The organism is Diplocloster hominis (assembly GCF_032380655.1).
In the GTDB taxonomy this organism is placed as follows: Bacteria; Bacillota; Clostridia; order Lachnospirales; family Lachnospiraceae; genus Diplocloster; species Diplocloster hominis.
Genome location: NZ_JAWDIY010000011.1, coordinates 1 through 57,671 on the forward strand (window position 1 = coordinate 1; position 57,671 = coordinate 57,671).

At 49.8% G+C, this 57,671-nt stretch carries 50 protein-coding genes, 1 rRNA gene and 1 pseudogene (1 of these 52 running past the window's edge); 5 read left to right on the forward strand and 47 right to left on the reverse strand.

All coding sequences use genetic code 11. The annotated features are described in order from the left end of the window. A 16S ribosomal RNA gene (locus tag ABC831_RS11765) occupies positions 1–120 on the reverse strand; the annotation flags it as partial. A gap of 726 nt (positions 121–846) precedes the next feature. After that, positions 847–2,529: a GGDEF domain-containing protein gene (locus ABC831_RS11770; protein WP_343248319.1), complete on the reverse strand. Its 1,683-nt coding sequence runs from the start codon at positions 2,527–2,529 to the stop codon at positions 847–849. A 173-nt stretch (positions 2,530–2,702) separates the two neighbouring features. Here ABC831_RS11770 and ABC831_RS11775 point away from each other — a divergent pair, with 173 nt between their 5' ends. Further along, positions 2,703–3,524: a PHP domain-containing protein gene (locus ABC831_RS11775; protein WP_343248320.1), complete on the forward strand. Its 822-nt coding sequence runs from the start codon at positions 2,703–2,705 to the stop codon at positions 3,522–3,524. Between the two features lie 61 nt (positions 3,525–3,585). On the opposite strand, the gene ABC831_RS11780 is transcribed toward ABC831_RS11775, so the two are convergent. From ABC831_RS11780 to ABC831_RS11825, 10 genes are all read right to left on the reverse strand, one after another. Continuing rightward, on the reverse strand, positions 3,586–4,356 hold the full coding sequence (locus tag ABC831_RS11780) for an ABC transporter permease (RefSeq protein ID WP_343248321.1): 771 nt from the start codon (positions 4,354–4,356) through the stop codon (positions 3,586–3,588). Beyond that, positions 4,353–4,982: an ABC transporter ATP-binding protein gene (locus tag ABC831_RS11785; RefSeq protein WP_343248322.1), complete on the reverse strand. Its 630-nt coding sequence runs from the start codon at positions 4,980–4,982 to the stop codon at positions 4,353–4,355. Before ABC831_RS11785 ends, ABC831_RS11780 begins: the two co-directional genes overlap by 4 nt. Before the next feature lie 49 nt (positions 4,983–5,031). After that, positions 5,032–6,393, reverse strand: coding sequence for a DNA repair protein RadA (gene radA / locus ABC831_RS11790; protein ID WP_343248323.1), 1,362 nt, complete (start codon positions 6,391–6,393; stop codon positions 5,032–5,034). Positions 6,394–6,525: 132 nt separating this feature from the next. Continuing rightward, positions 6,526–6,942 (reverse strand): endosialidase, encoded by a 417-nt coding sequence (locus ABC831_RS11795; RefSeq protein WP_343248324.1) that lies wholly within the window; start codon positions 6,940–6,942, stop codon positions 6,526–6,528. 96 nt (positions 6,943–7,038) lie between these two features. Then, positions 7,039–9,483, reverse strand: a complete 2,445-nt coding sequence (locus ABC831_RS11800; protein WP_343248325.1) for an ATP-dependent Clp protease ATP-binding subunit — start codon at positions 9,481–9,483, stop codon at positions 7,039–7,041. 18 nt (positions 9,484–9,501) lie between these two features. After that, positions 9,502–9,870: a GntR family transcriptional regulator gene (locus tag ABC831_RS11805; RefSeq protein ID WP_343248326.1), complete on the reverse strand. Its 369-nt coding sequence runs from the start codon at positions 9,868–9,870 to the stop codon at positions 9,502–9,504. A 137-nt stretch (positions 9,871–10,007) separates the two neighbouring features. Beyond that, complete coding sequence (locus ABC831_RS11810; protein ID WP_343248327.1) at positions 10,008–11,153, reverse strand: ABC transporter permease subunit; 1,146 nt, start codon at positions 11,151–11,153, stop codon at positions 10,008–10,010. Continuing rightward, positions 11,146–11,853, reverse strand: coding sequence for an ABC transporter ATP-binding protein (locus tag ABC831_RS11815; protein WP_343248328.1), 708 nt, complete (start codon positions 11,851–11,853; stop codon positions 11,146–11,148). Before ABC831_RS11815 ends, ABC831_RS11810 begins: the two co-directional genes overlap by 8 nt. Next, positions 11,838–12,557, reverse strand: coding sequence for a hypothetical protein (locus ABC831_RS11820; protein ID WP_343248329.1), 720 nt, complete (start codon positions 12,555–12,557; stop codon positions 11,838–11,840). The genes ABC831_RS11815 and ABC831_RS11820 overlap by 16 nt, the downstream gene beginning before the upstream one ends. Continuing rightward, positions 12,554–13,006, reverse strand: coding sequence for an RNA polymerase sigma factor (locus ABC831_RS11825; RefSeq protein WP_343248461.1), 453 nt, complete (start codon positions 13,004–13,006; stop codon positions 12,554–12,556). The genes ABC831_RS11820 and ABC831_RS11825 overlap by 4 nt, the downstream gene beginning before the upstream one ends. Positions 13,007–13,170: 164 nt before the next feature. Between ABC831_RS11825 and ABC831_RS11830 the strand changes: the two genes are divergently transcribed. Next, entirely contained in the window at positions 13,171–13,686 is a 516-nt protein-coding gene (locus tag ABC831_RS11830) for a VanZ family protein (RefSeq protein WP_343248330.1), read from the forward strand. A 195-nt stretch (positions 13,687–13,881) separates the two neighbouring features. Here the strand turns inward: ABC831_RS11830 and ABC831_RS11835 are convergent, their stop codons facing one another. From ABC831_RS11835 to ABC831_RS11880, 10 genes are all read right to left on the reverse strand, one after another. Next, positions 13,882–16,092 carry a cohesin domain-containing protein gene (locus ABC831_RS11835; RefSeq protein WP_343248331.1) on the reverse strand — a complete coding sequence of 737 codons (2,211 nt, stop codon included), beginning with the start codon at positions 16,090–16,092 and terminating at the stop codon, positions 13,882–13,884. Between the two features lie 19 nt (positions 16,093–16,111). Next, complete coding sequence (locus ABC831_RS11840; RefSeq protein WP_343248332.1) at positions 16,112–17,905, reverse strand: SH3 domain-containing protein; 1,794 nt, start codon at positions 17,903–17,905, stop codon at positions 16,112–16,114. Between the two features lie 488 nt (positions 17,906–18,393). Beyond that, complete coding sequence (locus ABC831_RS11845; protein ID WP_343248333.1) at positions 18,394–19,374, reverse strand: LacI family DNA-binding transcriptional regulator; 981 nt, start codon at positions 19,372–19,374, stop codon at positions 18,394–18,396. Positions 19,375–19,400: 26 nt separating this feature from the next. After that, positions 19,401–20,402 (reverse strand): glycoside hydrolase family protein, encoded by a 1,002-nt coding sequence (locus ABC831_RS11850; protein ID WP_343248334.1) that lies wholly within the window; start codon positions 20,400–20,402, stop codon positions 19,401–19,403. A 42-nt stretch (positions 20,403–20,444) separates the two neighbouring features. Continuing rightward, complete coding sequence (locus tag ABC831_RS11855) at positions 20,445–21,341, reverse strand: glycyl-radical enzyme activating protein (RefSeq protein WP_343248335.1); 897 nt, start codon at positions 21,339–21,341, stop codon at positions 20,445–20,447. Further along, complete coding sequence (locus ABC831_RS11860; protein WP_343248336.1) at positions 21,334–23,577, reverse strand: pyruvate formate lyase family protein; 2,244 nt, start codon at positions 23,575–23,577, stop codon at positions 21,334–21,336. The genes ABC831_RS11855 and ABC831_RS11860 overlap by 8 nt, the downstream gene beginning before the upstream one ends. A gap of 60 nt (positions 23,578–23,637) precedes the next feature. After that, entirely contained in the window at positions 23,638–24,672 is a 1,035-nt protein-coding gene (locus ABC831_RS11865) for a zinc-dependent alcohol dehydrogenase (protein ID WP_343248337.1), read from the reverse strand. 4 nt (positions 24,673–24,676) lie between these two features. Then, entirely contained in the window at positions 24,677–25,519 is an 843-nt protein-coding gene (locus ABC831_RS11870) for a carbohydrate ABC transporter permease (RefSeq protein ID WP_343248338.1), read from the reverse strand. Positions 25,520–25,529: 10 nt separating this feature from the next. Then, complete coding sequence (locus tag ABC831_RS11875; protein ID WP_343248339.1) at positions 25,530–26,414, reverse strand: carbohydrate ABC transporter permease; 885 nt, start codon at positions 26,412–26,414, stop codon at positions 25,530–25,532. An 18-nt stretch (positions 26,415–26,432) separates the two neighbouring features. Beyond that, the gene (locus ABC831_RS11880; protein WP_343248340.1) at positions 26,433–27,785 is read right to left on the reverse strand and encodes an ABC transporter substrate-binding protein; all 1,353 of its coding nucleotides are present in this window, start codon (positions 27,783–27,785) and stop codon (positions 26,433–26,435) included. 519 nt (positions 27,786–28,304) lie between these two features. Here ABC831_RS11880 and ABC831_RS11885 point away from each other — a divergent pair. Continuing rightward, complete coding sequence (locus ABC831_RS11885; RefSeq protein ID WP_343248462.1) at positions 28,305–28,670, forward strand: ACT domain-containing protein; 366 nt, start codon at positions 28,305–28,307, stop codon at positions 28,668–28,670. A 340-nt stretch (positions 28,671–29,010) separates the two neighbouring features. Here the strand turns inward: ABC831_RS11885 and ABC831_RS26515 are convergent. The 23 genes and pseudogenes from ABC831_RS26515 to ABC831_RS12005 form a co-directional block, all read right to left on the reverse strand. Further along, positions 29,011–30,020 (reverse strand): annotated as a pseudogene (locus ABC831_RS26515) (virulence RhuM family protein). A gap of 193 nt (positions 30,021–30,213) precedes the next feature. After that, positions 30,214–31,485, reverse strand: a complete 1,272-nt coding sequence (gene purD, locus ABC831_RS11900; RefSeq protein ID WP_343248342.1) for a phosphoribosylamine--glycine ligase — start codon at positions 31,483–31,485, stop codon at positions 30,214–30,216. Beyond that, on the reverse strand, positions 31,482–32,081 hold the full coding sequence (gene purN / locus ABC831_RS11905) for a phosphoribosylglycinamide formyltransferase (RefSeq protein WP_343248343.1): 600 nt from the start codon (positions 32,079–32,081) through the stop codon (positions 31,482–31,484). Before purN ends, purD begins: the two co-directional genes overlap by 4 nt. Further along, positions 32,075–33,100, reverse strand: a complete 1,026-nt coding sequence (purM, locus tag ABC831_RS11910; RefSeq protein ID WP_343248344.1) for a phosphoribosylformylglycinamidine cyclo-ligase — start codon at positions 33,098–33,100, stop codon at positions 32,075–32,077. The genes purN and purM overlap by 7 nt, the downstream gene beginning before the upstream one ends. Positions 33,101–33,193: 93 nt before the next feature. Continuing rightward, complete coding sequence (purE, locus tag ABC831_RS11915; protein WP_343248345.1) at positions 33,194–33,709, reverse strand: 5-(carboxyamino)imidazole ribonucleotide mutase; 516 nt, start codon at positions 33,707–33,709, stop codon at positions 33,194–33,196. Between the two features lie 22 nt (positions 33,710–33,731). Continuing rightward, on the reverse strand, positions 33,732–34,859 hold the full coding sequence (locus ABC831_RS11920; protein ID WP_343248346.1) for a 5-(carboxyamino)imidazole ribonucleotide synthase: 1,128 nt from the start codon (positions 34,857–34,859) through the stop codon (positions 33,732–33,734). Positions 34,860–35,153: 294 nt separating this feature from the next. Further along, complete coding sequence (locus ABC831_RS11925) at positions 35,154–37,235, reverse strand: aminopeptidase (RefSeq protein WP_343248347.1); 2,082 nt, start codon at positions 37,233–37,235, stop codon at positions 35,154–35,156. Then, positions 37,232–37,816, reverse strand: coding sequence for an HD domain-containing protein (locus ABC831_RS11930; protein ID WP_343248348.1), 585 nt, complete (start codon positions 37,814–37,816; stop codon positions 37,232–37,234). Before ABC831_RS11930 ends, ABC831_RS11925 begins: the two co-directional genes overlap by 4 nt. Positions 37,817–37,887: 71 nt before the next feature. Beyond that, positions 37,888–38,202, reverse strand: a complete 315-nt coding sequence (locus ABC831_RS11935; RefSeq protein ID WP_343248349.1) for a DUF6142 family protein — start codon at positions 38,200–38,202, stop codon at positions 37,888–37,890. Further along, entirely contained in the window at positions 38,195–38,656 is a 462-nt protein-coding gene (locus tag ABC831_RS11940) for a VanZ family protein (protein WP_343248350.1), read from the reverse strand. The genes ABC831_RS11935 and ABC831_RS11940 overlap by 8 nt, the downstream gene beginning before the upstream one ends. 136 nt (positions 38,657–38,792) lie before the next feature. After that, a complete protein-coding gene (locus ABC831_RS11945; protein ID WP_343248351.1) occupies positions 38,793–38,945 on the reverse strand; it encodes a hypothetical protein in 153 nt (50 codons plus the stop codon). Positions 38,946–39,005: 60 nt separating this feature from the next. After that, positions 39,006–39,683 carry an orotate phosphoribosyltransferase gene (gene pyrE / locus ABC831_RS11950; protein WP_343248352.1) on the reverse strand — a complete coding sequence of 226 codons (678 nt, stop codon included), beginning with the start codon at positions 39,681–39,683 and terminating at the stop codon, positions 39,006–39,008. 175 nt (positions 39,684–39,858) lie between these two features. Further along, positions 39,859–40,761, reverse strand: coding sequence for a dihydroorotate dehydrogenase (locus ABC831_RS11955; RefSeq protein WP_343248353.1), 903 nt, complete (start codon positions 40,759–40,761; stop codon positions 39,859–39,861). Next, entirely contained in the window at positions 40,761–41,522 is a 762-nt protein-coding gene (locus ABC831_RS11960) for a dihydroorotate dehydrogenase electron transfer subunit (RefSeq protein WP_343248354.1), read from the reverse strand. Before ABC831_RS11960 ends, ABC831_RS11955 begins: the two co-directional genes overlap by 1 nt. Before the next feature lie 64 nt (positions 41,523–41,586). After that, complete coding sequence (gene pyrF / locus ABC831_RS11965) at positions 41,587–42,519, reverse strand: orotidine-5'-phosphate decarboxylase (protein ID WP_343248355.1); 933 nt, start codon at positions 42,517–42,519, stop codon at positions 41,587–41,589. Positions 42,520–42,610: 91 nt separating this feature from the next. Further along, positions 42,611–43,903 carry a dihydroorotase gene (locus tag ABC831_RS11970; RefSeq protein WP_343248356.1) on the reverse strand — a complete coding sequence of 431 codons (1,293 nt, stop codon included), beginning with the start codon at positions 43,901–43,903 and terminating at the stop codon, positions 42,611–42,613. Between the two features lie 176 nt (positions 43,904–44,079). Further along, the gene (locus ABC831_RS11975; RefSeq protein WP_343248357.1) at positions 44,080–45,030 is read right to left on the reverse strand and encodes a sugar kinase; all 951 of its coding nucleotides are present in this window, start codon (positions 45,028–45,030) and stop codon (positions 44,080–44,082) included. A gap of 456 nt (positions 45,031–45,486) precedes the next feature. Beyond that, complete coding sequence (locus ABC831_RS11980) at positions 45,487–46,440, reverse strand: C39 family peptidase (protein ID WP_343248358.1); 954 nt, start codon at positions 46,438–46,440, stop codon at positions 45,487–45,489. A 214-nt stretch (positions 46,441–46,654) separates the two neighbouring features. Further along, positions 46,655–47,302 carry a 3-hexulose-6-phosphate synthase gene (gene hxlA / locus ABC831_RS11985; protein WP_343248359.1) on the reverse strand — a complete coding sequence of 216 codons (648 nt, stop codon included), beginning with the start codon at positions 47,300–47,302 and terminating at the stop codon, positions 46,655–46,657. Between the two features lie 121 nt (positions 47,303–47,423). Beyond that, positions 47,424–47,777, reverse strand: coding sequence for a PqqD family protein (locus ABC831_RS11990; protein ID WP_343248360.1), 354 nt, complete (start codon positions 47,775–47,777; stop codon positions 47,424–47,426). A 17-nt stretch (positions 47,778–47,794) separates the two neighbouring features. Next, a complete protein-coding gene (locus ABC831_RS11995; RefSeq protein WP_343248361.1) occupies positions 47,795–49,690 on the reverse strand; it encodes an OPT family oligopeptide transporter in 1,896 nt (631 codons plus the stop codon). A 221-nt stretch (positions 49,691–49,911) separates the two neighbouring features. Further along, positions 49,912–51,825 carry an OPT family oligopeptide transporter gene (locus tag ABC831_RS12000; RefSeq protein WP_343248362.1) on the reverse strand — a complete coding sequence of 638 codons (1,914 nt, stop codon included), beginning with the start codon at positions 51,823–51,825 and terminating at the stop codon, positions 49,912–49,914. 155 nt (positions 51,826–51,980) lie between these two features. Then, positions 51,981–54,644 (reverse strand): cation-translocating P-type ATPase, encoded by a 2,664-nt coding sequence (locus tag ABC831_RS12005; protein WP_343248363.1) that lies wholly within the window; start codon positions 54,642–54,644, stop codon positions 51,981–51,983. Between the two features lie 223 nt (positions 54,645–54,867). Between ABC831_RS12005 and ABC831_RS12010 the strand changes: the two genes are divergently transcribed. Next, complete coding sequence (locus ABC831_RS12010) at positions 54,868–55,326, forward strand: FMN-binding protein (protein ID WP_343248364.1); 459 nt, start codon at positions 54,868–54,870, stop codon at positions 55,324–55,326. 467 nt (positions 55,327–55,793) lie between these two features. Here ABC831_RS12010 and trxA read toward each other — a convergent pair whose 3' ends face one another. Both trxA and ABC831_RS12020 read right to left on the reverse strand, forming a co-directional pair. After that, positions 55,794–56,123 (reverse strand): thioredoxin, encoded by a 330-nt coding sequence (gene trxA, locus ABC831_RS12015; protein WP_343248365.1) that lies wholly within the window; start codon positions 56,121–56,123, stop codon positions 55,794–55,796. A 399-nt stretch (positions 56,124–56,522) separates the two neighbouring features. After that, positions 56,523–56,948 carry a CBS domain-containing protein gene (locus ABC831_RS12020; RefSeq protein WP_343248366.1) on the reverse strand — a complete coding sequence of 142 codons (426 nt, stop codon included), beginning with the start codon at positions 56,946–56,948 and terminating at the stop codon, positions 56,523–56,525. Between the two features lie 347 nt (positions 56,949–57,295). On the opposite strand from ABC831_RS12020, the gene ABC831_RS12025 reads away from it, so the two are divergent. Beyond that, on the forward strand, positions 57,296–57,671 hold the 5' end (the start) of the coding sequence (locus ABC831_RS12025; protein ID WP_343248367.1) for a multicopper oxidase domain-containing protein. The gene runs 3,302 nt beyond the window's last position; 376 of the gene's 3,678 nt are visible here — the first part of the coding sequence; its start codon is at positions 57,296–57,298; its stop codon lies beyond the right edge, outside the window.

Below are 57,671 nucleotides of genomic sequence, written 5' to 3' on the forward strand. Positions count from 1 at the left end.
TCCGCCACTCAGTCACATATTCTTCATCCCGAAGGAATCATTATAAGTGCTTCGTTCGACTTGCATGTGTTAGGCACGCCGCCAGCGTTCATCCTGAGCCAGGATCAAACTCTCATGTTCTGATATGAGCACTTAGCGATTGTTTTTTAATCGCTTACGTGCGATTCGTGCAAAGTACTTAGCGAGGTTCTTTCGAGCTTAGTACTTTGTATAAGTGTTTGATTCCGTCAAGATAACTACTAGCTATCTTTCCGTCATACTGTTTTAAGGTTGCTTCCCATCTTCCGCTCTCGTCTACAAAATCGCTTTTGCATCCGGTCGCTTCTATAATAGGAAAGCGTTCGTTTCTGAAATTCTTTTTTAGAATTTTCAGGGTTGTTTCACTGTTTAGTTATCAATGTTCGTTGTCGAATTTTCGTTGCTTTCTTGTGGCCTGCAACTTTTATAGGATATCACATCCTCAAGTTACTGTCAACAATTTTTTCAACTTTTTTTCGATTCAATTCCTGCCGAATCAACCGGCGAATGTTATAATACCATTTCCTAAACCATAAGTCAACACGAAATTACAAAATAATGTTATTTTTTACCAATTTTCTATTCCCAGCCAATTGAGAAGGGGCTGGCACCTTTCGGTCGTAAAGCAACTCCGCAAGCAATGGCGTGAAGAAAGGGGCCTGTCCCCGGATGCTGACTTTAATACCACATCCAGGGAAACAAGGCTTTATTTCTTCAAACAGACCTGCATCCCGGGGCAGGCCCCTGGAAAATTATCCGAAAATCATAGGCTCCAGCCCCCAGTGCATTCCCGGTTGCTCCAAAGGGAATGGCAGTTCCAAACACATTTTATTGTAACTTCCGGCTATATATTTTATAATTCGCCCGGCCCGCTCTTTTTGCTTCATACAGAGCGGTATCCGCATTCTGGTATAGCTCCTTGAAAGTCACGCCGTCACGCGGATAAAAAACCACCCCCAGACTGCAGGATACCCTTCCTTTTTGCGGATAGATCCGCGCGAGTGTCTGACAGAGCAATTCGATTCTGGATTTCACATCACTTTCTGATGTGATACCACACAGGAAAACCATGAACTCATCCCCACCTATTCTTCCGCACAAATCTTCTTTCCGCAGAGAATTTTTCAGCAAAAGGGCAGTATCTTTGATCACCTGATCTCCAAACTGGTGTCCAAAATTATCATTTTGTTCTTTAAACCGGTCTATATCAATCATAATCAGAGCATGGCGGACTACATAATCCTGGATTCCGATAATATCAGATGCTTTCTGTATAAAGGTCTCTCTGTTCAGAATCCCTGTCATGGCATCATTCTCCAGACGGCTTCGCATCTTCCGTTCCTTTCGTTTCTCCCGATCTATATTCAGGGTCAGCAAAAACATCTTCACATCATTCGTGTCCGGGTCTGTAATCATACGGACAGCCGCCCTCACCCAGCAAAACTTTCCGCTTTCGGAATACTGTCTGCGGTACTCAATGGACGTCTCCCGCTGCCCGTCAAAATAACGTCCGAGTAAGCGGTCCCGGTCAAAAAACCGGTAAAACTTTTCCCGATCCTTCTCGCAAACAAAATGCTCTCCTATATAAAGCATTTTTTCGGTGTATTTTTTTATCCGTTCCAGTTCGGCCGACGTCTTATCTTGCGTTCCGGATACGATCGAGTCTCTGGTCAGATTGTATTCATAATAGCCGATCGTCTTCCCTTCCTGGGATTTGAAATACTGGCTCCACTTCTGATAGGTCAACTCCAATTCCCGCTGCTCCGTTATATCATCGCAGGAAATGATTCCCCGGACCGGCCTGTTTTCATTATCATAGATAACGGAAAATTTCGCTGTGAACCAACCGAATGTCCCATCCTTTTTTTCTTTTTTCACAGAAGCGCTCCCCTGGGCGTCTCCGCGCATCATGGCCTGATAAAAATTTCTATAATCTTCTTTACTCTCTTCGCTGATCACGCCGGAATCTATCACGCTGTTCGGCACATTCTCTACCACAGCAGGCATCCCGAACACGTCAGCCATCGGCTTGGGCTGAATAAGACGTCTTGCGGGAATATCGAAAATATACATCATTTTATCTGTAAGCCGAAAAGCCAGTTGGCTCTCTTCCATACTCATTCTCAGCTCTTCTTCCATCTGTTTGCGCTGTGCGATGTCAACCTGTACACACACCATGCTTTCGGGCCTGACCGGATCATAGGCACAGCAGACCAAAAGCCATAGCAGCTTCCCCGTGCGGTGAACCCCTCTGTACTCCAGTTGAAAATACCTGTTTCCTTCCTTTATTTGGTTCAATACCTCTTTATGGATATCAGGATAATCTTTTTCCGGCAGTATATACCTGGCATTCCTGAATCCTGCCTCCTTAGCATTTTCGACGGTATAGCCATATATTTCATAATAAAAACGATTCGCATAGAGAATCGTCAGTGACTCATCCAAGGCGACACGGCAGATTCCGCAGGGCGCAACGTCTAATATATATTGGTATTCTTCTAAAGACAGCATACCTGTTCCCCCTAAAATAATAACTGGATCCTGCGCGAATGATCCTACCATTTATATATGGGAACTGACATAAAAGTTGACACTTTCTCTTAAAATGATACAATAGGACTGATCAAAATGAGTTTGTATCAGTTATCTTATAAAGCCATCACATCACAGAAGGAGTGTTAACAATGATCGGAGATTTACACTGTCACAGCCGCCATTCCGATGGTTCCTGCACGGTCCGGGAATTGATCTCATATGCCAGCCGGATTCATCTGGATTATCTGGCAGTCACAGACCATGATACCTATCAGGGAGTGGCCGAAGCGCTGGACCTGGGCGGGAAATATCACGTTGGCATAATTCCCGGGCTGGAATGTACGACCAGGGATCCTGGCACAGGCCGTCCCGTTCATGTCCTGTGCTACCGCCCCAAACGCTTTGAGGTTCTGGATCAAGTAACCGAACTCACTTCCGGCCGCCGCACACAGTCCAAACTTCAGATGCTGGAAAAATTAAAGGCTTATTATCCCATATGCACGGAGGATGTAGCCGCCTATGCCGCAGACAGCTCCGCTATCTTTGAGCCTCACATTATGCAGGGGATCGCGAATCTGGGGTATACCAATGCGATCTACGGACCGCTTATGGATGAACTGATCGGGAAAAAGGGAAAATGTTATGTTCCCATCGAATATCCGGATATCTATGATGTAATCGATATTATGCATGACGCCGGCGGACTGGTCGTTATCGCCCATCCCGGCCAGTTCCGCAGTATTCCTTTAGTCCGTCAGCTGGCTGCCAGCCGCAGGATCGAAGGCATCGAATGCTACCACTACAGAAATACCGAGGAGGATACCAGGGAATTGCTTAAGATCGCCAGGGCGAATGATCTGATCATCACGGGAGGTACCGATTTTCACGGTATGAATTCCCGTCAGCCTTATCCTCTGGGTACCTATACCACAGACGATGAAAATCTACGCCGGATTCTCGCTTTTTCATGACCAGCTTACGTGCGATGCATGAAAAATTGTCAGCGAGGTTTTTTTCGAGCGCTATTATTTTTCAGATAATCTGGGTATGTTTATCATACAAAGTTTTATAGCCCAAAAACAAGGACCCAAAGCAGGCGCAGGCCACAACCGTACAAATCGCAATCATGATCGCAATCTGATAGAGGATCGCGGTTGTGGGCAGTGTCCCGGCTAATATCTGCCCTGTCATCATACCGGGAAGAGATACAATTCCCATGCCCACCATGGAATTAAGGGTTGGCAGCATAGCCGTCTCCAATGCCTGTTTCACAAACGGGAGCAGGATTGTAGATGGCGAAGCGCCAAAACATAACAAGGCATGAATCTTTGCCCGCTGTCCATCTAACGATTCGCTGAAGGTTTTGACCCCCAGAGAAACACCGGTCATAGTATTTCCCATGATCATGCCGGAAACAGGAATCACGTATTGGGGATTAAAGACACTTTCGCCCACGACTACACATACAAAATAGAGGATAACAAAGATTCCGGAAATGGCTATGGAGGCTGCTATGACCGCTTTGAACCGCTTGTTCAGGTTTTTGTTTTTAGACAGCACCCTGTGAATGGAAAATGAAATCATCGCAAGGAGATAGAGCAAGGTAAACGCGGGATGTGGGTTTTTAAATATATACGTAAGAATCAGGCCGGCCAGCACAAGCTGTACGGTCATTTTTATGCTTGCCGCAATCAATAGTTTTGTCTGATCGATTTTGCATTTACGCATGATAAATACAACAAGAATCAAAAGAAGATAGATGAGCAAAAACTGCCAGATCTGGAATTGAACCACACTATTCATCCTTTATTTTCCCCCAATCGAATGGTGTAATCCGAGAATTTTTCTATTAACTCATCATTGTGGCAGACACATACCGATGTGATATGCTCCTGTCTGCAAAATGCTTTGATATTATGAAGCAGCCTGACGGATGTCTCCTCATCCAATGCGGCGGTGGGCTCGTCCAGTAAGAGCACCGGGGGAACGCACGAAAGAAAAATCGCTAAAAATACGCGCTGCTTTTCTCCGCCGGAAAGAGTTCTGCAGTTGGTGGTCAGGTCAAAATCCGCGCAGCAGATATGCAGGAAATTCTGTATCTCATCCCTTCCAGGCATCTCCATTCCCCTGGCGTCCCAGTAGTAACGAAAGTTATCCATAATGGTTCCATCAAAAAGAAACACCTCCTGCGGCACCAGCTGAACACTCTTCCTGTAAGACAGTACCGGCAATTCCTGAACATCCCTTCCCTGATAACAAAGCCGGCCGGCAGACGGAATAATCGTTCTGTTCAGTATTTTAAGATAAGTGCTCTTTCCACAGCCGCTTTTTCCGGAAATAAATGAAAAAGAATCTTTCTTAATTTCTATTTCAGGATAGGTAATCAAATCCATAAACTGCATACCGGCGGATGACCAAATAAATGACATTTTGCGCCCCCCTTTTTATCGTCCTATGTTTCAGATATTCCATCGGATACTATCCAATGATTCCGATTGCGTCCCTGACCGTCTTTACTCCCTTCAGGGAGATCCCTCCGATCTTAGGAAGGGAATCTAACGATACTTTGGGCAGCACCACGGTTTCAAACCCCAGTTTTCTGGCTTCCAGCACACGCTGTTCCGCCATATTCACAGCACGCACCTCGCCGCTTAATCCCACTTCCCCGAATACGATCGTCTTATCATCAACCGGCCGGTTCTTGAAGCTGGAAACGATAGCCATGACGATCCCCAGATCCACCGCCGGTTCGTTCATTTTGATGCCTCCGGCCAGATTCACATAGGCATCACAGGCGGACAGCTGGAGACCCACTCTCTTTTCCAACACTGCCATCAGAAGATTTACACGGTTAAAATCTGTTCCGGCGGCTGTCCTCCTGGGTATTCCGAAATTACTGTGGCAAACCAGCGCCTGGATCTCGATCAGGATCGGACGTGTGCCCTCCATGGAGCAGGCCACCACAGAGCCGGAAGCCCCTTCCGGTTTTCCATTTAACATAAACTCAGAGGGATTGGCCACTTCCGCCAGCCCTTTTTCCCTCATCTCAAACACACCGATCTCGTTGGTGGAGCCAAACCGGTTCTTCACTCCGCGCAGAATCCGGTAAGCCGCGTGCCGGTCCCCCTCAAAATAGAGCACCGTATCCACCATGTGCTCCAGCACTCTTGGTCCGGCCACCACTCCCTCTTTCGTGACATGTCCAACCAGGAATATAGAGATATTCATTCCTTTGGCGATCTGCATAAAGGTGGAGGTGGATTCCCTCACCTGGGATACACTCCCGGGAGAGGATGAGACATCCTCCCGGTACATGGTCTGGATCGAGTCGATGATCACGATCTCCGGTTTCATCCGGTTGATGGCTTCCTCGATGATTTCCAGGTTTGTCTCACACAGGAGCATCAAATCGTTGGTAAAGCTGCCGATGCGCTCCGCCCGGATCTTAATCTGGCGCAGGGATTCTTCGCCTGATATGTACAACACCTTGCGGTTCTGTGTGGATAGATTCTGACAGACCTGAAGCAGCAGTGTGGACTTCCCGATCCCGGGATCACCGCCCACCAGAATCAAAGAGCCGGCCACGATGCCCCCGCCCAATACCCTGTCCAATTCATGGATTCCTGTATGAATCCGGTCCTCCGTATTTGTTTCAATTGCTGATAATCTCACAGGTTCATTCGCGATACGCTTTTGCATCTTCCCGGCACTTTTTGACGGAACCACGGGTTCTTCCACAAAGGTGTTCCATTCCCGGCAGGCCGGACACTGTCCCATCCACTTGGATGATTCATAGCCGCAGCTCTGACAGAAATATGCGGTTGTTTTTGCTTTTGCCATTCTTTCCTCCAGCGCCGCATATCCGCGGCTTTCCTGATACGACAAGGGCCGCTTCAGTAAAGAAACCTGTTTGCAGGCAGGAATCCTCTACTGTAGCAGCCCCCGATATTTTGATTTTTATAGCGAATACAATTACGACATCTTAATTACTTTCACGCTAATCTGATCTTCATCACCCAGTTCCACGCTCAGAGTTAACTTGCCGCTTAAGTTTGTCTTCATCGTTCCGGCATTGGTATCATTGATCAGGATCTCATATTCTGTCTCTTCTTCCAATTCCAGTGTAATCTGCGGATCTTCCCAGCCTTCCACCGTGAATTCAACGCCTTCTTCCGTCTCCTTCAGGTTATATACGGCTGTACCGGGCACGGACTCATAAACAAACATACCGTTCTTTTCCAGTTTGGTGATTTCTTTGAAGGTTTTTACTTTGTACAGATCCCCCTGAAATTCGAAATCCTCCAGCTTCGTCTTGGCAGCCAACTCATAGTCTCCAAAACTGATGGTGCCGTCCGCCTCGGTGCGTATTAACTCTTTTACTACTGACATTTGTCAAGCCCTCCTACTTATTCATGACCCTGTATCGACACTGCCGTTCCTTTCGGCAGCTTACGGGAATATTATATAATAAATCGCTTCCCATTGCTAGTCATTTATGCTTTTGTTCACACAAATTTCCTTATTATGCATGCTGACCACCGCATGGTCTCCTGTCTTAATGGTACCGGAGAGAATCTCCTGGGCCAGCCGGTCCTCGATCTGATTCTGGATCGCCCGACGAAGCGGTCTGGCTCCGTATTTGGCGTCAAAGGCCGTGTCCGCGATATGTTTGCGCACGCTGGGGGTAACCGTTAATTTGATCCCCATCTGGTTCATACTTCGCTCAGACAGTTCCTTTGCCATCAGGCTGACGATCTGCTGCACATGTTCTTTGGAGAGGGCGTGGAAAACGATGGTTTCATCGATCCGGTTCAGGAATTCCGGCTTGAACATTCTCTTTACTTCTTCCATAACCCCGTTTTTCATGTATTCATAGTTTTGTTTTTCATCCGATGAGGTGGCAAAGCCCAGTTTCTTGGGAGAAATGATGGACGCGGCGCCGGCGTTGGAAGTCATGATGATAACCGTATTTTTAAAGTCCACTTTCCTGCCCTGGGAATCCGTAATATGTCCGTCGTCCAGGACCTGCAGCAGAATATTGAACACATCCGGATGCGCTTTCTCGATCTCATCAAACAGCACCACCGAATAGGGATTCCGGCGCACCTTCTCGCTGAGCTGCCCGCCGTCCTCGTGGCCTACATATCCCGGAGGGGAGCCGATCATCTTGGAGACGCTGTGTTTCTCCATATATTCCGACATGTCGATCCGGATCAAAGCCTGCTCATTGCCGAAGAGAGCTTCCGCCAGCGCCTTCGAGAGCTCCGTCTTGCCTACGCCGGTAGGCCCGAGGAACAAAAAGGAACCGATCGGACGTCCCGGGTCCTTAAGGCCCACCCGTCCGCGTTTTACCGCTCTCGCCACCGCGGTGACCGCCTCTTCCTGGCCGATCACCCGTTTGTGAAGGGTCTTATCCAACCGCAGCAGTCTGGCGCTCTCCGCCTCCGCCAGCTTTTGCACCGGTATCTTCGTCCATCCGGATACAATATCCGCGATTTCATTTTCCCCCACCGTTAATTTTTTACGCCCGGTCCCTTTAGCAGCCTGCAGCTGCCGGCGTTCCAGCGTCTGTTTTTTCTTATGGATCTCAGCTTTGAGGCTTCCTGCTTCCTGATAGCTGCCGCTTCGGATCGCTGCTTCCATCTCCTGGTTTAACTGTTCGATCTCTGTCTCCAGCTTTCCTGCTTTGGAGGTCTTAAGCCCCAGCAGCCGGACTTTTGAGGAGGCTTCATCGATCAGGTCAATGGCTTTATCCGGCAGAAACCGGTCATTGATATAGCGGGCGGACATCTTAACCGCCGCTTCCAGCGCCTCATCCGTGATCACTACCTGATGATGCTTTTCATAATACGGGCGCAGCCCTTTTAATATCTCCACGGTCTGCTCCTCTGTGGGTTCTTCCACATTCACCGGCTGGAACCGGCGCTCCAGAGCAGCGTCCTTTTCAATATATTTCCGGTATTCTTCGATCGTAGTGGCTCCGATCAGCTGGATCTCCCCTCTGGCCAGAGAGGGCTTCAGGATATTGGAGGCATCGATGGCGCCCTCCGCCCCTCCTGCCCCGATGATCGTATGAATCTCATCGATAAAGAGCAGGATATTGCCGTTATTGCGCACTTCCTCGATCACCCGCTTGATCCGCTCCTCGAATTCTCCCCGGTATTTGGACCCGGCGACCAGACCGGATACATCCAGGGTCACCAGCCGCTTATCCCGCACCGTCTCCGGCACGTCTCCGGCCACGATCCGGGAAGCCAGCCCTTCCGCGATAGCTGTCTTGCCTACGCCCGGCTCGCCGATCAGGCACGGATTATTCTTCGTCCGCCGGCTCAGGATCTGGATCACCCGGGCGGTTTCTTCTTCCCTTCCCACTACCGGGTCCAGTTTGCCCTCCCGGGCCATCTTTGTCAGATCTCTGCTGTACTGGTCCAGCACCGGCGTCGCCGTTGCTTCTTTTGCTCCGCGCTGGAACTCATCCTTGTAGGCGTTGGGGTCCAGCCCCATAGCCAGAATCACTTCCATAAAAAGCTTAGGGATATTGACCCCCAGCGTCGTCAGCAGTCTGGTGGCCACACTGTCTCCTTCGTGCAGGATCGCCAGCAGAATATGTTCGGTCCCGATCCTCTCACTGCGGAAACGCTCCGCCTGGGTCTCACTCTTTTCCAGAATGTTCTGGGCCCGCGGAGTAAGCCCTTCCGGTTCCTGCAGGCCGATCTGCTCTGACGGGGCGATCAGGTCTCCGATCAGATCCAGCAGCTTCTTCACTTCCACTCCCTGGTTCATCAAAGCCTGGCCCGCTACTCCGCCATCCTCCTGCAGTAACCCCACCAGGATATGTTCGGTGCCGACATAGCTATGTTTCAATTCCTGTGAAGTCTTTTCCGCAATTTTTAAAACATTCAAAGCCTTCTGTGTTAACTGTTTTCGCATGTATGCTCCTCCTGTAAACTAATCATATTCCTCAAATATCTCATCAATCATATCGTGCACTTCCTCACAGCTGATATCGTTGCAGATCGCCTTGGCCAGAAGCACTTTCAGCTCCTTCTTCATCTCTCCCAGCGCCTGCAGCTTGTCCGCGTTCAGCGCGATGATCGCTCCTTTTCTCCTGTCCAGCTGGATAAAACCTTCCTGCTTCAGCACCGTATAGGCTTTATTCACCGTATGCATATTAATGCCGATATGATCCGCCAGCTGTCTGACACTTGGCAGAGCATCCCCTTCCTGGATCTCGGAAGTGGCTATGCCTATGATGATCTGATTTCTCAGCTGGATGTAAATCGCTTCGTCACTGTTAAAATCTATCTGTATAACCACAATACCACCCTTCCATTCATTATATGTATGTCCGATGATTTTTAATCCGATTTTTTGTTATACACATAATATAACAGCTGTAGCACCTTGTCAAGCAGATAAGCGAAACGGGAGGGGACTGGCCCCTCCCGTTTCGCTTATCTGCTTGACACCTGATAGTGACGATAGACAATGTTTCCAATCATAAGGATTATCAGGGATATGGCAGGATACAGGATAAGGATAAATTGACAGTTCGTGAGCTGGGCGCCCAGCAGCGGGACCAGGCGGTTATCTGTGAAGCAGTCCATACTCAGGAAATTGGCAGGGAGGTAGCTGCGGATCTGGGAAGCCACACGGAACCTGGGTCCGATCTTGACAAGCAGGCTCAGGAGCATGAATCCCAGCATAAAGTACATGGCTGCGGTACTGCTTTTCAGAGCCGCAGACAGGAACATGGCCATTACACTGTATAGGATAGCGGCGGCGAGGTACAACGCGAAGCAGAGAAGGACGGTACCTCCTGCGTCCAGAGTCCGGGAGCTGTCGGGCAGGATTATTTGCAGCGCAGCGGTATAGCCGTCCGGGCCGTAGAGAAGAAGGCTTGTGAGAGCAGCGGCGGTATAGAGGAAAACTGCAGCCGCCAGTCCGAAGGTGATTCCCGCCAGGATTTTAGCCAGGTAGAGGGGCGTTCTTCCATTGCGGCAGCATATGGTAATTTGATCGGTTTTTTGCAGGCGCTCGTCGGAGAATACACCTGACAGGCAGACAGCAGTCACGAGGAGAAGCATGATATTCAGGACTGCGATCTCAGAGAGGATGAGCTTGTAGCCTTTCGCGTATTCATAGGTATAATGGGCAGGCAGAGATGCTTCTTTGCTCTGCCAGTAGGCGGTTTCCCGGGAGGTCAATTTTTGGGTATCCCACTGTTCCTGAAGATTGGACTGACGCTTGGCGTATAGGGAATCGGCATTTGTGCGCTTCACTGCCCCATCGTCTTCTCCATAAATTTTCCAGACAAAATTGTAGATTTCGTTATAATCCTGGGAGCGATCTTCCTGCATTTCTGTAAGGAGCGCATCATCTATGGATCGGCCGGAAAGGTTCCTGGCGGCGGTACGGTTTTTTATCATGTAGTCGTAGCCGCTGATCTGGACGCCGTCCATGGTATAAGAATTAAAAAGTACGCCGCTCAGGCTCATGAGGATGCAGATAAAAAGCATGACCGCCGCGGTGATCCATACGATTTTACGGTTTCCTATTTTTTTCAGCTCAAATGTATATAGCGCGGCTATATTATTCATTTTCCGCCTCCTCTCCTGTTTGCTGCAGGTAAAATGCTTCTAAGTCCTGATGGCTTCCATCCCACTTTCCTTCATAGATGAGCTGACCTGAATTCATCATCAGAATCGTGTCCGCGATGTGTTCCAGATCTGAGACGATATGGGTGGATAGCAGTACAATGCTGTTTTTTCCGATCCCGGCGATCAGGTTGCGGAACCGGACCCGCTCCCGGGGATCCAGGCCGGAGGTCGGTTCATCCAGAACCAGAAGGCCCGGATCGTTCAGCAGGGCCTGGGCGATTCCCAACCGCTGCTTCATGCCGCCGGAGTAGGTCTTTATTTTTTTGTTTGCCATATCCTTCAGCGAGACGGTATCCAGCAATTCGGCGGATTTCCTTTTTGCCGCGGAACGGCTCAGCCCTTTCAGGGAAGCCATATACAGCAGGAAATCCATGCCGGTGAAGTCGGGATAATAGCCGAAGTCCTGGGGCAGATATCCCAGCTGTGCGCGGTATTCTTCCGATGCGGCGGGAAGGCCGTCTAAAGTGACAGCGCCCCCGGTTGGTTTCAGAATACCGCAGATCATACGCATCAGCGTGGTTTTGCCGGCGCCGTTGGCTCCCAGCAGCCCATAGACTCCTTTGTCTAAATGAAGGGATATCCGGTCCACAGCGATCGTATTCAGGAATTGTTTCGTGAGACGGTCTAAGACAAGCTGCATATCAGTTCCTCCTCTGTCTGGTGTACTATTTTATATGTTTCCAGGGCGGTCAGGGCAGCCAGGATAAGAAGAGCCGCTATCCACCAGTGTAAACGGGTATTCTGATAAAGAACAGGCACCGCTGTCTGCAAAATGAGATTCAGACCGCTGGTGATAACCGCTGCCGCCATACATCCGTAGAGCGCTTCCTTTCCGTGTATTTTCCGGACGATGCACAGGCCGGACACAGTGGTTAACAGATAGGGAACCAGCAGATAAACTCCCGTCTGTATGGCCGTCGTAACCCCCTGGATGCAGGAAAGCGGAATCAGCAGGCCCAGCAATATCAGATGGAGCAGGCCCATGATACCCATCCGGGCCAGGGTCACGCTCTTCAGTGAAAACCTGGAAGCCATCTCCAGTTCCTCCATATTGTATACCCTGGACCGGGCATTTTCCGTAACGGCGGACAGAGCCGCAAAAGGAATCAGAGACGAGATAATCCACAATGTGTCCTGGTTAATAAATATGGCTCCTGCAAGAGCGATGCCAAATAAAATCACGGATAACGCCCATACCGTTTTTCGAATAAATGTGGCCTGTATCCAGAGGAAGGAAAACTGGCTTATTTTTACTGGACGTATTGTTTTAAAAAAAGCTTGTTTACCCACAGGCTCCGGCGCCTCGAATGCGTCTTTTAAAGCCTGTTTCATTATCTGTTTCATTCGAATCCCTCCTTTCCGAATTTGTCCTGTAACTGTTTCAGCGCTTTTGCCGTCTTCCGGTATACGGAAAACCGGGAAAGGCCGTATAGCTTGCACAGAGCGGAAACGGGTACTTCGTTTACGTAGCGAAGCAGTATTAATTCCTGTTCCTCCCCGCTTAATTCAGCCAGCGCTGTTCTAAGTGAGACTGCGGTCAGTATACGGTTCTCCGTATCCGGACATGCCGCCTCCTCCGGCAAAGGGGCGCAGGGCTGTCTGCGGAATTCATCGATACAGAGATTTCTGGCTATGGTATACAGATACCGGAGCCTCTGGCCTTTTTCATAATACTGGTCGCTGTCCAGAAACCTAAGAAAAGTCTCCTGCGTCACATCTTCTGCCGTTTCCCGGTGATGCAGCTTAAAATAACAGTAACGGTAGATTTTATCATATTGGTCTTCTAAGTCCATGGACACACCCGTAACCTCCTCTCATTATGTATAACGAATGAACAGCGGCATATGTGCGGTTATTTTTAAAAATATTCACCGAATGGAATGTTTCACATTATTGACGCATGTATGGTAGAATACTTTAAGAGCATGCATAATTAAGAAAAAAGAGAGGTATGGCCATGAAAAAGAAAAGAAGTAGTCTACATAACTTTGTATTATATTCCGTCTTTCTCTTTTATATTTTTGTTCTGTGCGTTCTGCTGTTCCGGACCATACACCCGGCCAGATCCCTGAATCTCGTTCCCTTCCGTTCCATTATCAACTATCTGTCCGGCCGTGATCAGATCATGCATACCTTTGCCCTCAGCAACGTGCTGGGCAATATCGTTTTATTCATCCCCCTCGGTATCTACCTGACTCTGTTTCACCGCGACAAGAGAATATTCAAAAATCTATTATGGATTGTCATTATCAGCCTGACGGTGGAAATCATACAATATACCTTCAGGCTAGGCATCGGTGATATCGATGATATCATTCTGAACAGTTTGGGAGGATTCCTGGGAATAGCCGCATACCGAATGCTGTTGTTAATATTTAAGGACACAGGCAAAGTCCGCCGTATCATAGAAATAATTGCTCCCATTGGAGGTATCGCCAGTTTTCTTATCCTGTTCCTCTATAATACACTCTGATTATTATATCAATAAATGAACGCTATATTTCACCATATATCTCTGTGTATCTATGAATCAGAGACAGCCTGTAATCCGCCAATAATTATACAAAAAGACTGCCGCACCTTGTCCAATCAGCTTTTTAAGCCTGAATATTTAAAGTTACAGCAGTCTTTTTTCTATTGCATTTCTATAAAACGTAATCTTTTATTTTTAAAAATCATCATCATCCAGATCCAGCACATCCAAATCGATATCCAGGTCGTCCAGATCATCTTTGCTCTCATTCATCAGTTTTTCAACCGCATCCATAATCTGTGCCTCATCGTCCATTACGACAGGCTCCTTTTTCGCCGGTCTGGAGGTACTGCGTGATGCACGGGTCGGATGGGAAGCTTCGGAAGCCTGGGTGGCCCTTCGTTCTCTGGACCGTCCTGCGCCGGAAGTATCCGCAGCCGGTTCCGATTCGGTTTCTTCATAGGAAGGAGGCGTAAGCTCTCTGATATCCGGCTTCACTAATTTGGGAGTCTGGTTATCTCTTAGACCTTCCTGGGTCTTCTTCAGTATTTTTTCCGACATCGGGAGCTGTTCCAGCCAGTTGTCGTCATCCGGATCGGTTTCGTCATACTCTTTGCCGTCGAAGTCATCATCGTCCTCCCAATCATCCCCGCGTTTCAGCCGGTTCACCTTCAGAATCAGGTTGATCACTACAAAGAGCAGAAGTACCGACAGAACGATCAGCGCACAGATGATTTTAAACCTTGCCGCCAATTTCGCGTCGGCTTCATCCTTGTTTACGCCCATCTGCTTTTGAAGCGCCGCCAATTCCGCTGCGGTATCGTCATTCGATTCCGTATCGGGTGCCGCCACGGGAACATATTTTTGGAACGTCTGCTGGACAGGGTCAAAGGAATACCAGTCCTCCAGGCCATTATTGTCCATCGCATAAATCAGCTGATAAGAATTACCGGTATCGGAAGCCGGCGCAGCATCATTTTCCGGATTCTCCGGTTCCCCGCCGCCCTCTTCACCCCCGGGATTTTCCGGGTCCTGGGCTTCGGTGGCATACACGGTCATCGGGCCGAACATAGCTGTCAATCGGTTCAGCAGCCCGTCAGCGGATGCTTCGCCGCCCCCGTCCTGATCACCGTTTTCCCCTTCTCCTGCGCCATCCTGAGGCGCTTCTGTCTGCTGCGTTACCTGATATCCCTCCACAGCGATTCCATCCAGCTCAACCTGGATCTGCTCATATCCCTGGGGCACCTGGGAGGGGTCCGGCACGGGTATCGGAATCAGGAATCCGCCTTCTTCCGGCGAAAGCCCGATGGGAATCTGAATAAAGTTGGAAAAAGTCCCGGATTGAGCGTTATATATATAAAATCTGCCGTTTTCCTTGTTCTCATCCACCAGATACATCAGCTCCATGTCGGAGTTGGTCATCTTTGCGCTTTTGATCTCTTTTTCTTTATAACTGGAGGTGTAGGGTTCGAAACCCTGCGGGATCTCCTCATCCTTAAACTTTTCGGATACCAGACGGATCTCCGAACCAACCGCTGCTTCCAGTGTATCGTCTTCCTCCGGCTGTTCCTCATCCGGCTTCGGAGTCGGCGTAGGTGTCTCCTGGCTCTTCGCCTCCTCGGTTACCGCGATGCTGTAAGTAGCCTCGTTCCCATTGGGGGCGCGCACAATGATTTTAATCGTGGTCTTGCCATTACTCAGTTCGGTACCGTCAATGGATACCACTTCCGCCTCTTTTTCCATCGGATTGGCACTGACCGCGACCTTCGTCGTTCCCTTGGGTACCGTGGCTGTATACTTGGTCTTGGATCCTGTAAAGGATGGGGAAAGCGTTCCCGGAGATATTTTCAGGGATGACAGCTGGTTGTTGGCGGATTTCTTTTCTGAACCGCCGCTGTCACCGCCGCCTCCATTATCGCCTCCGCCGTCTCCGCCTCCTCCGCCGCCGTTATCCCCTCCGCCGGGGGAGGTGACGGATACGGAAGCGCCGCCGGGCTGCCCGATATCCAGCACTTCTTCATTAAAGTTCGCCACTTTGTAATTCGATACATTCACAGAGGCGTTCCCGGGCGCGATCGCCTTGAAGGTGACGGTAGCACCCAGGGAGGTCTGTCCGGGTGCACTGTTCTGAGCCACCAGATGTACACTTCCGGAACCTCCGGAGGCATTCACGCTGGAGCTCTGGTATTCTAACAGCGAAGCGTCATAGGACAGTGTCACATCCATCGCCGCGATATCTCCGTCGGCAGCGTTTGCTTTTACACTGACACTCACAGTCTGGCCCACATTACAGCTCCCGCCGGAAACCTGGAGGTTTCCGCTGGCTGCCAATACCCTGGAAGGAAACCAGGGGAGCACCAGGCAGCATACCATGGCAACCGCCAGTACCTGATATAATTTTTTCATAGTATTCTCCTCTCCTGTTCTACGACAATAACTGAATTCCCAATATATGCTTCTGAATCCGGATCAAATCGATGATATCCACTGTTCCGTCTCCGTTCACATCCGCTGCCGCGAACTGGTCGGAGTTCAGAGTGGTCAATCCGATGATTGCTTTCTGCACCCTTACCAGGTCCAGCACATCGATCGATCCGTCCTGATTAACATCCCCCTTGGTTACATTTCCCGCCGGAGGATTCTCTCCGCCCGGGTTTTCATCCGTGCCGCCGCCGCTCTTGGCTATATTCAGCGTGTAGGTTCTCGTCGTCCCATTCTGAGCCTGGACCACGATCTGGACCGTATTCATGCCTTCTTTCAGAGCCACGCTGCCGGTACCGCTCAGGATACGAGCCGACGGATCATAGACATTTGCGCTTATGTTAACTGCTGCTACCGGATCATCCACGACCAGTGAATATTGTGTCGTGTAGATATTAAAGGAAGGAGATAAACCGTAGCCGCTGACTTCGATACTGCTCAGCAGGTTGACCGGATTACCGTCCCCGGTAGGTTTGGCGCACACCGTGTTCGGCATATTGGAGTATACCGGAATCTTGAATACCAGCGCCATATCCTTCAGCTGGTCATAGGCGCTTGAAAGTTTCGCGCTCTCATTCGCCGCACCGTAGATGCTGGTCATATACTGATGCGTATGAGGGCTTCCCCCCTGCACATTGAATTTCTTCAGATACGTGGTATCCTGTCCCCTGGCCACATACTGGGTGCCGTAGAACTGCGCACCGCCGATTATGGACTTATAGCGGCTGTTCCAGGGCCGGTTATAGGAGGTATCGCCGTTGTCAAATCCTCTGGCGTACCACAGCCCTCTCTGCACAGCATCCCTGGTCCCATCATCATAGGCACCGATATTCAAATAGTTGTATAATCCCTCATATCCCGGATAGGTTCCTGAGATCAGCTGTGAAGTGCCGTTTCCCTGCTCTGTCAGAATCGCAGAGGCCAGCGCGTATGGACTGACTCCCGACTGCCGGCCGGCTTCCATCAGCACATCCGCATAACTGTAATTCTGGTTGTTTTCGGAAAAACCATTTGCCATAAATGTGCCGGCTATTATCCGGTTAACGCCGTCTGTGTTCTGCGCCCCCTCATTAAAGGACTGAAGCAGGAACAGGAATATGTATTTGGAATCCAGGAAATTCCTGGGGTCCATATAATAGCGGATGATTCCGTCGGATGCCGCTACCCATCTGGCGCCGTCCTGGCCCACCCACTGTCCGCTGGACAGATCATAGGCACCTGGCTCGATGGATTTCCATGAGGAAATACTGCTGTTCTCCACGTTATTTTTACCGATCGCAGATTGCGCAGCCACTACGGAATTCCAGTCCATTCCGGTCTGCTGAGGTACAAACTGCCAGTTCGGATACTGGCTATGTAAAGAAGCAAGTGCGTTGCAGTAGCTCTCCGGAAAACCCGCGTCCAACAGCTGCTGCTTATAACCGTCGTCCACCGAGGTCAGCGCAATACTGCTGGCGATCACATATCCTTCCCCGGAACCATATTCGATCTTATACCAGCCGTTTCCCATATCCTGCAGGATATTGACCGACTGTCCGTTGTTCAGTGATCCGATCTTTCCATAATTAGTCCCTGGTCCGGAACGCACGTTCAAAGTATTGCTGCTTTGCATTGACACTACGCCGGTGGTGGCAGCGGAAGTATAGAAATTCGAAAAATAAAATGCTCCCCCGACGATCATACAAACAGCAAGACTGAGAACCAATCCTTTTATCCTGGTTTTCCAGCCTGTCCTCACAAAATCACTCTCCATGCCCTTATTATCCAATGCTTTGTCATTTTACATTATATGAATTTATGTAACCTATTGTCAATCTAAATATGTGTAAAATATCAATTTTTCAACATATTTCCACATTTTTCCATTCTTTATGTTAACTTACAAACAGTTTTTGATAAAATCACGTGAAAATCACATGACAATGTTTTATTATACACGATTTTGGGTTTTAATGTCTGAATATTTTCTTATTTTTTCCATTTTCATCCTATTGTTCCATCCGGCCGGCTGGAGCAATAGATTGCTGCGCCCTGATTTTCGGGCGTTCTGGGAAGAGGAGAAAGATGCAAAGATAAGCAGAAATAGAAATACAGAATTTTTATTGCGGGCATGATTACCCATAGAGAAAGTGACAATCACATCCAGGAGACGGTCAGGTCCGGAATAGCACCGGCCCGTATTCTTCTCCTGGATATCCATGATTCAATGCGGTACGTCCCGCTTTCCTAATACGTAGTCCCTCCCCTGATAAGCTCCACATCCAGGAGAATCCGATTCTTAGTAATCTCCTCCCCCTCGATCTTGCGGATCAGCGTGTCCACCAGATTCGATGCCAGCAGATCAAAGGGCTGTGCCACATGTGTCAGGGTCGGATGGAACATTTTCGCGATATCCACTCCGTCATAGCCCACTGCCTTAAACTGTTCCGGCACCTTAAGGCCCCGTTCCAGCGCGCATTTCACCGCGTAGACCACCACCACATCGGTGGAGAAGGCTCCGTCTATCTCAGGATAACGTCCGAACAAAGAGTGGATGATCTGGTAGTATTCTCCTCTTTGAAATTCGTTTTCCTTCAGTTCATAGTTGATACACCGGATGTCATGCTGTTCCAGAATCTCCTGGAATACCCGGTTTCTGATCAGCGCCGGAGTCTTAACATCCGTGTTGCCTCCGATATTCAGCACACACTTACAGCCGTTGCGCACGAATTCCATCGCTGCCAGCCTGCCGCCTTTCTCATGATCCGAACTGATGGTGGGAATCTGCTCCCCCAGCGACATGTCGATGGCCACCACCGGCAGGCTGATCTTCTCATACTCACTGGTCTTTAACATGTGTGTTCCGATAATAATACCATCTACTTTGTTTTGCCGCAGCATGTTGAGATAATCATGCTCCCGGTTGGCCTTTTCCTTCGTGTTGCACAGCAGCAGCTTGTACCCGTGCTGGTATAAAAGCAGCTCAATGCGCTTCGTCAGCTCCGCAAAGAAAGGATGAGAAATATCCGGAATCAGCAGGCCAATAAAGTAGGTGCGCCGGTTGTACAGATTTCTGGCCAGCTGGTTCGGCTGATAATCCAGCTGCTCTATCGCCTGATATACCTTCTCGTAAGTTTCTTTTGAGATATAACCTCTTTTATTTAATACCCGCGAAACAGTTGAGACGGAAACACCGGCCAGCAGTGCCACATCTTTAATTCCAGCCATATCTGAATCTCCTTTGCCGATCGAAATTATACTGATATTATACCAATATCTTCCACCTTTTCCAAATAGTTTCTGCCCTTGCCGGTTGTGTTTACCCTTTTCGCAAGGCTGAGGGCACCGTCCTTCATTTCGTAGACCAAAGGATCTGGTATATAGTCGCCCTGATCAGACCAGACCGTCCCCAGCAGGTACCACCTGCCGTCTTTCTCTATCAGCTGGTTCGCATACTGTACGTTGCGGTCCGGATCGTCAAAATCATCCGGCAGCAGCTTCCATTCCCTGCAAAACCGATAAGGTCCAAACATGGAATCACTGATCATGTAGTAGCTGGTCTGCCGCAGCAGATTTCCGTATCGTTTCACATACTGGTCTGAAAAAAGCAGGCCGTAGCAGGAAAACAACAGCACATACCGGCCGCCGATCTTATGAATCTGGGGACACTCCATCTCCTGGCATACCGCCTCGATCTCCATGGGCTGCAGCAGTTCCCAGTGTTCCATATCATCCGATCTGGCTACTCCCACAGTACCGCAGGCATCCGGCTTTGCGTCCTTTTTCGTGGCGCAGGTCAGATGATAGGCGTATTCCCCATCCGTGAACAGATAAGGATCCCTCCAGTGTGAGAACGTCCTGACGCCGGCACCATTCATAGCGTAATAATGATCATCCGGACGTGTGATCGGATTGCAGCTGCATTTTTCCCAGTGATACAGGTCTTTTGAGAAAGCCAGGCCCACCATACCTACAGGGCCGTTCCACTGGCCGGTATAGGCCATCCAGTAGAGCCCCTTATATTGGATCACCGATCCGGTGGATATTCCGTTGGCATCCCACTCCCCGGCATTTCCTTTTCTCAATACCGTCCCCTGCAGTTCCCAGTGGATCATGTCCCTGCTGGTCGCATGGGCAATCTCCCAGTCCGTATGACGGGGCACGGATTCCGGGCAGGTGAGATAATAGCAATGGCAGATATCCCCCGCCACATAGTACCAGGTATCCCCCAGATGATTTCCTTCATGTCGTAACAAAAGTGTCCCTCCTTATACTGCTCTGATTGTATCGCAAAACTTTTACAGAATACATACCTCATCCACGATATCTGAAAAATATTCCTTCATCTGCCCCATCTGTTCTTCCGATGGCGCCTCAAATGTCTCAGCCAGCCTCCCGATCCCTGCAGCCTTATAATTTCCGTAGGCATGATAAGGCAGCAGATCCAGCCGTTCCACCCCGGATAAACCATCCAGGAAACGGTGAAGCCCTTCCAGCTCCTCCTTCGTGTCATTGATTCCGTGTATCAGGGGAGTGCGGACCCAGAGTCTGGCTCCGGCCCGGCTAAGCCTGACCGCATTATCCAGAATCCGCTCATTCGAAACCCCGGTCATGCGCTCGTGTTTCCGGGAATCCAGCATCTTGATATCGTATAAGAACAGATCCACTTCCGCAAGCAGCTGTTCAAACCATTCGAAGGGGACACAGCCGGCAGTATCCACAGTTACAGAGATCCCCGCCTTTTTGATCCCCGGGAGAAAGCGGCCCAGCACGCCGGCCTGCAGCATCGGTTCCCCGCCCGAAAACGTGACACCCCCGCCATCTGCATAGAGAGCCCGGTCTGCCTCCAGGACTTCCAGGAGAACAGGCAGCGTAAGTTTTTCCCCGATGACTTTCGTGGCATCCGGGTAGCATACCTTCACGCACTCGCCGCAGACACTACATTTGCCGGTGTCCCTGTTTATATGTCCCGCCTCCGCGGACAAAGCCTGATTCGGACAGGCCCGCAGGCAGGCGCCGCAATGTATGCACCGGTTCGAAAGATACTGGATCTGGGGCCCGCTTATTTGGGTCTCCGGGTTATGGCACCACCGGCAGGACAGATTACACCCCTTTAAAAATACGGTCGTCCGGATCCCGGGGCCGTCGTGCAGACTATAACGCTGTATTTGTGTGATAAACAGGGAATCATCCATTGACAAATGTCCTTCCGATAATTTCATCCTGGATCTGGGAGTCCAATGAGGTAAAATAAGCGCTGAACCCACAGACGCGCACGACGATATTTTTATACGCATCCGGATTCTTCCGGGCCTGAACCAAAACCTGCGGATCCAGAAGGTTCAGATCCAGCGCGCTGCCTCCCGCTTCCAGAAAAGCTTTCATCGTCCGGATCAAATATTGTGACCCAGGCTCTGATTTCATCAGGGGCATTTCCAGATACAGAACGCCGGCTCCCGGATAATCCGTCATATCGATCTTTTGGAGTGTATGCAGGATGTTGGCAGTATTCGAGATACCGCTTATATCCGACGGGTTCATTCCCCTGGACAGCGGTGTTCCCGCCAGACGCCCGTCACTGGTGGCCCCCACGTGCTCCTTCATCCAGTCAAAAAGATAGAACACGAACAGGGAAGCTTCATAGCGGCCGCCCCGGTTGTTCCGGAACCCGGAGGCAGTGCCCGCCAGATCACGGAAGATTCTGTCGGCGAACTCATTCACCTCAGGGGTATCCATCCCGTATTTCGGGCAGCGGTTCAGCAGATACTCCCGCATTCTGGGGTCTGTCTTAAAATCACTACGTAATAGTGCGGCCAGCTGTTCCAGGTTCAGCATGTGCCTGTCATAGACCACCTCTTTGACAGCCAGAAGGGAATTGATGGCTGTGCCGATCCCCACCAAAGGCATACTGGTCGGATTATAGACCGCACCGCCCTCAGTCATGTCCATCCCTTTTTCAAGGCAGCCGGTCAGTGTGGCGGACAAAAGCGGACAGGGATTGAACTCCCGCGTCACTGTCTCGTAATGGTTCAGTACTTCCACCAGCCGTTTATAGATACTGCGCAGTTTTGCAATATAATTTTCGTAAAATGCCTCAAAGCTCTCCAGCTGATCCGGCTGCTCGTATCCTGTATTCTCCTGATCAAAGAACAGGTTCAGGGAATCGTCAAAAAAGGAATTGACCAGTTGAGGCAGGCTCAGATACAGAAACGCGCGGCTGTTAAACTCTGTGTTATCCAATACCGGCTCCTGGCATCCTCCCGCCGAGTAGAGTCTGGCGTCTTTTAATTCCTTTCCCATCTTCACATTGGACGCGATGATAACATCATCATTCAGAAAAGAAAATACATTCTTTCCTCCGGCGATCATGGCGGCTGTACGGGAAAAATATTCTTCCGGATGCCGGCCGGTAATTCTGGCCTGGATCTTGGGATTGACCAGATCGTATTCGTCATAGACTTCCAGGATCATACGGGTAATGTCATTGTATATCACGTTTCCGTCCTGATCACAGCCGCCGATGGTCAGGCTGTTGTTGGTGGAGGCGAACTCATCTCCTGTCAGGTCCCATCTGGCGTCCGTATGGACCAGGAAATGAGCCATCAGATTCTTCGCCTTTTCATAGGTTTGTTCCCCCCGCTCACAGTCCTGTATATAATAGGGTTCCAGGAGACGGTCCAGATGTCCCAGGATCGCCACCGCCACTCCCTCCAGGCTGGTCATCATCTCTTTGAAAAACAGGATACAGCAAAGCGCTTCATAGAAGTTTCCCGCCGGTTCCCAGGGCACCCGCTTCGCTGCCTCCCGGATCATCGCCAGATTGTCCCGCAGCTCCTGGTCCTGTTCGGCGGCAAGCATCTCTCCCGCCAGCGTGGAAAAGCGTCCCGCGATCTGTTGCATCGCTTCGCACCCCTCGATCACACTTTGGTAAAAGCCCAGAGCCATCGGGGACGTCTGCCTATTCATCTGTTCCCTGGCTTCCAGAACAATTCCTTTTAAGCCCTTCTTCAGCAGATTATCATAGCCAACGCTGTGATGTGCCAGGTCGGAAAAGATATCCCCCCAGATCAGGTCACATTCCTTATAAGGCTTTATCCATTCCTGGAATTCTTCGGCATAATGCATCTGTTTTTCCATATACCAGCCCTCCAGTCCAGGGCCGGGCGGGAATCCGTTCTGGCTGCTGTTGCGGATTCTTCCCGTCTTGACCTCAAAGAAAAAGGGGGACTGCCGGAATATCTTGATCTCACACAGCTGTGCCGCCGCCCGGTAGACAAGAGCTTTTCTCTCGTAGGGGGTCCGGTCTTTTGCCTCCTCATACCACTGATCCAGGATCTCTTTCACTGGTGTGACATCATAGGGGCAGCCCCGATAATATTCGTCGTACTCCTCAAAAACAGCCTCCCGGTGTGTTGCAAATTCTGATGCCATAGGTTATCACACTCCTTTTTTATTATCCGGACTCATTTTTTATTTCATAGGAGCTCTTCCCTATGAACAAGAAAAGGTCAGAGCCACCTTGACCGCCTCTTTGTTTTGGATCGCTTCAAAGCCCTTCTTATAGTCCTCGATTGGCAGAACATGGGTGATCAGAAGATCCGTATCGATTCTTCCTGAGAGAACCGCATCCGCTATGAATGAATGTGTCTCACGCTCCAATTCATTAATCGGCCACTGCACGAACTGAAGCTTTCGGTTCCTGATTCCGTCCATGGAAAGCACCAGACGGTCCCCGATACCCAGACCGTATACCGCAACCGTGCCGTCCTCTTCTGTCAGACGCATTCCCTGCTGTATCGTCTCCTGGTTTCCCACCGTGTCTATATAGCAGTTCAGCCTGCCCGCCCAGTCAGCCTCAAGCCTTCTATGGTCTTCTTCCTTCCGGTTATGGTAACACTCCATAGCCCCGATCTGCCGGGCCCGCTTCAGATTCTCCGGGCGGTTGCCCAGAACGGATACGTTCCGGATTCCCGACAGCAGGCAGTTATATAGCATGCAAAGTCCCACCGGGCCATCCCCCACGATCAGGACATTGTCCTCAGGAGACAAGCCGATCCTTCTCACCGCGCTTAAAGTCTCTTTTAATGTAATCATCAGGGACGCCTGCTCGGGTCTTATGCCCGCAGGCACGACCTGCTGGGTGAGCCCGCACGGATCATACGCCCGCTTTTGCCCGTCCTCCCGCAATGCCTGAGTGTCCACCACTATCCCATATTCTGCGAACCCGCCCCAGGCGCTTCTGTATTTTCCTGCGTCCAGCAGGCATGGGCGTACCACCAGATCACCGGGCCAAAAGCTCCTGACCCGGTCTCCGGTTCTTATGACGCGGCCCGCACCCTCATGCCCCAGTACCAGGGGATACTCCTGTGCTTCCGCCAGCTTTCCCTGTATGATCTCCCGGTCCGTACCGTTACAGATCATACAGCAGCTCATCTTCACCAGCGCTTCGTATTCCCCGATCTTAGGCATGGGGATATCGTCCACAAGCCTTACTTCATGCTCTTTCGTTACAATTAATCCTCTCATCGTGCTACTCCTTGATCCCTGACATGGCCACCGACTGGATAAAATATTTCTGGAAAAAGAGATACAGGATAAATACCGGCAGAATACTGATCAGGGTCGCAGCCATAATCTCATTCCAGGGAGGTATAAAATCCACACTGGGCCCGGTCATGGTAGCAAGTCCCAGGGTTATGGTGAATTTCTCCTGTTTACTCACCACCACCAGCATCCAGATCAGATTGTTCCAGCTGGTGATAAAAATATAGGTCGCCAGAGTCACCATGGCCGGTACCGCGTTCGGCACAATGATGCTCCGGAAGATTCTTACATGCCCCGCACCGTCTATCCTTGCAGACTCATCCAATTCCTTAGGAATCCCCATAAAGAACTGGCGGATCAGAAACGTACCGAATGGAATGGACCAGGCGATCTGCGGCAGAATCATTCCCGCGTAGCTGTTGAGCATATGCAGATTCTTCACAATGATAAAGGAAGGGATCAGGCGGACCACCTGCGGGATCATCATCGTGGACAGATACACAAGGAACAGGGCATTGCGCAGCTTGAAATTCATCCGGGTAAACGCGTAGGCGGCCAGGGAGCACACCACCACGGTAAAAAACGCGGTGGGTACCGTCACCATAAAGGAATTAAAGAAATACTTCGGGAAGTCCAGCAGATGCCAGGCATCCACAAAATTGTTCCAGGCGAATTCCCCGGGGATCAGGCTCGGCGGAAATAAAAACAGTTCGTTGTCCGGCTTCAGTGCCGTAGATAAAACCCACAGGAAGGGCACCAGGATAATCAGGGCTGTCAGAACCGCCGCAGCCATCAGCAGTATGCTTTTGGATCTTTTATGTATTCTCATGGTCTACCCCCTAGTCTGCCTGTGTCACTTTATTCTGAATAACAGTAAATAAAAGAACAATGACGAACAATACCACGGACATGGCACTGGCATATCCCATTTTCATTGATGAAAACGCCGTCTGCCACATATAGAAGCCTGTTACATACGTGGCTGTCCCCGGGCCGCCCAGGGTAATCATGTAAAACAGGTCGAATTCCTGGAACGAGCCAATAATACTCATCAGCGCCACAAAATAGATCATGGGCTTTAACTGCGGAAGGGTTATATAGCGGAATTTTTGGAAACGTCCGGCCCCTTCCAGATCCGCCGCCTCATAATACTGCTCCGATATTCCCAACATACCCGCCACGAACATAACCATGTAATATCCGGCCCATCTCCAGATCGTCACGATCACGATAGAGAGCATCGCCACCTTTCCACTGGTAAACCATTTTACAGATGGCAGGCCGATTTGGTTGAGCAGACCGTTAATCACACCGGTATTGGTATTTAGCAGATAGCTCCATACGATCCCCGTAGCCACCAGTGAGAGCATCGTGGGGATAAAATAGATTCCCCGGAACAGTTTGGATGTCCTGCCCAACGACACGACGATCTCAGCCAGGCCCAGAGCCGCTGCCACAATCAGCGGCACGTTCAGGATGATATAGTAGATCGTGTTTTTCAGGCTCGTCCACCAGAGATCATCCTGCATCAGAGTCCGGAAGTTTAAAAGCCCTGTAAATTCCTTCCCTTTCAGTGGATTCCACTCAAAGAATGCAAGCACCATGGAATAGATCATCGGCCAGAATACAAACACCGCAAGCAACAGGAAACTGGGCAGCAAAAACAAAATCACACAGGATGAATGATAAAACCGCTGCCGTTTGGATCTACATTTCTTCTTCATTTTCCGCCCCTTTGTCTATTATTTTTTAAGAAGTCCATTGACCTCTTCTACCGCATCCTTCATCACTTCCGCCGCTGGTTCATTGTCGTACCAGATCCGGTCCAGCTGCCGGCCGACCGCGGTGATCTGATCGTTTACCGACAAAATGTTGGGCATCCATTTGCAGTATTCCAGCGCATCTACAAAGATTCCGGCATTCTTGGAGGAATCAAACGGTGCGATGGATACCTCTTTCAGGGATTTTCTGACGGAGATCTGCGGGTCACTGGTATTCTCAAGAAAAACCTTAAGACCCTCTTTGCTGGTCACGAACTTCAGGAAATCCATGGCTTCTTCCTTATGCTCAGATGTGCTGGCCACACTCAGGGTATTGACATACAGCACTTCCCCTTTTGATCCGTCATTTCCGTGGGGCGCATGCATCAGCTGCCAGTCCAGTTTGTCACTGTCCTCCAATTTCAGCGCCTCCCAAAGGGCTACCCGCCCCATGGCAATGGAACCGGAATTCAACATTCCCACGATCGGCAGCGATCCCTCATCCAGCTTTTCCATTGTGGGCATCACTTTATGTACATCGTAAAGGTCTTTGATGTACTGGATGGCATCGATGACCTTCTGGTCGTCCAGCAGACTGGCCGTCCCATCAGCGTTCAGATATTCACTTCCGTTCTGCCAGATGTAGGGAAGAATTGTCTTTAAGCCGTAATCATTGACCAGAGTCGCATAGTTCACACCGACCTCATCCTTCTTTTCCATGATCTGTTTGGAGACCTCCACGAATTCATCCCAGGAAAATCCCTCTTCCGGTACCGTAATCCCCAGCTGGTCAAAGATTTTCTTATTATACACCCATGCATAATTCCCGCCGTCCACAGGCAATCCGTAATATTTTCCATCATACATAGCGTAATCCAGGGTAGTCTCCCAGAAATCATCGAACTCATAGTCCGCATCCGCCTTCAAGTCTTCGACCTGGATCTCCTCCAATACACCGGCGTCTGCGAATTCCTGTGTATAACCCACCTGGCAGGCCAGCAGATCCGGCAGTTCATCGGAAGCTGCCTCTGTAAAGATCTTAGTCATATAATCGGAAACCTGCTGATACTCAATCTTGATATTCGGATTCTGCTTCTCATAGGCATCAATCACCGGCTGATATTTGGAAACCGGGTCCCAGCTCTGCCATACCAGCGTCAGCTGATCCCCGCTCTCTCCCTTGGTTTCTGCAGATGCCTCCTGATTAGATGCCGATTCGTTTCCCGTCGTGGCGTCGTTTGTGTCCCCGGCTTTTTTATCCCCGCATCCCATAAGAGCTGCAGCCGCCATCGCTGTCACCAGTAACAATGCCATCCATTTACTCTGCTTTTTCATAACCATTCCTCCTGTTCATTCTCTTGTTTCCCCAACAGTTACATTTGCTCTTGCCTTTTTTGCGCAATCCTCTTGTTTCTCCTTTCTCAGTAGCCGGGCCATACCGCCATCTGCTTCCTGAACTATATGCTAACCGGTTGACATATATTGGATAGCATCATAATATCACTACTTTTCCCATATGTCAACCGGTTAGCATATATTTTACCAGGACATTTTTTATGGGAGACCGGCATCTTTCGGTAGTAACGCCTGATCTTCAAGCAGCTGCCTGGAGAAAGGGGCTTGTCCCCTCCCAAACGGCTGTGAATGGTAATCCGTAATTTGTATTTATGAAGAGCCTGCATTGACATTTATAAAAAGAAATACTAGAATCTGTAAGAGGTGAAGATACAATATTTGTTGTATACCATATTTGTATAGTGCTTGTTGAGACAAGAATAGGTATTACTTGTATTTATCGTTAGATCGGAATCGGTTTGGATAGAAGGGAGGACTATTGTCATGAGCGGTGAGACTTTGAAGATTAAGCCTTTAGATTGTGATTTTTCTGTTTGCCAGCTTAGGGATTTTTCAATGGTTAATTTGGAACGTAACTATTGTTTTGCCGGAAAAACAGAGGAAGAGTGTTCACTGGTTTGCGTTACGGAAGATATTCCTGCTAATTTTATCAGGAGGGATGACGGGTGGAAGGCATTCCGGATACAGGGAGTTTTGGATTTTTCCCTGATCGGAATACTTTCGCAAATATCAGCATTGCTGGCAAAGAACCGGATAGGGATTTTTGCTTTATCAACTTTCAATACGGATTACATTTTGACAAAAGCAGGAGATTTTGCGAGAGCGATTGAAATTCTTTCAGACGCCGGTTATGAGATTATCTGATATTCAGCAGCAATATACTGTTATATAAATAAAAGGCAATGCGGATACAAGGCTTGGATGACTGTTTCATCCTCTGCTTTCCTAATTTGAAACTCCTTGTCCGCCATAGGAACCTTCTTATTCATATCACTTCCATACCACTCGTATCCCTGCTTAATTATTCTACCTTATCGGACAAATGTTTGTTTTATAAAAGGCGCCCATTTTCTGAGCGCCTTTTGAGTCTTTTACTATACGGTATTATTTTTTTAATTGTCATAACCGACGCAATTCGGCATTATTCGATAACCGCCTCTGGTGATTGGATGAAATAGATATTTTTATTAGCCGCCTATATCTACTACAAATCAACTTTCATTACCAACTTATCAAAATCTGACTCATATAATTGATCTTGTATCACCCTGTATTTTTCAAATTCACTTTCTGCAAATGCTTTTGCAATTTCATGCGTAACTTTTCCCTTATCCATCAAAATATCCTCATCATTCATTTTCAGAAAAACTTCCAACTTAGATGCCCAATCCTCCATCGTCATAGGAATGCGCTTTTTGGCCTGCCTTTCTGCATAATCCGGATACATTGATACAAACTGATTCAAATCCTGTAGCTCAATCTGAGACAAATAGTTCTTTGCTATGCTTACATCTACTTTAACAATCTTTCCACCTGGTGCATTTTTCCATGTGGTCAGCCCCATATGTTCCTTTTTATGATCTGCCCTCTCGACAATAACCTCCGCAGCAGTATGACCATGAATCGCATAACGCAGTTTGTTCTGCACAGTCTTAAAGAACTCATTTGTAGTAACTGCATCTTTTGAATAATCGACTGCGGTAGCGTAGATATCAGTTATCTTTTGATAGAATTTTCGCTCACTGGCGCGGATTTCCCTGATCTCATCCAGTAAATGTTCAAAATATTCCTCGCAAATATTTGCCCATTTTCTAATCTTTTCTTATCAAGCACATATCCTTGTACTGTGTACGTTTTTAATACCTTCGTTGCCCATTGACGAAATTGCGTTGCTCGCAGGGAATTAACACGATAGCCTACAGAGATTATTGCATCTAAGCCATAAAACTTTGTGTTATATTGTTTTCCATCCGAGCCAGTATGTCGGAAATTCCGACATACTGAATTTTCCTCCAACTCCCCATCATCAAAAATATGTTTCAGGTGCTCCGTAATCGTGCTTCTTCCTTTATCAAAAAGCTTTGCAATTGCATCCTGAGTAAGCCAGACATCCTCATTCTGAACACGAACTTCTATAGAATCTTCTGTATTCTGCTTTGTAAATACTAAAAAATCCACAGTGCTGTTTCTAATCTGGAATTTCTTATTGGCCATTCAATCACATCTTTTTTCTTTCCCCGTTAAGCTATTTTAACATGCCGAACAAATGTTTGTAACATAACAAGCGCCCATTTTCTGAGCGCTTGTTACTACTTAATTCAGTATGTTGTAATATTGTTTTAGAAGCAGCTACTATTTATCTGAACGTCTTTCATATTTCTTGTCTATTGTTCCTTTGCTTTAACACCTATACCTCGTCTATAGCCTTCCCGATATCAGATCTGCAGTATTTATTCTCGAACGTGATCCACGTTACCGCCTCATAGGCATTGGCCCGGGCCTGCCTAAGGTCTGCTCCCTTGGCTGTGACGCCCAGGACTCTCCCACCGTTCGTGATGATTCCCTCCGGCGTCGCTTTTGTGCCGGCATGGAATACATAGTAACCGTCTTTGTCCGAGAAGTTATCCAGCCCATGGATCGGAAAGCCCTTTTCATATTTTACCGGGTAGCCGTCGGAGGCCAGCACTACGCAAACAGCGGCATTCTCTTCAAACTGCAGGTCGATCTGATCCAGTCTGCCTTCTATGCAGGCTTCCATCACTTCGATCATATCATTCTTCATTCTTGGAATCACTACCTGCGCTTCCGGATCACCGAATCTGGCATTATATTCCAGCACCTTCGGCCCTTCTTCGGTCAGCATCAGGCCAAAGAAGATGATTCCGGTAAAAGGACGGCCTTCTGCAGCCATGGCGTCCACCGTCGGCTGATAGATGTATTTCTGGCAAAACTCATCCACTTCCCTGGTATAGAACGGACTGGGGGAAAAGGTTCCCATACCTCCGGTATTCAAACCCTGGTCACCGTCCAGGGCCCTCTTGTGATCCTGGGCGGAAGTCATGGTTTTGACGGTCTTCCCGTCTACGAAGGATAAGACCGATACTTCCCGTCCGGTCATGAATTCCTCGATCACCAGACGGTTGCCGGCACTGCCGAACTGTCTGTCTTCCATGATGGTCTTTACACCGGCTCTGGCTTCTGTAAGATTCTGGCAGATCAGCACCCCTTTCCCCAGCGCCAGGCCATCCGCCTTCAGTACGATGGGGAATTTGGCTGTCTCCAGATATTGAAGCGCTTCCTGCGGATCGTCAAAGTTCTCATACCCTGCGGTCGGGATATTATATTTTTTCATCAGATCTTTTGCAAATGCTTTGGAACCTTCCAGGACCGCCGCGTTTGCCCTGGGTCCGAAGGCTTTCAGACCCGCGGCCTCAAAAGCATCTACCGCGCCGCCCACCAGGGGATCATCCATGGCTACGATCGTCAGGTCGATCTGTTTTTCCTTCGCGAATGCCACCTGCTTTTCAAAATCCATCACACCGATATCCACACACTGCGCGATCTGTGCGATCCCGCCGTTTCCGGGCGCGCAGTATATTTCCTTCACTTGGGGATTCCGGGATATTTTCCATGCCAGGACATGTTCCCGTCCGCCGCTTCCGATTATAAGTACCTTCATCCTTGTTTCCTCCCGTTCGCTATCAACTGAATCGCCTCAGGCAGAATCACCCATTCCGCCTCTTCCATTACTCTTCGCTGCAACTCCTGCGGGGTGTCGCCTTCCCGGACCTCCACCGCTTTCTGTAAAAGGATCGGTCCTGTGTCAGTCCCTTCGTCCACATAGTGCACCGTGGCTCCCGTTATCTTTACACCTCTTTGGAGGGCGGCCTCATGTACCTTAAGCCCATAATAACCAGTACCGCAGAAAGAGGGGATCAGGGAGGGATGTATATTGATGATTCTCTTCTCATATTTTTGTATCATGGCCGGCGGAATGACGACCAGGAAACCGGCCAGGACGATCAGCCCCGGCTGATAGGAATCAACCGTATTTAAAAATGCCTGATTAAACAGCTCCCTGTTCTCATATTCTTTCGGAGAGACACAAACGGCTTCTATTCCATACCGCCTTGCCCTCTCAAGGGCGTAGGCGTTTTGATTATTGCTGATCACCGCACGGATTCTGGCATTGGTTATGGTGCCGTTCTCCATCGCGTCCAGAATGGCCTGCAGGTTCGTTCCGCCTCCGGACACCAGTACTACCAGATCTAACATAGGGTTACTCCTTTTTCCCCGGCTTCCAGTTTTCCGATCAGGTAAGGGATTTCACCGGCCGCTTTTACGGCTTCTATGGCCTGGTCCGCCTGGTCAGGGGATACCGCGATCATCATGCCGATTCCCATGTTGAAAGTATTGTACATCATTTCCTCCCCGATATCTCCGTCGCTGGATAGCATTTCAAAAATAGGCGGGATGGGATAACTGTTCTTTTCCACGACCGCGCGAACGCCGTCCGGCAGCATCCGGGGTATATTTTCATAGAATCCGCCTCCGGTGATATGGCTGCATGCTTTGATGGATACGCCGGCTTCTTTTACCGCCTTCAATGCTTTTACATATATTTTCGTAGGACAAAGCAGGGCTTCCCCCAGTGTACAGCCAAGGGAGTCGTAGGTCACATCCAGGGCTTCCTTCGTCATACTGAACACCTTGCGGACAAGGGAATATCCGTTGCTGTGGATCCCGGAGGAGGCAAAGCCGATGAGCACATCGCCAGGTTTCGCGTCCTGGCCGGTAATCAGGTCCTTCTCGTCTACGATTCCAACCGCGAATCCGGCCAGGTCATATTCGTCCACCGGATAGAATCCGGGCATTTCCGCCGTCTCACCGCCGATCAGGGCTGCACCCGCCTGCTTACAGCCTTCCGCCACACCGCTGACAATCGATGCGATCTTCTCCGGCTCATTTTTACCGCAGGCGATATAATCCAGAAAAAACAGAGGTTCCCCGCCGGCGCAGGCGATATCATTCACACACATGGCCACACAGTCAATACCGATGGTGTTGTGCTTATCCAGCAGGAATGCCAGTTTTAATTTTGTACCGACGCCGTCCGTACCGGATACCAGCGTGGGCTTTTCCATTTTCTTAAAGGATTCCAGGGAAAAGGCTCCGGAGAACCCGCCCAGACCGGAAAGTACTTCCGGCCGCATGGTCCCCTTCACATGTTCTTTCATCAACTCTACCGCGCGATATCCGGCTTCGATATCGACACCCGCTTTTTTGTAATCCATAATCTTCCTCCAACTTTTGTTATCCTGTTACATCCGTTTGGTTTCCTTATAACTTATCCTTTCCCGATCTCTTGTTCTGTCTATACGACCGGGTTACATTTGCTTTAAATATTCCTCATAATGAATGGTTTCCAATTTTTGCGCTTTGACCAGGACACTGTCTTCCAGCTGGCCGGCATATTCTTTCAGTCTGGCGTTTAATTCTGCATCGGTGACAGCCAGAATCTTAGCTGCCAGCAGCGCCGCATTCAAGGCTCCGTTGACAGCCACGGTAGCCACTGGAATACCCGGAGGCATCTGCACGATACTGTAAAGGGAATCCACGCCGCTTAATGTCTTCGTCTGTACCGGCACTCCGATCACCGGCAGCACCGTCATGGCGGCCGTCATACCCGGCAGATGCGCTGCTCCGCCAGCTCCCGCGATGATCACACGGATTCCTCTCTCCTCTGCCTGCTTCGCATATTCGCACAGTCGGCCGGGGGTCCTGTGAGCTGATACGATGGTACACTCATACGGTACCTGTAACTGATCCAGCATTTCTGCTGCCTTAGCCATCACCGGCAGATCTGAATCACTGCCCATGATGATTCCAACTACTGGTTTCATCCTGCTCCTCCTCCTGTTATAATCAGAATCGAATACATGCGTGCGCCTGACGCACTTCTTTTAACGCTTCCTCGATGGTGCTGCCGGTCGCGGTGATATGTCCCATTTTCCGTCCCGGCGATACTGTTTCTTTTCCATATATGTGCAGTTTGACATTGGGGTTTTGGTAAGCCTGTTCTACACCCGTCAATTCTGCCGGTCCGCTGTGATCTCCGATTAGATTCTTCATGGCGGTGGGCCGGATCAGCTGCGTATTTCCCAGCGGCAGCCCCAGAATCGCCCGGATATGATTCTCATATTGGGACGTGTAACAGCCTTCAATGGTATAGTGGCCGGAATTATGCGGTCTGGGCGCCAGCTCATTCACCAGCACATTCCCATCCTTTGTCACAAACAATTCTATACACAGCATTCCGTAGGCATTGACCGCTTCCGTGCAGGCTCTGGCCACTTCCCAGGCCTTTGCTGCCGTACTGTCCAAAATGTCCGCCGGTACCGTGGTTTCGTCCAGGATACTGTTCTTATGTACATTCTCCGCTACCGGAAATACCGCTATCTCCCCGTTGGTACTTCTGCAGGCCAGCACCGACACTTCCTTCTCAAAGGGGATACATTCCTCCACCATCAGCGGCAGGCTTCCGCCTCCCAACGCCTGATAGGCCTTTTCTTCGTCTCCGGCCTCACTGATCAGCGCATTGCCTTTCCCATCATAGCCGCCGGTACAGGTCTTCAGCATCATGGGATAGCCGAACACCTCATGCGCCTTTCTTAGGGATTCCTGATCCGGGATCTTAAGGAAGGCCGGAACCGGGATACCATGTTCCCTGAGCCACTTCTTCTGCTCCAGCTTGTTCTGTATGTGGGACAGGGTCTCGCTGGTGGGATAGACTTTATGCCCTTCCGCCTCCAGCTGCTGCAATGCCTCCAAAATGATATGCTCAAACTCGTAAGTGACTACGTCTACCTTTTCCGCCATCGCCTTAATTGCAGCCACATCCTCAAAACCGGCTACGATGTGCTCGTCAGCAATACCGTGCGCCGGACAATGCTCTGTGGGGTCCACGATGACAAAATAATAGTCCAGACGCTTGGCGTCCAGAATCATCATCTTACCCAGCTGACCGCCGCCCACTATACCAATTTTTTTCATATGTCTTCCGCTCTCTTTTCTTGTAATGAACATTGATAAGTTGTGCTTATATATTCGTCTTATTATATAAGTAATTCTACTAGGGTTTCTTACGTTTGTCAATGGGCGATGAGGATAATCCTAGGGTTAGAAATGGACATGTTAGTAGAGGACATAGTGGGGACATGTCCATTCCTATTTGGACATGTCCCTTTTCAGTTTGGACATGTCCCATTCCGGTTTGGACATGTCCCCTTTCGGTTTGGACATGTCCCATTCCGATTTGGACATGTCCCCTTTGTTTGTCCCCTTTGTTTATCCTCCAAAAGGCTCATTCAGCTTCTCCGTACCCGCAAGCACAAACCGCCCCTCCCTGATAATCATACACTTTGCCCCATCCGGATAGACCACAGCTATCTCCGCCAGCTCATCATAAGGAATCGTAATATCCGTATGACAGTTGAAATAGGCCTTACTCAGATCTTCTTTCCTAAGCGCCGAGATCTCGTTTTCCTTGGCGATGATCTCCTTCCCGTCGGGATTATAAGTCTTCGTATCTTCTTCCCAGCTATAGCAGGTATCTCCCACTGCAAAATGCGGCCCCATTTTCTCCGCAATCAGAATCGGAAGTTTATCTTCAATTCCATATCGGCGGGCCATGACATAAGCGGTGGTGTTCGTACCGATCGCGAACTCGCCCATCGGAAGGGTATCATGATGATACAGCACATTTTCCCGAATATATTTTTTGTTCTCGTCCTCATTGTCAAAATTGGTGCAGGTATAACCGGCCACGCACCCGTCCTGGAAAGTGAGCCGCAGCCCCCGGTATTCCAGTTCATTCAGATAGACACGGCTCACATGTAAGACACCATTGGTCCCCTTGAGGACCGGGGAGGTGAACACCTCACCCACCGGGATATTCACGTCAGCCACACAGTTTTCGAACACGGTTTCCCGGGCGGCGTCGGCAACCGGCCTTAGGGACACCTTCAGATCCGTCTCATTTGCGCCGGCGCCCAGTATATGCACATACGCTCCTCCATCCAGCGCATCGATCAGCTTTTGCTGGATCGTCTGATACAATGTATAATCCAAAGTATTAATCCTGACGATTTCATCAAAGATTTCAGGAAAATCCATGCCGATCTCCGGCAGCGGGAACGCAATGATCGTAAAACTGCGCTCATCCCCTTTGATGTATTCGTTGGTAATCTGTCCCGCCTCATTCTGGCAGTAGACCATAAGTTTCTGCTGCTTGTCTGTCAGGCGGCAGGCCTCAGGCTTACTTTCGGGAGTAAAGGGAACTTCCCCAAACACCTCGATGCAGGCTGGCCCCCCATGCCCGTATGCCAGCTCTTTGTATTCTTCAAAAGCCTGGCGGGTCACTTCCAGTTTCCGGGTGACATATTTCTTATCCAGGTAAATGGCTGCGTCGTCTTTGTGATCGTAGTCATACTGTTTGTTGGGGGAAGTGGCGCAGTAACCGATCCTCAGATTCTGCCGCTTGTTCACGCTGTGGTAAGCGATGCGGTAAACCGCCGGTTTCAGCCCCATATCTTTAAAATACCGGATTGCGGACCGCACCACCCGCTCAAAGCCAATGGGATAGCGGATATTCACTACAGACTTTTTGGAGATATCCTTTCCGGTATTGGCAAATCCGATCCGATACCCTTGCGTATAGGTTCTGGCCATGGCATCTATCTTTTCCTGTGACAGACTGTTCAGATAAGACGCCAGTTTCAGTTCATTATCGGAAATGTATTCTCCGTAGCGATATAGATAGCGAAGGTCCAGCAGCTGGCTGTGTAAAATAATGTCCGTGGCAAAATCAAGCGACGGGTCCAGCTGCTGCCGGATTCGGTAGGGCACCAGCACATCGCTGTAATCGCTCATATGCCAGTAAATCAACTGACGGATCTCTTCCGGTGTCTGTACCGGATCGTCCGTAAATCCCGCATAGACCTGGAGAAACAGTTCATACAGGATGACCATATGAAGCAGCCGTTCCTCATCGTATGCCTGCATTTCAAACGCGCAGGGAATCGCTCCGCGCAGTTCCGTGTAGAGAAAACACAGCAAACTGCCGTATTCGGCTCCCAGTTTCTCAGCCGCATACGCGGGATTGGCATAGCTGTGTCCGTAATGCTCCGGCAGGATATCCCGGTACAGTTCCCGGTTCAGCTCCTGCATTTCTAACAAAGACATCCGCTCCAGGCGCTTTCCCTCGATCATCTCCAGCAGCAGATCCATTTCCACCAGGAAACCGGCCGTTTTCTGAAAATAGCCGCGGCCCGGGCCTTCGATGACTTCTTCCCCGGCGATCTCCCGGATTCTCTCAATAGCTAACGCATAGCGCGCCCGGATCCATTCCGCCCGTTCCTTTTCGATCATGGTTTCAAATTCCCTTCTTTCACATTCTTCGCAATCAGAGGCAGGCAATATTCCCATAGTTTCTGCGATCCCTCCGGCGTGCGGGCATTCCGCTTTATCACCTGCTCCTGGCTCACGCCGTGTTCCCTCCAGGATTCCCCGCCGGAACGGTCATTTAACAGAAGCGGCTGAACCTTGTCCAGTGTGTTGGCGAATCTGGCCTCCGGCGTCTTGCCCTCCTCGAATTCATCCCAAAGCCCTCTTAAGTCCGCCGCCTGATCCTTGGGCAGCAGCCGGAAAATCCTCTCGGCCGCCGCCAGTTCCCGTTCTCTCTTGGTGTCGTTTCCCGTGCTGTCGTAGGCATAGGTATCCCCCGCATCGATCTCAATGATATCATGAATCAGAACCATCGCCATGGTTCTCGCCACGTCAATAGGTTCATTGGCGTGCTCCGCCAGCAGGTAACACATAAGTGCCAGATGCCAGGAATGTTCCGCGTCATTTTCCTTTCTGCTGCCATCCGCGATATAGGTCTGCCGCATGACATTTTTTTCCTTATCCGCCTCCAGGATAAATTCCATTTGCTTGTCCAAACGTTCCATGAAAATCCCCCATTCTTTTTCTCTATTTTACCTTACACCTTACAAAATCCCATCATCTGTAATCAAAATTTCTAAAAACCAATCAGATAAATTCCGATCCACACGGCCAGGATCAGCACCGACATGAACGACCCCAGCGTCGGGAACAGCTTATAGCGTTCTTTCTCCTGAAATCCTCTCAACCCATACACCAGCCCGACAGCAGCCATAATGATGGCCACTACACCGACAGACCCGATATATAGCTCGCCGTTCCCCTTGCTTAAGTAGGACAGATAGATCATGAAACCAAACAATACAATCGACAACGCGGCTACTACCGTAGAAAAGATCCCTTTTCCGGAGTGCCGCTTATTCGTAAACTTATACCCTCTTTTTCTAGCCAATATACTTTCTCCTTATCTTATTGCAAATCCAGAATGCCAGATAACCCAGCATACCGCCTATGGTGTTAAGCAGAAGATCATCCACATCAAAGCTGCCCACCTTGAAAATCAGCTGGATCACTTCGATAAACAGACTCAGCTGGAAAGTCAGCAGGGTAATCCAAAGGAACTGCCTGCTGCCCCGGTGAATGATCGGTAAAATAAATCCAAAAGGCATAAAACCCACGACATTCCCCACCAGATTTGTAAGCACTGCCATCGGTCCGAGGATATCCCGGTATTTGATAAATCTTTTGATTTCCTGGAACAGCACCAGATTATAACTGTATGTCCGCTCCCCCGGCATCCGGCCATATTCTTCGGAAAAGAACATAAAATACACCAGGCCGATGATATATAAAATAAACAGCAGCACCCCTGCTGTCCTGATTATTTTCGCAGTACTTTTTTTCACTCCAACATACCCCAATCTCCTGTTCCGGTAACCCAGCCCTTTCCTATGAAATGGCTGGAAATCAGACGGCGGCCGGGAATAGGAAAAGCGTCCACAATGCGCTCTTAGATATTCTCCCGGCCGTCTTTTGATTATGCTAAATAATGATATCCGATTTCCTTTTTAACAGTCTTGCCCCATTGATAACCATCATAATTCCGGCTGTAATGCCGGTGACCATCAATAGAATACCCAGAACCAGGCTGCTGGCTCCAGCTCTACACATTGTCTTATACACTCTTTCGCTCATGCTGATTCCTCCTGTATGATCTTTTTTATCCTCTTAGTGAAATGCTGCTTGGAAGCTTACTTACGCCTGCGCTCCGTATTGTACATAATATGCATCAATGGCTGACTTTAATGTGTCATCTATAATGACTTTCCCCTTGTACGGCCGGTTATACAGATGTTCCATCACTTCCGCCATGGTTACGATGGCCGCAGCGGGGAAACCATAGGTTTCCTGAATCTCAGCCAGAGCGCTCTTAGTTCCCTGCCCGCGCTCCATACGGTCCACAGATACAATCATCCCGACCACCTGCACGTCGCCCTGGGCCTTGATGATCGGCAGGGTCTCCTGGATCGAAGTGCCGGCAGTGGTCACATCCTCGATAATCACTACTTTATCCTGATCCTGCAAGGGGCTTCCCAGCAGAATACCGGTGTCTCCGTGGTCCTTTACCTCTTTGCGGTTGGAACAATAGCGGATGTCCGCACCGTAGAACTCAGAAAGCGCCATCGCCGCAGCCACTGACAGGGGAATGCCCTTGTAAGCCGGCCCGAACAGTACGTCAAAGTCCACACCATAGCTGCTCTGAATCGCCTTCGCATAGAATTCCCCCAGCTTACGCAATTGAGAGCCTGTCCGGTAGAATCCGGTATTTACAAAAAATGGCGTTTTTCTTCCGCTCTTGGTAACAAAATCCCCGAACTTCAACACGCCGCAATCCACCATAAATTCGATAAATTCCTGCTTATATTGTTCCACTTTTTTATCCTCCTATTACTTGATTCTTTGAAAAAGAGTTTCGCTTGCGAAACTCTCCGCCTACGGCGGGCCGCGTAAGCGGCATCTTCCTTTCCGCCGTAGTGCGATCCCCGCGGAGCGTTTTATTTCATAGGAGCACTTTCCTATGAAATAAAAGATTGATAAAATCCAATACTCATTCTACCACACCGATCAGATCCTGGATATCCGAAATTTTATATTTTTTCATATAGGTTACCAAACCCTGGATAATCTCCGGCATGATGGCCGGATTATGGAAATTAGCCGTACCCACAGCTACCGCCGTGGCTCCTGCCAGGATAAATTCCAGGGCGTCCTCCGCGGATGCGATACCGCCCATGCCGATAATAGGCACATCCACAGCCCGGAACACCTGATATACCATGCGCACGGCAACCGGTTTGATGGCCGGTCCCGATAGTCCTCCGGTCCGGTTTGCCAATACGAATTTTTGTCTGTGTACATCGATCTTCATACCGGTCAGCGTATTGATCAGGGAAATCGCGTCCGCACCGCCCGCTTCCACGGCTTTCGCCATCTCTGTGATATCCGTCACATTCGGGCTTAATTTCATGATAATCGGCTGCTTCGCATACTTTTTCACTTCCCGCGTGATCGCCATCGCACATTCCGGGTCCTGGCCAAAGGCAATGCCCCCCGCTTTCACGTTCGGGCAGGATATGTTGATCTCCAACAGGTCCACCGGTGCGTCGGAAAGCCGCTCCACCACTTCACAGTATTCTTCCGTTGTCTTTCCGCAGACATTTACAATGATCTTTGTATCATACTTTTTCAGGTAAGGAATGTCCCTCTCCAGGAACAGGTCTATTCCCGGATTCTGCAGTCCCACCGCATTGAGCATACCGCTTTTTGTCTCCGCGATCCTCGGAGTGTCATTTCCGATCCAGGGCACATTGGAGACCCCTTTGGTTACCACCGCGCCCAGCTCACCCAAATGAACGAAATCACTGTATTCCAATCCGGAACCGAAGGTACCGGAGGCAGGCATAACCGGATTCTTCAGTTCCACTCCGGCAATATTTACACTCATATTCATTACAGCTCTACCTCCCTCGCCTCAAATACCGGGCCGTCCTTACATACCCGCTTATTGTGCACATTGGTATGTTCATCCTTGCCCACAGACTTGCAGACGCAGGCCAGACAGGCTCCGATCCCGCAGGCCATCCGCTCTTCCATGGACAGGTAGCATTCTATATTGTGGACGATGGCATATTTCTGCAGCGCTTTTAACATAGGAGTAGGTCCGCAGGCGTAGATCACCTCCGCATCCAGATGATGTTCCTTAATCGCGTCTATCACAGTCCCTTTCGTGCCGGCGCTGCCGTCCTCCGTGGCGATCCACACCTGCCCGTACTGTTCCAGATCCTTGTTTAAGAACAGCTCATCCCGGTATCCCAGTACGATCTGCTTCTCCCCTTCCAGCTGTCTGGCCAGTTCCAACATCGGCGGAATGCCGATTCCGCCGCCCACCAGGATCGCTTTTTTAGCGCTCAGCGGGAATCCGTTTCCCAGAGGCCCCATCACCTGAACCCGGTCCGCGGATACCAGTTTGGAAAATTCCTTCGTCCCTTCCCCGGCGATCCGGTACACCAGCCGCAGATGGCCTTTCGCCGCGTTCACCTCACAGATACTGATGGGCCGCGGCAGCAGCCTGCTGTTATCTTCACAGTAAATCATCACAAACTGGCCGGGCCGGGCTGCCCCGGCAATCTCCGGCTGCTTGATCCACAGATCATAGATATCCTTTGCTATTTCCCCCTGGCTTAACACCAGGGCTTCCCTTTTTTCGTTCATGTCTTCCTCCAGTGCCGCATAGTGTACGGCCAGCCTTTTGTACTTATTCCGCAGACTTTTGTACTTATTTCGCAGACTTAAGAGCGCCGTCAATATCGGCGATCATATCAAGCACCGCCTGTCTGGACGCCTCCTCAAAATGTTCCGCGCCAAAAGAAGCATACGCCTCCTGCTTATAAGCCGCAATAATCCCCCGGGAAGAATTGACGATGGCTCCCAGCCCGTCCTCATTAAAATAATGCACCAGATCCGCGCCTTTTCCGCCCTGCGCGCCGTAACCAGGTACCAGGATATAGGACTTGGGCATCACCTTACGCAGTACCTTTCCAATCTCGGGATAGGTGGCGCCAACCACAGCACCCACGGCGCTGTAACCGCAGCTCCCTGTCAGGTCCGCGCCCCACTGATTTACCATATCGGCCACCAGTTCATACAGCGGCCTGCCATCCACCAGGCGGTCCTGGAACTCCCCGCTGGAGGGATTCGAGGTTTTCACCAGTATAAATAAACCCTTATTCTCTTTTTTGCAGATGTCGGTAAACGGTTTGATTCCATCCGTCCCCAGATAAGGGTTCACCGTAATAAAATCTTCGTCGAATGGGGCGTACACGTTACCTCCCACTTCCACATGGCCCAGGTGACCTGCCGCGTAAGCAGCGGACGTGGAACCGATATCCCCCCGCTTCACATCCCCGATCACAACCAGGTCTTTGGATTTGCAGTAGGATACCGTTTTCTGGAAAGCGATCAGGCCCTCGATTCCGAACTGTTCATACATGGCGATCTGGGGCTTCACCGCCGGAACCAGATCCGCCACCGCGTCCACGATTCTTCGGTTAAATTCCCAGATCGCTTCGGCGGCTCCTTTTAACGTTTCTCCGTACTCCTGATACGCCGCCTCTTTTATATGCTCCGGAACATAAGCCAGCATGGGGTCCAGTCCCACCACAATAGGGGCATTTGTTTTTTGTATTTTCGCAACCAGTTTATCTATCATTATTTTCCTCCAGTGACGCATACACTGCGTCTTATAATATATAATTCAAAATCAGGGCTCCGCCTGCAGTCCCCGTCGATCCGTATGAGTTTTAAATGGAAACCTCATCCTCCAGGGAATAGACGATTTCCCCTTCTATTACCGTATAAACCACTCTGCCCTTTACTTTTCTGCCATGGAACGGCGTATTCTTTCCTTTTGACTCAAACCGTTCCGCGTCAATGGTATATTCCGCTTCCGGGTCAAAAATCACCAGATCCGCCGCACTGCCTTCTGCCAATGTTCCCCTCTCTATATTCAGAACCCGTGCCGGCTGACAGCTCATCTTCTCAGCCATCTGCAGCGGTGTCAAAAGCCCCTTGTCCACCAATTCCGAATAAGTCAAAGCTGCAGCAGTCTCAAGCCCCACGATGCCAAACGGCGCTTTTAGCATGGACTTAGATTTTTCACTTTCCGCATGCGGCGCATGGTCTGTGGCGATCACATCCAGCGTGCCATCTGCCAGCCCCTCTATCAAAGCATCCACATCCTCCCGTGACCGAAGCGGAGGATTCATTTTATAATTCGAGTCATATCCCGGGATATCATCCGACGTAAGGGTAAAGTGATGGGGACACACCTCTGCGGTTACAGGAAGTCCGGCTTCCTTTGCCTGGCGAACCATCTGAACACTGTCCCTGGTGGAGCAATGGCACAGATGCAGCTTCACACCCGTTGACTTGGCCAGCAGAATATCCCTTGCCACAATCACGTCCTCCACCGCATTCGTGATTCCCGGCAGGCACAGCTCATTCGCCTTCTTATCCGCGTTAATCACTCCGCCTTTCACCATGGTGATATCCTCGCAATGGGCAAATACCGGAATCCCGAGAGCGGCTGCGATCTTCATGGCTTCCTCATAGAGTCCCGCGTTCATCACCGATTTGCCGTCCTCACTGATCGCCGGCACACCTGCCCGGACCATACCCTCGATATCGGACAGTTTCTCACCGGCCTGTCCCTGCGTCACAGCTCCGATCTGATACACCCGCACCTTTCCGGTATGGCGCGCTTTATTATGCACAAAGCTGGCACGGTCCGGGTTATCGATCACCGGCTTCGTATTCGGCATCGCGCAGATCGTGGTAAATCCTCCCCGGGCCGCGGCTCTCTGGCCGGTCATAATCGTTTCTTTATGGGTCAGACCCGGTTCCCTCAGATGTACGTGCAGGTCAATAAAGCCTGGCATCACAAAACAACCCGCCGCATTTACAGTGGCATCTGCTGTTGACCGGATATTTTCAGAAACTTCTCTTATCTTTCCGTCTTCTAACAGCATATCATAGATACCATCGGTGCCTGTCGCCGGGTCCAGAATTCTTCCTTGCTTTATTAATAGCTTCATAATGGATTCCTTCCTGAATTTATTTATCTGTCTTATTTTAACATACGTGTTTACCCTCTGCAACGGGGGGACTGAAATTTTCGGCCAGGCCTCAAGCGATGCTGCCTCACGAGTTTTTCCGCCCGGCTTTGCCATCCCCCGCCGCTTCCCTCCCATCCCTGCTCTGGTAAAGGCTCTTATATCGACCGCACTTCGTAATTTTGGTGGATCAGGTCGGATACACGGCCGGGAGTAATGATCCCTTCCATGGGGCCGAAGGCGGCTGTATTCAGGGCTGCCGCCGCGGATGCCTGTCTGGCGCAGGTTTCAAGGGGAAGGCCGCTTAAGTAGCCGCAGAGGAAGGCCGCGTCGAAGCTGTCTCCGGCACCGGTGGGGTCCTTGGCGCGGACTTTGCAGATCGGTACGTCAAAATGGGATTCCCGGGTTATGATCTGTGCGCCTTTTTTCCCTTGCTTTAGGACGAGGACCTTTATATTGGGATATTGGAAAACCTGGTCGATCGCTTTATCCAGTGAGTCTGTCTCGAATATCGTTAAAAGTTCATGAAGGCCCGGCATGAATACGGAGCTATATTCCAGAATGGGCAGGACACTGGTCATTAAATCGGTTTCTTTCAGGATCTCGATCCGCACGTTGGGATCAAAAGTGATCACGGCTCCTGCTTCGTACAGGGCTTTCATGGTCTGCAGTATACTCCCGGCCATTTTCTTTGACGAGGTCAGACTGCAGCCCATAATATGAAAAAGCCCCACATTCTCCGGCAGTTCCTTTGGAACACTTAAGTTTCCTGCAGCGGAATTACCCATATGGAAGATAAACTTCCGTTCTCCGTTCCGATCATAGGAGACAAAGGCTACGCCGGTGGACAGGATCGGATCTGTCGACAGTAAGGAGCAATTAACCCGGTCCTCCTCCAGGCGTTTCCGGATGCAGACCCCGAATTCATCATCTCCGACTCTGCCGATAATTCCACTGACATATCCCATCTTAGCCACAGTATCGGCAAAAATAGCCGGTGCTCCGGATGGGAAGGGGCCTGTGAATTCACCAGTCCGCTCAAGAGGCATATCTACCTCCGGCCGCATAATCTCACAGATCGTCTCCCCCATGGTCCATATTTCTTTCACTTCATATTCCTCCCTCAAATTACGTTCAATAGTAAAAAGCAAGTGATCCAAGCAAGCTATCGCATCCCTAACCCCGCATACCGCTCCCGCTATCCAATCCATCCATGTCCATTGGCAAAAAATGTCCCGGACCAACCACGATACACCACCTAGTGTTTACCGCTGCCTGTCTCCGGGTTTAAGGGCTAAGCTTCCATATGTAAGTTCTGTCTTCATTCTAGCACACCCCCTTCAGACCTGCAATGTCCGAAAACAAATTTGTCCGAAAGTCCGAAAGCAAATGTTACCTTCTCCCTCTTCCCGCCCAAACCAGCACTCTCCACTCTGATGCCAGCTGAAAACCGCCATTGTACCAGTCAAGGAAAACCCGTGCAGCCTGATGGAAAGCTGGGGGACTCCCAGCTTTCCATCAGACTCCACGGGTTTTCCGCCCCCCGACGCAAAGCCCCCTTCATCCTACACCGAAAACGCCCAAAGGTTTTTAATCTGATAACTCAGCTCCTCATAAGACCAAGTCCTTAAGCTGCGGCTTCGGCTGTTCGGGTCATTGACTGTGAATTCCCCGTCCCGGTAACCGGTTAATACGATAAAATGCCCGGTCGTGGTAAAGTCTCCCGGCCGCATGCTGCAGATGATGGGATGACCCTGGGAAAGTTCATTTTTCATGACGGACTCATCCAGACGGATTTCTTCAGCCTGGATACCCAGCTGCCTGGCCCCTGTGGTCATGAGTGCCCAGGTGGTTCCGGCGGCCGGGTCCAGGTAGCCGTTGTCCGCACTGAAGGATGCTATGGCCTGGGGATTCTTCTGCAGGTCCTGGGTTAATCCGACGATTACCATGGACAGGCAGGTAGGTCCGCAGCCGTCCAGCCCAATGAGGCCTTCCTTACCATAGGAATGGTAGCCCCATCTGGAATCCCACTGGAGGAAAAGAGGAATTTTGCCTTCTTCACAGTCATTTTTAAGATCGATGGGCTGATCATTTTCGATCAGGTCCTTATTTTCCGGGTAGGCAAGTACGTAATCCAGCAGCTCTTCATTTTTGGTCAGAGCTTCCAGCATTCTTTCGGGATAGTCTTCGATATGACCGGTGATCTGTTTTAGCTGGGAAGAGGGCAGATCCATTGCTTGTAACTGCTGCAGAAGTGAATTGCCGATATCCATGGAGGAGACATTGACGGACAGGCTGTCATCGGGAGGCTGCGAATTTTCAGTCAGATATGGCTGCCGCCATTCCTTGAATTGGCTGACTATATGATTCTTACCATAGCAAAATCCACAGTACGCCAGAATCAGCAGTCCGGATAAGAGCACGAATTTCAACAGGTTTGTCCGGGCTCTCCTTCTGCGCCTGTGTTTTCTTCTGGCCTTTTTATTTGTCCTCTTTTTTACTGCCTCACTCGATGTCATTGGGGCAACCTCCTTTATTTCGGTATGCCCTTATTATATCCGTTCTCCTTGTATTTTTTCGTATTACTTCCTTAGTAATTTCTTAATTTCCGGGGCGTAAATCCTTTCTAATTTATGAATGTTTATATACAGCGGGATTTAGATCCGGTACTCTTCTACCGGTTTCTGATGGTGTTTCTTCTGAGAGTTGGGTCCATATTACCGTCTTATTTTCTCATCCGTTTACTAAGATCTGATCTGTCATTTTGTGTTTAAACGCAAGAACTGCCGCCCGAAGGTCGGGGGCGTTTGTCAGCGCTCCTCCGGCTATGATCACGTCAGGATGGCTGAACATGGCTAACGCAAGTGTGTCCAGTGTGATACCTCCCGCTGCCGCTATCCTGGTATTACTGACTGTCTCTGACAATATCTTCAGGTCGTTAAACGGCGTTATTCCGGACCGCTGCACATCCACAGCGGTATGTACGCCGATATAGTCAACGCCCATTGCCTCCAGCTCTTTGGATCTTTGAATGATATCGGGAACACTCAGCAGATCCACATACAGTTCTTTTCCGGCCTTGTGGACCGCGTTCTTTGCTTCTGCTATCGTATTGTCGGCGGCAACGGCCAGAACAGTCACCATATCCGCACCGGCCTCGACGGCATAGCGGGCCTCTATTTCACCCCCATCGGCGATTTTGGTGTCTGCCAGAACCGTCAGCCGGGGAAATCTCTCTTTCATACGTCTCACCGGCTCCATCCCGTACCTGATGATCATCGGTGTCCCAATCTCTATGATATCGATTATATCGTGTATCTTTTCCGCCATTTCCAGTGCCTCTTCCATCGATACCATATCCAGCGCTATTTGTAATCTCATCTTATGTTCCTTCTCTGTCTTTTATAGATTAAATACGCAGTAAACCATCTGCTTCCCTATCTTCGCAGGAACACCGCCTGGGCAGCCTGTGAATCTAAGGGCCATGAGAACAACCCGCTTCTTAATCATTTTTGTAAATGATAAAATGATGGAACTTTAAGATCCGGAAGAATTCTACCAGCCGGTTCAGCAGCGGTTCCGCTTTCTTGCCGAACTCAGCCTTCACAAGCTCCGAAATGTCATAGACCGTGTTCTTTCCGTCGATCTGCAGCCAGACAAAAGTCCCATAGGCATCCAGCTGTATGTGGCTTACTTTCGGCCTGTGGAAAAATTTCTGGGCTACGCGGTTAAAGAAACCCTCGTTGGGCTCGTCGATCACCACCCGCCCTTTCTCATTTGTTTCCCATTTGTACTCCGGATTTTTCATGGGCACATAGTCCATATAGTTCCCGGGCAATACTGTCTTTTTTGACATGCTCTCACATCCTTTGTCTATTTCGCCTTCCGCTTCGCGAACAGGAAGAGTGATCCGATCAGCAGTGCGAACGCTGCCAATCCTCCGATATTCCCCAGATTCAGGATTTCGGACAGATCGATTTTATCTCCAAGTGTCACCGCGCCGATGGGAACGACGGCCAGCACGGCCAACAGGATTCCCACAAGCCCCTCCCCGGCGATCAGGCCGGAACAGTACAGCACACCGCGTTCGATCATTCCCTTTTTCTGTTCTTCCGGAAGATTCTTTTTCTTTTCTAAATATAATCGTACAAGACCGCCTGCCATAATCCCGGCACTTAAGTGAACCGGCAGATACAGGCCCACGGCAAAGGGCAGTACCGGCATCCTTAAGATCTCCGCCACGACAGCGATTCCGGCTCCCGCGAATACCAGCACCCACGGCAGATTTCCTTCCATCACGCCTTCGACCACCATCTTCATCAGTGTGGCCTGGGGTGCCGGAAGCTGGGTGGAACCGTATCCCCACGCCGAGTGGAGCAGATATAACACACCCCCGATGGTAACCGCGGAGGCTCCCACACCGATCAGTTCCCCGATCTGCTGCCTCCTGGGCGTGGCGCCCAGGATGTATCCGGTCTTTAAGTCCTGGGACGTATCCCCGGCGATGGCCGCGATCATACAGATAATGGAACCGATGGCGATGGCGCCGATCATACCTGCCTGTCCGGTGGAGCCGGTGGCCTTTAAAGCCATCGTGGAAAACAATAATGTGGCAATCGCCATTCCTGAGACCGGATTGTTACTGCTGCCGACCAGTCCTACCATTCTGGAGGATACCGTAGCGAAGAAGAAACCAAACACCACGATCAGAACCGCCCCCAGCAGATTGACCGGGAATGCCGGCAGCAGCCAGATCAGAACCGCCATAGCCAGAATCACCAGCAGGATTCCTTTCATAGGCAAGTCCTTATCCGTACGCAGCATACTGGCCTCTCCTTTTCCATACCCCTTCAGCGCCTGACCGAAGGTCCTGACGATCAGAGGAAGGGATTTGACCAGGCTTAAGATCCCGCCGGCCGCTACCGCGCCTGCCCCGATGTATCGGATGTATTTGGTCCAGATGGTAAAGGAATCCATGGAGCTTATGGGGTCCGTCCCCGGAAAGAGGACTGCGTCCTGCCCGAAAAAGCTCAACAGCGGCATCAGCACAAACCAGGCCAGGACTCCGCCTGCCAGCATATAAGAGGAGATCTTCGGTCCGCAGATATAACCCACTCCAACCAGCGCCGGCAGTACGTCTACACCTGCTCCGCTTCCCTTATAAGAATTTAACTCGTAGTGAACTTCACTGGGAAACAGCTTCAGCCCATCCGCCACGAATTTGTAAGCGGCCGCTATACCAAGTCCCGCGAATACGGTGGAGGCTTTGGAACCGCCCTCTTCTCCCGCCAGCAGGACCTCCGCACAGGCAGTACCCTCCGGATACGGAAGAACGCCATGTTCCTGAACGATCAGAGCCCGCCGCAGCGGTACCATGAATAAGATTCCAAGGACTCCTCCAAACAGCGCGATGATCGAAATGGTCCAAAAAGACGGAGGCAGTATCTCCCACTGCTCTGCCCACATAAATAGTACCGGCAGGGTAAAGATCGCGCCCGCCGCCACAGACTCGCCGGCTGAGCCGATCGTCTGTACCATATTGCTTTCGAGTATGGAATCCTTGCGCAGAATCACCCGGATCACTCCCATGGCGATAACGGCAGCCGGTATCGATGCCGACACCGTCATTCCCACCCGAAGGCCCAGATAAGCATTTGCCCCGCCGAAGACCACTGCCAACAGGATTCCGATGACGATCGACGCCACCGTAAATTCCGGCAGTACCCGTTCCGCGGGGACAAATGGTTTAAAACTTTTTTCCTGTTTCATATCTCAATCCCCATCCTTTATGAATTGGCACTCATTGTCCGTTTCATTATAGTATGGGAGGAAAATACAAAACAATGTATAATAATTTCCTGTTTTACCTATATCCGGCGCTGTTACCTGGATCAGACAGCATTACCTATATTAGGCAGCCTCGCCTGGTTTAAGCAGCATTACCTATATTAGGCAGTATCACCTGGTCCAAACATCATTATCCCAGGCAATTAGTTCTTGCTGGCTTTCTCTTTTTTCCAGAGAGTAAATGCGAAAATGCTGATAATAATCAGGGCGAAGAATACTAAACCGCCTATGTTGCCCAGATTAAATTTCTCTGAAAGATTGATAATATCGCCAAGGGATTTGCCGTTAATCTTGATGACAGCGAATACCGCCAGCAGGATTCCGATCAGTCCCTCTCCAGCGATCAAGCCGGAAGAGTACAGAACGCCGTTGTTCACCATATTCTTCTTGGTCTCGGTATCGCCTTTCTTCCTCTTCTCCAGGAACAGACGCACCAGACCGCCAACCATCATCGGTGTACTCAGATGGATCGGCAGATACAGCCCGACAGCAAAGGGGAGCACCGGGATACCCAGGATCTCCACCACGATTGCGATAAATACACCTGCAAATACCAGTACCCAGGGCAGGTTCGCATTCATGACACCTTCTACAACCATCTTCATCAGCATGGCCTGAGGTGCGGGCAGTTCCGTAGTTCCATATTGCCATGCCGCGTTAAACAGGTACAGAATCGCGCCAATGGCCACTGCGGATGCAACCACGCCGATCAGCTCACCGATCTGCTGTTTCCTGGGCGTAGCGCCTACGATGTAACCGGTTTTCAAATCCTGAGACGTATCACCGGCAATCGCCGCGATAATACAGATAATCGCTCCGATGGCAATAACCGCCGTATAACTGCTGTGTCCCGTTCCGCTGGTCGAACGCATAATAATGGCTGAAAACAGAAGCGTCGCGATGGCCATACCGGATACCGGGTTATTACTGCTTCCGATCAGCCCTACCATACGGGAGGACACGGTCGCAAAGAAGAAACCGAAAATAACGATAATAAACGCGCCCAGCAGATTCACCGGGATAGGAGGAAGCAGCCAGATCACTACTGCCACTACCAGCGCCGCGATTAATACACCGGCGGTCGGAAGATCCTGATCCGTACGCAGATTGCTGTCACCTTTTCCTTTGCCGTAGCCTTTCATGGCATCTTTGAAGGTAGTAACGATCATCGGCAGAGACTTGATCAGACTCATAATTCCACCAGCCGCAACTGCACCGGCCCCTATGTAGCGGATATAGCTGCCCCAGATATCAAAGGAACCCATCTCACTGATCGCTTTTGATCCGGGATACAGGATCGCATCCCCGCCAAACAGCGCGATCAGCGGCATCAGTACCAGCCATGCGACACAGCCGCCGGCCAGCAGATAGGAGGAAATCTTAGGTCCGCAGATGTAACCAACACCCGCCAGAGCCGGAAGCACGTCCATCCCAATACCGGAGCCTTTGTAAGGAGTAATCTCATAATGCACTTCGCTGGGGAATATCTTCAATCCATCAGCGATAAACTTGTAACCTGCGGCAATACCAAGACCTGCGAATACGGTAGAAGCTTTCGCTCCGCCTTCTTCTCCTGCCAGTAATACTTCCGCACAGGCCTTACCCTCAGGATAAGGCAGAGTACCATGCTCCTGAACGATTAACGCTTTCCGAAGCGGTACCATGAACAGGACACCTAACACACCGCCGACTAAGGCGATCAGTCCGATTTCGATCAAGGATGGAGCACTGACGTTCCACTCGTCTGCCCACATGAACAAAACCGGTAAGGTAAAGATAGCGCCTGCCGCAACGGATTCACCAGCTGAACCAATGGTCTGAACCATATTGTTCTCCAGAATGGAATTCCGCCGCATAATGACCCGGATGATACCCATAGAGATAACCGCTGCCGGAATAGAAGCAGATACGGTCATACCTACCCGAAGACCCAGGTACGCATTTGCACCACCGAATAATACGGCCAGAAGGATACCGACAATAACGGATGTCACTGTCATTTCCGGCAATATTCGATCCGCTGGTATAAACGGTTTGAATTGCTTGTCGTCTTTCATCTTTCCCTCTCCTCTTATTAAATTTTACGTAATAATCTTAACATAATATTAACATGCTAGCAAACCTTTTATTGGTTTCTCCTGTTTTTTTGCCATATTTCCCAACAAAAAAGATGGAAAATTCTATATATTTCCATCCTTTTTGTTGCTTTTCATTAATTTTTGCTATTTTTTAGCCGCAAAAATATTTTAACAACCTCGTTCACCAGTACAGGCACCAGCGAAAGTCCCAAAACAAAAATCCAGTCGATATGTGTCAGGTGGAACACATCAAACGCAGCCGCGAGCGGAGGAACTGTGATCACCACAAATTGAATCAGGATACCCAGGATTATGGACCCGATCAGATATTTGTTTGAGAATAATCCCACCTGGAAAATGCTCTTGGTCTCGCTTCTTAAATTCAGCGAGTGGAACAACTGGGAAACCGCCAGCACCACAAAGGCCATTGTCTGCGCATGGGTCAGCGTATCCCCGGACAAGCTGCCGATGTGCAGTACATGCAGGCTCCACTCTCCGGAATAGCGCATGGCTCCGATGGCAAAGGCCGTCAGGGTCATAAGCCCGATCAGCGCGCCGTTCAGGATCAGGAACGCTTTTCTTCCGTGGAACAAGCTCTCTTTGGGATCTCTGGGCTTCCCCTTCATAATATCCGGATCTCCTGGGTCCACACCCAGAGACAGAGCCGGCAGCGTATCGGTAATCAGATTCACCCACAGCAGATGGATGGACTGCAGAGGCGTCATCCATGCCATCAAAGTAGCCAGGAACAGTGCAATGATCTCACCAATGTTACAGGAAAGCAGGAACACAATGGATTTTTTGATATTTGCATAGATATTACGCCCCTCTTCCACCGCTGTGACAATGGTGGAAAAATTATCATCCGTCAGTATAATATCCGAAGCGCCCTTCGCCACATCCGTCCCCGTGATCCCCATAGCCACTCCGATATTGGCAGCTTTCAGGGAAGGGGCGTCATTGACCCCGTCACCGGTCATGGACACGATATTGCCGCTTCCTTTGAATGCCTTCACGATCCGGACCTTGTGCTCGGGAGATACCCTGGCAAATACCCGGACATTCTTCACCCGTTCGACCAGCTCCTCATCCGTATACTGATCCAGCTCCACTCCCGGCATAACCTGCTCCTGGGTGCGGGCGATGCCCAGCTCTTTTGCTATGGCGAAGGCGGTTTTTTGATGATCCCCGGTGATCATCACGGTGGAAATGCCGGAATTGCAGCAGACGGCAATGGAGTCCTTCACTTCCATCCGCGGCGGATCGATCATGGCTGCCAGGCCAATGAAGGTCATATCGCTCTCCATCTCTTCCTGGGTGAGGTCCTCCCGGTCTGTTTCCTTGTAAGCAGCTCCCAGCACTCTGAGCGCCTGATCCGAAAAAGCATCCGCGGCAGCCATAAATTCCGCCGCCAAAGCTTCCGTCATGGGAACCACCTGGCCGTCCATCAGGGCACTGGCAGATTTCCTGAGCAGCTGATCCGTGGCTCCTTTTGTCATAACGTAATATTGATCCCCATAGACATTTACTGTGGACATAAGCTTGCGGTCTGAGTCGAACGGAGCCTCGTTGACCCTCTGATGTTTTTCGTTCCAGTCCTCTTTGCGTATCCCGTGCTTATTTCCCAGATCGATAAGCGCCACCTCGGTGGGATCACCCGTGCTTCCCTCTGGCCCTGATGTGGCATCGGAACAGAGCACCAGGTTCTCGATCAGCAGACGCTGTACCGGATCATCCGATGACAGCTGAGGCTCCTCTATGATTTTCCGGTTCACGAAGCATTTCATAACGGTCATCCGGTTCTGGGTCAGCGTACCGGTCTTATCCGAACAGATAAAGTTGACCGCGCCCAGCGTTTCCACGGAAGGCAGCTTCCGGATAATCGCGTTTTTCTTAACCATGCGCTGGACACCCATGGCCAGCACGATGGAGACGATCGCAGGCATCCCTTCCGGGATCGCCGCCACAGCCAGAGAAATGGCCGTCATGAACATCTGGAACAGGTCTCTTTTTTGCAGCATAGCGATGCCGAACATGGCCACGCATACGATCAGAGCCACGATTCCCAGCAGTTTCCCGATCTCTGCCAGCTTCTTCTGAAGCGGGGTTTTCTCATCCGCTTCCCCCAGCATATTGGCAATATGGCCAATCTGGGTATCCATTCCCGTCGCCACCGCTACTCCGGTACCTCTGCCGTTAGTAATCAAGGTGGAGGAGAATGCCATATTTTTCATATCCCCCAGAGGGATATTTTCCTCGGAAAGTGTAAGCCCTGCGTCTTTGTTCACCGGAACCGACTCCCCGGTAAGCGCCGACTCCTCCACCTGCAGATTCGCCGTCTCGATCAGCCTGATATCACACGGTATATACCGGCCGGCGTCCAGCACGACGATATCACCCGGCACGATCTCCTCCGACGCCATCTCTCTTATTTCCCCATCCCTTACCACGTACGCTTTGGGGGCAGAGAGTTTCTGCAGGGCTTCCATGGATTTTTCAGCCTTGGCTTCCTGGGAGACACCGATCACCGCGTTAAGCACCACCACCAAACTGATGATCACCGTATCGTTGATCTCACCCATAAAGCCGGAGATCACCGCGGCGATCAGGAGAATATAGATCAGCGGATCGTTTAACTGGGCCACAAACAGCTGCAGCAGGCTTTTCTTTTTTCCCTCTTTCAGCTTATTGGGCCCATATTTTTCTCTTCGGCGGGCAGCCTCCGCTGTGGTCAGCCCTTTGCCCGGATCTGCCTGGAGCTGTTCCAGGATCTGGGCCAGCGGTTTATTATGAAACATTACGTACTCCTCCTTCCTGAATATCAAACACATTGTATCATATACAAAAGACAGCCGCAATCGTTGTTAGAATATGTGAAAATCGGAAGTTGTATACCAGACCGGTCAAATATCCGGGAGATTCCGCGATCTCCAAAATATGAACTGCTTTTTCTCACGAGAAATGAATATTTTCCTTCTTTCCATAATAAGATGTAAAAAGAAAATGATAGGAGGGCCTTCCATGAGCTCTAAGACGAAAATAGTGGTGTTACATATGAAGGAGGTTATCTATACAGGTATCTTTGTTGTACTGGGAATCCTTCTGATATTACTGCTTATTTTTATGTTCCTGCCCGGCAAAGGGGGGAAAGGGAACAAAGAGGCTGCCGCTCCTACTTCAAAATATGTCGCAGGTGTCTATTCATCTTCCATTAAATTGAATGACAATGCCATTGATGTTGAAGTGGTCGTGGATGAAGACCATATCAATTCCATTGAACTAAAGAACTTAAGTGAAACAGTCACCACTATGTATCCGCTCATACAGCCTTCTTTGGATGATCTGGCAAACCAGATTATTGAAAAACAGTCCCTGAACGATATTACATATTCGCAGAGTAATCAGTATACTTCTACGGTACTGATGGATGCTATTGCATCTGCGCTGAATAAGGCTTTGGTTCCGGTGGCGGAGGAATAGGGACTGGACCGGGGGAGATGGTCCGGAGGGGCCGGAAGGGCCGGGAGAGTGAAGGCCGGAGGGGGGCTGTTTCCAACCGGAGCCGGAACGAAGCGGGAGCCAGATCGCATCGGCCGGACCTAAGAACAGGTAACTACGAAGGAGGAAGAACCTCTTATTAGCAGGGCCCGGAACAAACTCGCCAAAAAAACGGCTCGGACAGTGTTCCGGGCCCTGCGAGGTTCTTCCTCCTTCTGCGTAACCTGTTCTAAGGCCCGACCTCAAGCGATTTGGCTCCCGCTTCGTTCCGGCTCCGGTTGGAAACAGCCCCCCTCCGGCCTTCACTCTCCCTGCTCTTGCTTCTGGCATGGTACCATGTGCTTTCGGATTTGGGTTTGGTGCCATGTGCTTTTGGGTTTTGGAATTTTGGTTAAAAAATAGGAGCGGCTGGCACTGTTGCCGGCTTGCTCCTATTTTTTGTTATGCGGTTAGTTTAACTGTATGCCCTGGTCTTTTAGCCAGGTTTCTATTTGGCTGCGGTTTTTTGGCGCGACCAGAGGCTGGCCTGCATTTCCGTCTTGGAACAGTATTAAGGTGGGGATGGTCATGATCTGGTATTTCTCCGCGATCTTCATCTGTTCGTCGATATTGATTTTGCCGACTGTGAGCCGGGATTGGTAGTCCTGGGCCAGCTGTTCTACCGCGGGGGCGATCGCACGGCAGTAGCCGCACCAGGGAGCCCAAAAATCAACTAGTAAGGGGAGAGAGCCTTTCGTTTTTTCGGCTATGTTTTCTTCGGTTATTGTAATCGCTGACATTTATTTTTCCTCCGTTTCTTGATACGTTCTTGGCTTACTGTAACTAATTTGTTTTCAGTTCATACTGTAATTATAATTGTTACAATTAGGCTTGTCAATACTTTTTTGAACTTCTTAGTTTGTAGATCTTAGTTTGTACCTTTTTAGTTTCACTTTCTTAGCTTTACCTATTTAGTTTTATCTTTATAGTTTTTCTTTTAGTTTTCCTTTTTAGTTTTCCTGTCAATATCTTTTTTATTCAGGCTAAATGCGAAATATCAGTATAATTATCTGTATCCAAAACAGGGACGGACTGCCGCAGGACGGACTGCTGCTGTGATAAGGAGTACTGTATTATGGCCTCTTATCACAGCAGCAGTCCGTCCTGCGGCAGTCCGTCCCTGTTTTGGATACAGATTTTTAATCACTTTTTGTGATGTTGTGATTATGGCACTGTTTATAGAAAAACTGGATTATTTCTTTTCTGGTTACGATGCCGATGAATACGTGTTTGTCATCGATTACCGGAACGAAGTTCTGGTTTGTGGCAATTAGAAAAAGATCTTCTATATTAGAGTCGATGTGAACAGGCACATTGTCCAGCCTGCGCACGATTTTCGACACCGGTATCTTCTCGGCATCCCTGAAATTCAGCGAATACTCGTTTTTGATGGAGAATAACAGATCGCCTTCGGTTATGGTTCCTACATATTCCCCTTTTTTATTGATTATGGGCATGGCCGTATAGCGGTGATGCTCCATTTTTTCCAGAACCTGACGCAAAGTATCATATTCATTTATGTACGCCACTTCACTTTTCGGGGTAAGAAAAAATAGAATGTTCATGATCTCTCCTTTATCCTTTATGTTCCTCTTATTGTTCCGCCGGAATCTTGACTGCCGGCCGGTGTCTTTTTTTCTTTAATTATAATGCACGACGGTTTTGGTGTCCACTATAAGCTTATGGTTCACCAAAAATACACAAAAGTCTTTTTGGTGGTGTTATAGGATTTTCAGCATATGATATGGTAAGGCCGGGGATCGAGGAACCTTTGGCCGGAACAGATTCATTCCGAAAAATAGTAGTGCTTGCTAAAACTTCACTGACATTTTTCATGCATCGCACGTTAATGCCCAAAATGCGGGCTTTAAGTGCTCATAGTAAAAAAATGAACCCATTTAGGAGGTAGAGTATGGAATTATTCCATTATCCCGAAAGGTGTAATGTCCGTACTTTTTATATAGAGGCAATAGAAATTCCTATTGTTTATAATAAATATGGGGATCACGATCCCAACGGATTATTATATGTGTTACAAAAAGATGCCGGGCGTATTCGCAGCAGAGCCCTGGAAAATTTTCACCAGGCTGTTCCCCAGCCTTACGAGGAGGTCAGGCCTTTGGTTCTGCGAGCCAACCTGGGGGATGAGATCCGGGTGCACTTCCGCCATTCCCTGGACAGGGAATTGTCAATTCATGTGCAGGGACTTTCCTACGATGTGCAGTCCTCGGATGGCTCGTTTGTGGGGATGAACGCGGACAGTACCACGGAAAACGAAATCAATTACT

Coding starts and splice junctions, on each gene's coding strand:
- ABC831_RS11820 (WP_343248329.1), bottom strand. CDS start 12,557: ATGAAACAGATAATGAAACAGGCTTTAAAAGACGCATTCGAGGCGCCG.
- ABC831_RS11990 (WP_343248360.1), bottom strand. CDS start 47,777: ATGTCAAAAAAGACAGTATTGCCCGGGAACTATATGGACTATGTGCCC.
- ABC831_RS11795 (WP_343248324.1), bottom strand. CDS start 6,942: ATGTCAGTAGTAAAAGAGTTAATACGCACCGAGGCGGACGGCACCATC.
- purE (WP_343248345.1), bottom strand. CDS start 33,709: ATGAAACCAGTAGTTGGAATCATCATGGGCAGTGATTCAGATCTGCCG.
- ABC831_RS11980 (WP_343248358.1), bottom strand. CDS start 46,440: ATGACATCGAGTGAGGCAGTAAAAAAGAGGACAAATAAAAAGGCCAGA.
- purD (WP_343248342.1), bottom strand. CDS start 31,485: ATGAAGGTACTTATAATCGGAAGCGGCGGACGGGAACATGTCCTGGCA.
- ABC831_RS11995 (WP_343248361.1), bottom strand. CDS start 49,690: ATGAAACAGGAAAAAAGTTTTAAACCATTTGTCCCCGCGGAACGGGTA.
- ABC831_RS11775 (WP_343248320.1), top strand. CDS start 2,703: ATGATCGGAGATTTACACTGTCACAGCCGCCATTCCGATGGTTCCTGC.
- ABC831_RS11770 (WP_343248319.1), bottom strand. CDS start 2,529: ATGCTGTCTTTAGAAGAATACCAATATATATTAGACGTTGCGCCCTGC.
- ABC831_RS11970 (WP_343248356.1), bottom strand. CDS start 43,903: ATGAAGCTATTAATAAAGCAAGGAAGAATTCTGGACCCGGCGACAGGC.
- ABC831_RS11815 (WP_343248328.1), bottom strand. CDS start 11,853: ATGCAGCTTGTCTTAGACCGTCTCACGAAACAATTCCTGAATACGATC.
- ABC831_RS11945 (WP_343248351.1), bottom strand. CDS start 38,945: ATGAGCGAAAGAGTGTATAAGACAATGTGTAGAGCTGGAGCCAGCAGC.
- ABC831_RS11870 (WP_343248338.1), bottom strand. CDS start 25,519: ATGAGAATACATAAAAGATCCAAAAGCATACTGCTGATGGCTGCGGCG.
- ABC831_RS11925 (WP_343248347.1), bottom strand. CDS start 37,235: ATGATCGAAAAGGAACGGGCGGAATGGATCCGGGCGCGCTATGCGTTA.
- ABC831_RS11780 (WP_343248321.1), bottom strand. CDS start 4,356: ATGAATAGTGTGGTTCAATTCCAGATCTGGCAGTTTTTGCTCATCTAT.
- pyrF (WP_343248355.1), bottom strand. CDS start 42,519: ATGATAGATAAACTGGTTGCGAAAATACAAAAAACAAATGCCCCTATT.
- ABC831_RS11785 (WP_343248322.1), bottom strand. CDS start 4,982: ATGTCATTTATTTGGTCATCCGCCGGTATGCAGTTTATGGATTTGATT.
- ABC831_RS11845 (WP_343248333.1), bottom strand. CDS start 19,374: ATGGCTGGAATTAAAGATGTGGCACTGCTGGCCGGTGTTTCCGTCTCA.
- trxA (WP_343248365.1), bottom strand. CDS start 56,123: ATGTCAGCGATTACAATAACCGAAGAAAACATAGCCGAAAAAACGAAA.
- ABC831_RS11830 (WP_343248330.1), top strand. CDS start 13,171: ATGAAAAAGAAAAGAAGTAGTCTACATAACTTTGTATTATATTCCGTC.
- ABC831_RS11860 (WP_343248336.1), bottom strand. CDS start 23,577: ATGGCATCAGAATTTGCAACACACCGGGAGGCTGTTTTTGAGGAGTAC.
- ABC831_RS11810 (WP_343248327.1), bottom strand. CDS start 11,153: ATGAATAATATAGCCGCGCTATATACATTTGAGCTGAAAAAAATAGGA.
- ABC831_RS12005 (WP_343248363.1), bottom strand. CDS start 54,644: ATGTTTCATAATAAACCGCTGGCCCAGATCCTGGAACAGCTCCAGGCA.
- ABC831_RS11930 (WP_343248348.1), bottom strand. CDS start 37,816: ATGGAACGTTTGGACAAGCAAATGGAATTTATCCTGGAGGCGGATAAG.
- ABC831_RS11800 (WP_343248325.1), bottom strand. CDS start 9,483: ATGCGAAAACAGTTAACACAGAAGGCTTTGAATGTTTTAAAAATTGCG.
- ABC831_RS11960 (WP_343248354.1), bottom strand. CDS start 41,522: ATGAACGAAAAAAGGGAAGCCCTGGTGTTAAGCCAGGGGGAAATAGCA.
- ABC831_RS12000 (WP_343248362.1), bottom strand. CDS start 51,825: ATGAAAGACGACAAGCAATTCAAACCGTTTATACCAGCGGATCGAATA.
- ABC831_RS12020 (WP_343248366.1), bottom strand. CDS start 56,948: ATGAACATTCTATTTTTTCTTACCCCGAAAAGTGAAGTGGCGTACATA.
- ABC831_RS11835 (WP_343248331.1), bottom strand. CDS start 16,092: ATGAAAAAATTATATCAGGTACTGGCGGTTGCCATGGTATGCTGCCTG.
- radA (WP_343248323.1), bottom strand. CDS start 6,393: ATGGCAAAAGCAAAAACAACCGCATATTTCTGTCAGAGCTGCGGCTAT.
- purM (WP_343248344.1), bottom strand. CDS start 33,100: ATGGATTACAAAAAAGCGGGTGTCGATATCGAAGCCGGATATCGCGCG.
- ABC831_RS11825 (WP_343248461.1), bottom strand. CDS start 13,006: ATGGACTTAGAAGACCAATATGATAAAATCTACCGTTACTGTTATTTT.
- hxlA (WP_343248359.1), bottom strand. CDS start 47,302: ATGAGATTACAAATAGCGCTGGATATGGTATCGATGGAAGAGGCACTG.
- purN (WP_343248343.1), bottom strand. CDS start 32,081: ATGTTAGATCTGGTAGTACTGGTGTCCGGAGGCGGAACGAACCTGCAG.
- ABC831_RS12010 (WP_343248364.1), top strand. CDS start 54,868: ATGAGCTCTAAGACGAAAATAGTGGTGTTACATATGAAGGAGGTTATC.
- ABC831_RS11880 (WP_343248340.1), bottom strand. CDS start 27,785: ATGAAAAAGCAGAGTAAATGGATGGCATTGTTACTGGTGACAGCGATG.
- ABC831_RS11955 (WP_343248353.1), bottom strand. CDS start 40,761: ATGAATATGAGTGTAAATATTGCCGGAGTGGAACTGAAGAATCCGGTT.
- ABC831_RS11875 (WP_343248339.1), bottom strand. CDS start 26,414: ATGAAGAAGAAATGTAGATCCAAACGGCAGCGGTTTTATCATTCATCC.
- ABC831_RS11920 (WP_343248346.1), bottom strand. CDS start 34,859: ATGAAAAAAATTGGTATAGTGGGCGGCGGTCAGCTGGGTAAGATGATG.
- ABC831_RS11855 (WP_343248335.1), bottom strand. CDS start 21,341: ATGGATGATTCCCTGTTTATCACACAAATACAGCGTTATAGTCTGCAC.
- ABC831_RS11865 (WP_343248337.1), bottom strand. CDS start 24,672: ATGAGAGGATTAATTGTAACGAAAGAGCATGAAGTAAGGCTTGTGGAC.